Genomic DNA, 57,671 nt, shown 5'->3' on the forward strand with positions numbered 1-57,671 from the left:
GCAAGGCCATCGAGTTCGCCTTCGACACGGGCCACGGCATCGCCCTGTGGCGCATCGACGGCCATGACCGGGGCCCCTGCGACAGCGACTGCGAGGACCTGCACAAGGGCGTCGCCGAACTGCTGGCGCGCACCGAGTCGCTGCCCGAACTCCCCGACCGGCTGCGGCGCATCAGGGAAGAGATCCACGAGACCCGGACGACGGGGCACTGGGCCGAATCCGTCGCCGTCATGTACGACGACCCCCGCCGCCCGGTGCCGGAGCGACCCGTGGGACCGGTGGACTCACCATGACGACTTGGCCGGAAATCAGCTTTGGCCGGGCCTTACGGGGGTACATTCCCGTGGGCCCATTGCGGGCGTTGCCTGCCCCCGTCGGCCAGAGCGCGGGAAGTCACCGACCGCCGACGAGGAGCGAGAAATGAGCAACTGGCTGATTTACCGGGGTGAGGGAGAGCCTGCCCCGGAACGGATCGGCGAGCTTCCGCCCCCGCCGCCCTGGCGCGACTTCACCGGTGAGCCGACCGGACTCCCGGTCCCCGGCCCGGACTCCTCGACGAAGCGGCGCCTCGGCGGGCGCCCCCTGCTCCCCGTCCAGGACGAGGACGCGATCCAGCTCATCAACGCCGCCCTGTATCTCCGGCGGCCGCTCCTGGTGACCGGCGAGCCCGGCTCCGGCAAGAGCACGCTCGCCCACGCCGTCGCCCGGGAGCTGGGCCTGGGCCGGGTCCTGCAGTGGTCCGTCGTCAGCCGTACGGAACTGAAGCAGGGGCTGTACGAGTACGACGCGATCGGCCGGCTCCAGGACGCCCAGCTCTCCCGCGAACGCGGCGCGGGCGAGGGCGACATCGGCGAGTACATCAAGCTCGGCCCGCTCGGCACGGCGCTCCTCCCGGCGGAACGCCCGCGGGTGCTGCTCATCGACGAGCTCGACAAGAGCGACATCGACCTGCCGAACGACCTGCTGAACGTGCTGGAGGAAGGCGAGTTCCGCATCCCCGAACTGGAGCGCACCGCCAAGCGCGAAGGACACGCGCCCGTCACCGTCCTGGACGACGACGGCCGCAGTGTGCCCGTCGTCGACGGAAGGGTGCGCTGCCGCGCCTTCCCCTTCGTCGTGATGACGAGCAACGGCGAGCGCGACTTCCCCAAGCCCCTGCTGCGCCGCTGCATCCGGCTCAATCTGGAACCACCGCGCAACGAACGGCTCGCCGCGCTGGTGCACGCCCACTTCGGGGAGGGCGCGCACGAGGCCAACCGGGACCTCCTGGAGAGCTTCAGCCGGGGCGACGACGAGGGGCTGCGGCCGACCGACGAACTACTCAACGCGATCTTCCTCACCCAGCACACCGCACGGGAGGCAGGCAGCCGGCGGGACAGCATCGCCCGGCTGCTGATGCGTCCCCTGGAGCAGCACCCCCAGCAGCGGTGACGCCGCGATGAACTCCGCCTCCCGCAGGGCAGCCGGCGCTGAGCACGGCGTGCTCACCGCACTGGTCGCCCGGCTCCGGGAGGCCGAATTCAGCACCACCGCCGAAGAGGTGGCCGACGCGCTGTGGCTCGCCCGCTGGGTCGGGCCCGCCACCTGGCCGGACGGGCCGCCGGCCGGGGCCGCGGCGGAGCCCCCGCCCGGCGACCGGGCGACCGGGCCCATCGTCCCGCCGGACCCGGTGGCGCCGCTCGTCCGCCCTCCCGCGGCACCGGCCGAGGGGCGCGCCGCGCTGCGCGCCCCGGCCACGGGCGGTGAAGGGGCCGGCGGCACCGGCGCGCGGTACGGGGGCTCTCCCGTACGGGTCCCCACCGCGCCCACCCTGCCCGACCCGCTCGCCCTCCAGCGCGCGCTGCGCCCCCTGCAGCGGTTCCGGCCGCCCGCCCGCCCGGCGGGCGGACTCCTCGACGAGAAGGCCACCGCGCAGCACGCGGCGGAGACCGGCCTGACCGTGCCGGTGCTGCGCCCCGCGCGCCGCCGGGTGGCCCGCGCCCAACTGCTCATGGATGTCTCCTCCTCGACCATGGTGTGGGAGCAGACCCTCGACGAACTGCGGGAGGTCCTCGAACGCGCCGGTGCCTTCCGCGAGGTGCGCGTCCACTATCTGCACGAGGACCCGGACGGCGCCCCGGGCGCCGCCACCACGGCCACCGCCGGCCCGGCCGCGCTGTGGCCCCCGGCCCAGCTCACGGACCCCACCGGACGGCAGATCACGCTGCTGCTCAGCGACTGCGCCGGACCGATGTGGCGCAACGGTGCCATGCACCGGCTGCTCCACCGCTGGGCGGCCGCCATGCCGGTCGCCGTCGTCCAGCCGCTGCCACAGAGGATGTGGCGCAACACCCATCTGCCCGCCCGGCCAGGACTGCTGCGCAGGCCCGAAGGGCCCGCGGGGCGGCTGGAGTTCCTGTCCCCGGGGGAGGCGCCCCGGCACGCGGTGGCCGTTCCGGTGCTGGCGCCCCACCACCTGTCCCTGGAGACCTGGGCCCGGCTGCTGTCCGGGACCGGCGAGCTGACGCTGCGCGCGGCGGCAGCCTGGGTCGGCCCGGACCCGCGCCCCGCCCCCGCCCCGGCCCGCCGGGCGGCCGACTTACCGGCCCGGGAACGGGTCCGGGTGTTCCGCCGCCACGCCTCGCCCGCCGCGGTTCGGCTCGCCCAGTGGCTGACCACCACCCCGCTGGAACTGCCGGTGATGCAGCACCTCCAGCGGGCCATGCTGCCGGACAGCGGCCCCGACGTCCTCGCGGAAGTGCTGCTCGGAGGGCTGCTCACCCGTCTCGACGGGGGACCCGGCAGCCCCGCCTACGCGTTCCGCGACGGTGTCTGGGGCGAGCTGTACCAACGACTGGCACCCGGCGACCCGGATCTGGCGCTCAAGCACCTCTCCCGCTACATCGAGGGGCGCTGGGGGCGCACCGCCCGTAACTTCCCCGCGATGGCGGTGGCCTATCTGGAAGGCAGCGTGGAGCCGCCCCGGCCACCGGGCGGTTCCCCGGACGACCCGCTGCTGCGGGAGTTCGCCGTCGTCTCCACCCGGGTGCTGCGCCGCTCGCTGCCCCGGCCCGTCACCGCCGCGACGGAGCACACCGACTCGCCCGGTGAGGCGGCGGAGGAGGCACGGGCACGGCTGGAACGGTTCCGGCTGCAGGGCACCGCCCGGGATCTGGACGCCGGAATCGCGCTGCTCGGCTCGGCGTCCGGGGCCGAGCGCCGCCGCCCGGAACAGGCCGAGCTGTACGCCTCCCTGGCCTCGGCGCTCGTCGAGCGGTGGGAGGCACGCAGGCTCGGCGAAGACCTCCAGGGCGCCCTCCAGGCCGCGGAACAGGCCGTGCCCACCGTGACCCGGGCCTACCGGACCATGGGCGACGTGCTGGTGAGGATGGCCGAGGAGGTGGCGGCGGCCGGGGCGGACACGGACGCGGTGCCCGGCCGGTACCGGCAGCGCGCCGCCGCACCGGGGGAGACCGCGGACCCGGACTCCGTACGCTTCCTGCTGCTGGACGACGCACAGCGGGCGCTGGCGGAGGCGGTGGCCGGGGGCGGTGCGGTCGCCAGGACCGCCGCGATCGTCCGCGCCCGGGTGCTCCAGGAGCTGGCCGGTGACTTCGCGGAGCAGGCCCTGCGGCTGCACAGCCCGCCGCCCGAAGATCCCCAGGAGTGGTATTCGGCCATGATGCTCCGGTCGATCGGCGTGCTGGACACGCTGGTCGAGGCGGACCCCGTACCGCCCTCGTCGCTGTATCTGCGCGGCCGGTCCTACATCATGCTCGCCCGCCGACTGGCGGGGACGACGGACGGCGGACCGGCCACCGACCCGGAGCGGGTACGGGACGCCGCCCGGCGTGCCCGCGCCGACCTGACCGAGTCGCTGGCCCGGATGGCGCACCTGCTCACGGGCGACCGGGACGGCGAGGAGCCGCGGCACGAGGCCGCCGCGCACTGGCAGCCCGACCCCGCCGACCTCGTCGACGGCTGGGCCGCGCTGGCGCAGGCCCATGAGCTGGCCTGGACCGGCCTCGACACGGAGACGGGCCTGGTGCACGCCCTGCGGGCGCTCACCGAGGCGCGGGCCGCCGCCGAGAACCTGCCGGCCGGCTCCCGGCGCGAACTGCTGATCCTCCGCTGCCTGGAGGCGAAGGCGTCCATCGAGAGCCGGCGCTTCCACGAGGGCATGGACTCCCCGGACGAGGCGCTCGACCGGGCCGTCGAGGCCTGGGCGGAGGTCTGGTCCCGGACGCCCGCCGACAGCCCCTGGGAGCCCGGCAACCTCCAGATATACGGCCTCACCCTGCTGCGCCGGGCACAGCAGAACAGGTCCGAGGAGGATCTGCGCGAGACGGTCCGGCTGCTGCGCCAGTCCGTGGCGGGGACCTCGGAGAACAGCCCGGATCTCGCCGCGCGGAGAATGAACCTGGGCCTGGCGCTGCTGTTCCGCTTCCGGCTCGTGGGAGCCCTGGTCGACCTGTACGAGGCCGACTGGATATTGGGAGCCGCGGCCCGCGGGGCCGTCTCGGGCGATGTCGCGGCCTCCGCCCACGCCGTCCGCGGCCAGGTGGCCCTGGAGCTCGGCCGGGCGGTCGGGGCCGAAGTGCGGTTCACCGAGGCCGCGGCCTACTTCAAGCAGGCCGCGGACCGCGCGCTCGCCGCCGGATCGCCCGTCATGGCCGCCGCCCATCTGATGGACCGGGCCAGGACGCTGGAGCGGATCGCCGGTCCCGACCGGGCGCTCACCGAATACCACCGCGCACTCGCCGTCCTCACCGAGCACGGCGGGGAGCACGGCCGGGTCGCGGACCGGATCAGGGAGAACGTACAGCGCCTCGAATCGGGTGACGTATGACGTTGCCGCCCGACGACAGCAGCACGCCCCTGCCCTCCTTCGGGTCCCTGGCCGCCCTCGTCGACCGCGGCGGCGCGACCGGACACCCGGTGCTGGACGCGGTCCTGGCGGGACTGCGCGACCGGTCCGCCGAGTCCGGACCGTGCGTGGCGTACTACGAGGACGCCCCGTGACGGCGGACACCACGGCGGGCCCCGTTCCGCACTGGCCGCACCGGGCGCTGGACGCCTCGGACCTGACCCCGGTCCCGCTGCGGCAGTTCGTGCTCAAGGTGCACAGCCGGTGCAACCTCGCCTGCGACTACTGCTACATCTACCGCAGCCCCGACACCAGCTGGCGCGAGCGCCCGGCGCGGGTGGCCGAGGAGACCATGGCCCGCACCGCCGACCGCATCGGCGAGCACGCCGCCGCCCACGGCCTGGACCGCATCCGGGTCGAACTGCACGGCGGCGAACCCCTGCTGGCGGGCCCCGGGCCGCTGCTCGCGTACACCCGCGCGGTACGCCGGGCGGTGCCCGCGGACTGCGAGGTGCTGCCCACCGTGCAGACCAACGGCACGCTGCTGACCGGCGCCGTCCTCGACCGGCTCGGCGACGAGGGCATCCGGGTGGGCCTCAGCCTCGACGGCGGGAACGCCCGCCTCAACGGCCGGCGCCCGGGCCACGACGGCCGGCCCTCCTGGCCCGCCGCGTCCCGCGCCGCCGCCCTGCTCGCCCGGCGCGGCGCGCAGTACGCGGGCATCCTCAGCACGATCGACCTCGCCGGTGACCCGCGGGAGGTCTACACCTCGCTGCTCGCCCTGGACCCGCCCGGAGTGGACTTCCTGCTGCCGCACGCCAACTGGGGCACGCCCCCGGCGGGGAAGCGGCCCGCCCGCCCCGGACGGCACCGGCCGCATCCGGCACCGTACGGGCAGTGGCTCGCCGAGGTCTTCGACCTGTGGTGGCACGCGGACGGGCTGCGGACGAGGGTCCGGCTGTTCACGGAGATACTGGCCCTGCTGCTGGGCAGCCGGAGCACCGCCGAGGCGGTCGGACTCTCCCCGATGGCCGCGATCGTGGTCGACACGGACGGTGCGATCGAGCAGGTCGACTCCCTCAAGAGCGCCTACGCGGGCGCCCCCGAGACCGGCCTCGACGTCTTCGCCAACTCCTTCGACGAGGCGCTGCGCCACCCCGGAGTCGCGGCACGGCAGCTGGGCGAACAGGGGCTCGCGCCGGAGTGCCGAGGCTGTCCGGTGCTCCGGGTGTGCGGCGGTGGCAACTACGCGCACCGGTACGCCCCGAACAGCGGCTTTCTGCACCCCAGCGTCTACTGTGCCGACCTCGAACACCTCATACGGCACATCGCCCGACGCCTGTGTGACGCGGGAGACAATGGTCACTGTTCGCCAACCTGCCCTCACTGAGCGAAATCTGACGCACAATCGAAGAGCTTGCGCACAAAGTTGAACACTTGCGTCGAGGGAGTACCGGGATGACGGAGGATTCCGACCACGTCACGGTCGTGTTCGCGGGACAGAGTGAGTCCTGGGCCAAATGGGTGGAGGAGGAGTGCGAGACGGCGGGCATCGCCACGAACCTCGTCCGCTGGGACCCCCTGCGCAAGCCGCCGGAGGGCCGGGCCCTCATTGACCTGCTCGCCGCCCCCGGCCGGGTCCTGCTCGTGCTGGACGACTGGTATCTGCGCTTCGACGCGGGCCGCTACCGGGCCTGGGCCGATGTGCTCCGGCAGGTGCTCCCCGCCCACCGGACACAGATCGCGGCCATCTCCGTCACCCCGCACAGCCTGCCCGAGGCGGCACGTGAGCTGGACCCCGTCGGCCTCTACGGGGTGGGGCGCGAGGAGGCCAAGCAGCGCCTGCTGGCCGCCTGCGGGCTCGTCCTGGACCAGCACTCCGGGGTCGACCTCGACCGGGGGCTGCGCTTCCCGGACGAGCCGCCGCCCGTGTCCAACGTGGAGCGCCGCAACCGCCGCTTCACCGGCCGCCGCCAGGTCCTGGACCGGGTGCACCGGCTGCTGAACGACCGTACGGCGTCGGCCGCGCAGACCGCCCCCGCGCCGGTGGCGGTGCACGGGGCGGGCGGGATCGGCAAGACCGAGGTGGCGCGGGAGTACGCGCACCGCTACGCCGGCGAGTACGACGCCATCTGGTGGATCAGGGCCCACACCCCGCTCATGGCGCGCGAGGACTTCGCCGCACTCGCCAAGGAGCTGCGCACCGGGGACGGCGACGAACTGCGCGGGCTCATCGCCGCCGCCCAGCGCCGCCTCGCCGCGTCACGGCAGCGCTGGCTCATCGTGTTCGACGGGGCGGACAGCCCGGACGAGCTGGCCGGACTGCTGCCCAAGGGCCCCGGCCACGTACTGATCACCACGCGCGACACCTCCTGGTCCTCCCACGGGGCGGAGCTCGTCGAACTGCCCCGCTTCGAACGCGAGGAGAGCATCGCCTTCGCCTGCCGCCGGGCGCCGAGGATCACGGAGGAGGACGCCGACCGGCTGGCCGACGTGGTCGAGGACCTGCCGATCCTCATCGACCAGATGGCCGCCTGGCTGGAGGCGTATCCCCTCACCGACGTCGCCCGCTATGTCCAGGACATCCGCGAGGGCGACCCCAACGTCCTGGACGTCATGCCGTCCGGCGGCGAGGCGCAGCGGTTCCAGGCCGTGTGGTCCACCACGCTGAACACCCTCGGCGAGGACGCGCCGCACGCCCATGAACTCCTCAAGCTGCTGGCCCACTTCTCCGCCGACACCGTGCCGGTCAGCCTGCTCCGGTCGGCCAGGGCCTCCGACCTGCCCATCCATCTGGCGCGCCTGGTCAGCGAACCCAGCAACTGGAACTCGGCCCTGCGCAGGCTCTCCGAGACCACGTCCATGCGGCTGGAGTACGAGACGGGCCCGCAGGACGACATCCTCACCGTGGGCACCCTGCGCATGCACCGGCTCTTCCACCGCTTCGTCCGCAGCACCCTGTCGGCCCGCGACCGCAAGCAGGCGTCCGAGACCGCCTGCCGGGTCCTGGTCGCCGCCGACCCCCGGGACCCGACGTCCCCCCGCCACTGGCAGCGCTACGCCGATCTGATCCCCCATCTGGAACCCTCGGGCGCGCTGGAGTCGGCCGACGAGGACGTACGGAGCCTCGTCCTCAACTGCGTCGAGTACCTCCGGATGCGGGGCGAGTACGGCGACGGCTGGACGATCACCAGGAAGGCGCTCGAACACTGGCGGGCCGACTCGGGCCCCACCGACCGCACCGTCCTGGTCGCCACCCACCAGTACGCCAACATGCTGCGCAGGCTGGGACGTTACGCCGACGCCGAGGGCGTCGGACGCGACATCCTCGATCGGCTCTCCACGGACCCGGACGTGCAGGACATCGAGCTGCTGCGGGCCATGAACGGCCTCGGCGGCACGCTGACGGCCCTCGGGCGGTACGACGAGGCGCGGTCCCTCTACGAGGACGCCACGGCCCGCGCGGTGCGGAAGCTCGGAGACAGCAATGTGCCGCGCACCCTCGCCATCCGCAGCAACCTGGCCCAGGCCATCGCCCTTCAGGGGCGGTACGCGGAGTCCCTGGACCAGCACCGGGCGATCCTGGAGGCACGTGTCGGGCTGCTCGGCCCCCGTAACGCCCTCACCCTGCTGTCCGCCCTGTACACCGCCTGGACCCTGCGCCTGCTGGGCCGCTACCGCGAGGCGCTCGTGATCCAGGAGCGCAACACCTGGCTGCACGGCCAGGTGCTCGACCGGGAGCACTCCCAGACCCTCCAGGCCCAGCACAACCTCGCCCTGTGCCGGCGCAGGGAGGGCGATCTGGAGTACGCCCACGCCATGATGCGCCGGGTCCGCGACAAGGTGACCGGCCGCCGGGGCGGCCACCACCCCGAGACGCTGCTGATCTCCACCGACTACGCCATGCTGCTGCGGGAGATGGGCCGGTTCGACGAGGCGCTGGAGATCGCCGAGTCGACCGCCCGGCTGTACGCCACCCAGCTCGGCGAGGACCACCCCTACGCGATCGGCAGCCGGGCCAACCGCGGCGTCGTCCTGCGCGATCTGGGCTATCACAGCTCCGCCCTGGCGATCGGCGAGGAGACGACGGAGGGCATGGCGCGCGTGCTCGGCGACGATCACCCCTGGAGCATCGGCTGCGCCCTGAACGCGACCGCCGCACGGGCGGCGACGGGCGACCCGCAGGGGGCGGTGGACCTCGGCCGCGCCGCGCTGGGACGGGCTCGCGTGGGCATCGGGCTCGGGCACGCCCTCACGGTCGGCCTGGAGGCGGGGCTGGCTCTGGACCTGCGGGCGGCGGGCCGGACGGAGGAGGCCGGAAAGCTGGCCGACGAGACACTGGGACGGCTCGGTGCCTCCCTCGGGCGGACACACCGCACGGTGCGCGCGACGGCCGCGGGAGAGCGCCCGTACTGGGACTTCGAGCCCCAGCCGATCTGACCCCCGTACCGCACAACGGGCTCCGGCCCCCGCCGATACACATCGGCGGGGGCCGGAGCCCGTGACGGTGGTGCCGCTGGTCAGGCCTCGAAGACCTCGGCGACCAGCTGGGCCTGCTCGGCCTGGTGGCGCTTGGCCGAGCCGACCGCCGGGGACGAGCCGTGCGGCCGCGAGATGCGGCGCAGGCGCTCACCGTGCGGGATGTCGGCGCCGACGGCCAGGTCCAGGTGGTCGATCAGGTTGAGCGCGATGAACGGCCACGCACCCTGGTTCGCCGGCTCCTCCTGGGCCCAGAGGTACTTCTCGGCGTTCGGGTACTTGGCGATCTCGGCCTGGAGCTCCGCACCCGGCAGCGGGTACAGGCGCTCCAGCCGGATGATGGCCGTCTCCGTGTCGCCGCGCTTCTCCCGCTCGGCGTCCAGGTCGTAGTACAGCTTGCCCGCGCAGAAGACGACCTTGCGGACGTCCTCGGGCTTGACCGACGCGTCGCCGATCACCGGACGGAAACCGCCGGTGGTGAACTCCTCGATCTTCGACGCCGCGGCCTTCAGACGCAGCATCGACTTCGGGGTGAAGACGATCAGCGGCTTGTGGTGCGGGTTGTGCACCTGCCAGCGCAGCAGGTGGAAGTAGTTCGACGGCAGGGTCGGCATCGCGACCGTCATGTTGTCCTGCGCGCACATCTGGAGGAAGCGCTCCGGGCGGGCGGACGAGTGGTCCGGGCCCTGGCCCTCGTAGCCGTGCGGCAGCAGCAGCGTGACGCCGGAGGTCTGGCCCCACTTCTGCTCGGCCGAGGAGATGAACTCGTCCACGACGGTCTGCGCGCCGTTGACGAAGTCACCGAACTGGGCCTCCCAGACGACCAGCGACTCGGGACGGGCCAGCGAGTAGCCGTACTCGAAGCCCATCGCCGCGTACTCGGAGAGCAGCGAGTCGTAGACGTTGTACCGGGCCTGGTCGTCGGTGAGGTACAGCAGCGGGGTGTAGTCCTCGCCCGTCACCTGGTCGACCAGCACCGCGTGGCGCTGCCCGAACGTGCCGCGGCGGGTGTCCTGGCCGGCGAGCCGGACCGGGGTGCCCTCCATCAGCAGCGAACCGATGGCGAGCGTCTCGCCCATGCCCCAGTCGATCGTGCCGTTCTCCACCGAGGCCGCGCGACGCTGCATCTGCGGCATCAGGCGGGGGTGGACGGTGATCTGCTCGGGGATGTTGACCTGGGACTCGGCGATCCGCTTGACGACCTCGGCGGAGACCGCCGTGTCGACGGACACCGGGAACGCGGCCTGCGGCTCCGGGACGTGCGGGGCGGGCGGCTGCGAGGTGGCCTCGCGGACCTCCGCGAAGACCTTCTCCAGCTGACCCTGGAAGTCCTGGAGCGCCTGCTCCGCCTCTTCCAGCGTGATGTCGCCGCGACCGATGAGGGACTCGGTGTAGAGCTTGCGCACCGAGCGCTTCTTGTCGATCAGCGTGTACATCTGCGGGTTGGTGAACTCCGGGTTGTCGCCCTCGTTGTGACCGCGGCGGCGGTAGCAGATGAGGTCGATCACGACGTCCTTGTTGAACGCCTGCCGGAACTCGAAGGCGAGCCGCGCCACGCGGACCACGGCCTCCGGGTCGTCGCCGTTGACGTGGATGATCGGCGCCTCGATCATGCGCGCCACGTCGGTGGCGTACATCGAGGAGCGCGAGGACTCCGGGGCGGCGGTGAAGCCGACCTGGTTGTTGATCACCACGTGCACGGTGCCGCCGGTGCGGTAGCCGCGCAGCTGCGACATGTTGAGCGTCTCGGCGACGACGCCCTGGCCCGCGAAGGCCGCGTCGCCGTGGAGCGCGACGGGCAGGACGGTGAAGTCCGTGCCGCCCTTGTTGATGATGTCCTGCTTGGCGCGGGCGATGCCCTCCAGGACCGGGTCGACCGCCTCCAGGTGGGAGGGGTTGGCGGCCAGCGAGACCTTGATCTGCTCGCCGTCCAGACCGGTGAAGGTGCCCTCGGCGCCCAGGTGGTACTTGACGTCGCCGGAGCCGTGCATGGAGCGCGGGTCGAGGTTGCCCTCGAACTCGCGGAAGATCTGCGCGTACGACTTGCCGACGATGTTCGCCAGCACGTTCAGCCGGCCGCGGTGGGCCATGCCGATGACGACCTCGTCGAGGCGGGCCTCGGCGGCGGAGTCGATGACCGCGTCGAGCAGCGGGATGACGGACTCGCCGCCCTCCAGCGAGAACCGCTTCTGGCCGACGTACTTGGTCTGCAGGAACGTCTCGAACGCCTCGGCGGCGTTCAGCCGGCGCAGGATGCGCAGCTGCTCCTCGCGCTCGGGCTGCTGGGCGCGCGGGCGCTCGACCCGGTCCTGGAGCCACTTGCGCTGCTTCGGGTCCTGGATGTGCATGAACTCGATGCCGGTGGTGCGGCAGTACGACTCGCGCAGCACCCCGAGGATGTCGCGCAGCTTCATCATCGACTTGCCGGCGAAGCCGCCGACCGCGAAGTCCCGCTCCAGGTCCCACAGGGTGAGGCCGTGCTCGGTGATGTCGAGGTCGGGGTGCTTGCGCTGGCGGTACTCCAGCGGGTCGGTGTCGGCCATGACGTGGCCGCGCACCCGGTAGGAGTGGATGAGCTCGAAGACGCGGGCGGCCTTGGTGACGTCGCTGTCGTGCGAGGCGTCGATGTCCGTGAGCCAGCGGACCGGCTCGTAGGGGATGCGCAGCGCCTTGAAGATCTCGTCGTAGAACTCGTTCTGGCCGAGCAGCAGCTGGCTCAGGACGCGCAGGAACTCGCCGGAGGCGGCGCCCTGGATGACCCGGTGGTCGTACGTCGAGGTCAGGGTCATGACCTTCGAGATACCGAGCTTGTTGAGGGTGTCCTGCGAGGTGCCCTGGAACTCCGCCGGGTAGTCCATCGCGCCGACGCCCATGATGAGGCCCTGGCCGGGCATCAGGCGGGGCACGGAGTGGACCGTGCCGATGCCGCCGGGGTTGGTCAGCGAGGCGGTGACCCCGGTGAAGTCGTCCATGCCGAGCTTGCCGATGCGGGCACGCCGGACGATGTCCTCGTACGCCTGCCAGAACTCGAAGAAGTTGAGCGTCTCGGCCTTCTTGATGGCCGCGACGACGAGCTGGCGGTCACCGTTGGGCTTCACCAGGTCGATGGCCAGGCCGAGGTTGATGTGCTCCGGCTTGACCAGGGTCGGCTTGCCGTCCTTGACCGTGAAGGAGTGGTTCATCGACGGCATGGCCTTGAGGGCCTGCACCATCGCGTACCCGATGAGGTGCGTGAAGGAGATCTTCCCGCCGCGGGCGCGCTTGAGGTGGTTGTTGATGACGATGCGGTTGTCGAAGAGCAGCTTCACCGGGACGGCGCGGACGGACGTGGCCGTCGGCAGCTCCAGCGAGGCGTTCATGTTCTTCGCGACGGCGGCGGAGGGGCCGCGCAGCGTCACGTACTCCGGACCCTCCGGGGCCTCGGTCGCCTCGGCGGTCTTCGCCGGGGCCGCGGCGGGCTTCGCGGGGGCGGCCTTCGCCGGGGCTGCCGGAGCAGCGGCGGCGGGGGCGGCCTTCGCGGGCGCCGGAGCGGCGGCGGCGGGCTGGGCCGGGGCGGCGGGCGCGGCGGCCGGAGCCGGTGCCGCGGGCTGGGCCGGGGCGGTGGCGACCGGGGCCGGGGTCACCGCGGCCGCGACGTCGGGAAGGGGCTTGTCCGCCGTGCCGGAGGTACCCGGCTTGTAGTCGGCGAAGAAGTCCCACCAGGCACGGTCGACCGAACTGGGGTCCTGGAGGTACTGCTGATAGATCTCGTCGACGAGCCACTCATTGGGGCCGAAGGCCGCGGCCGGGTTCCCACCCGGGCTGGCTTGGTCGGTCGAGATGCTTGAGTTACTGGGGGACTGAGACGACACGGCGGCAACCGCCCTCTTCCGCTTCACAAGGTGATGGACAGCGGAAATCAAGGCTACGCCTCCTTGGCCATTCCTTGCAGACCGGGCCGGTCTTCGTCGTGCAAGTCACATCGGAAGGCGGGTTTCGGCGCAGGAAATGGCGGGAAACAACCTGGGTTCCGCCGCACTTCGGGTACGCAGAGCCGTGGGTACGGCCACCCGACCGTATCCCCTTTATGGAGGACACGGAGAACATGCCCTTCCGGTTCGAACCCTATGTCAACCGCGCGGCTGGGACATTCCCGGAAGAGTGACCTGGATACGGCAGCCGCGTGATGATTCGGCCACCCCGATGCGGCCCCCGTGCAGATCCACCGCCCAGCGGGCGATGGCCAGCCCCAGACCCGTACCGCCGTCGCTGCCCGGTCCGTGCGGGGACGGCGCCTGCCCCCGGTTGAACCGCTCGAAGACCCGGTGGCGCTCGGCCTCCGGGATGCCCGGACCCTCGTCCATGACCTCCAGCTCCAGTGACTCGGGATGCGCCCCGCGGCGCGCCAGCACCGTGACCCGGCCGTGCGGCGGGCTGTGCTTGACCGCGTTGTCGATGAGGTTGGCGACCACCTGGTGCAGCCGTTCCGCGTCCGCGTGCGCCGTCAGCTCGGGCGGCGACACATCCAGATGCAGATGGACGTCCGTACGGGAGTGATTGCCGGAGCCGGAGGAGAGCCGACGCTGCGAGGCGGCCAGATTGGCCTCCTTCAGCACACCCGACAGATACGGCCACACCTCGAAGCGGCGGGCCTTGAGCGCCACCACCCCGTTGTCCAGCCGGGAGAGGTCGAGCAGCGTCTCCACCAGCCTGCCGAGCCGCTCCGTCTGCTTCAGAGCCGTGCGCATCGTCTCGGGATCGGCCGGTGACACCCCGTCCACGACGTTCTCCAGCACGGCTCTCAGCGCCGCGATGGGAGTGCGCAGCTCATGGGAGACATTGGCGACCAGCTCCTTGCGATGCCGGTCCTCCGCCTCCAGATCGTCCGCCATCCGGTTGATCGTCTGGGCCAGGTCGCCCAGCTCGTCCCGCCGCCCGGCGCCGCTGACCCGGCCGGTGTAGTCGCCGTGCGAGATCGACCGGGCCACGGCTCTCATCTCGTCCAGCGGCGCCGTCAGACCGTGCGCCACGAACTGGGTGATCAGCAGCGTGGCGATCACCGAGAACACCGTGATGAACCGGAATTCGGTCCGGGTGCGCAGGGCGACGATCAGGAGCCCCGTCGTGATGAACACCGACACCACGACGAGGGTGCCGAGCTTGGCCTTGATCGAGAAGGGCCGTAGTCCCGCCCCTGGCCGGGTCATGGCGCGGGGGTCTCCAGGGCGTAGCCGACACCGTGCACGGTACGGATCCGCTCGGCGCCGATCTTCCGGCGCAGCGCCTTGATGTGGCTGTCGACCGTACGGGTGCCCGAGGCGTCCGCCCAGTCCCAGACCTCCGCCAGCAGCTGCTCGCGGGAGAGCACCGCACGCGGGGTGTTGGCCAGGCAGACCAGCAGATCGAACTCCGTCGGCGTCAGGTGCACGTCCTCGGCGCGCACCCGGACCCGGCGCTGCGCGTGGTCGATCTCCAGCTCGCCCAGGCGCAGGATGCCGCTGCGCGGGGTGACCGCGGCCAGCGCCGCACGCTCCACCCGGCGCAGCAGGACGTGTACCCGGGCCGCCAGCTCGCGCATGGAGAACGGTTTGGTCATGTAGTCGTCGGCGCCGACACCGAGTCCGACCAGCATGTCGGTCTCGTCGTCCCGGGCCGTCAGCATCAGCACCGGCACGGGGCGCTGGGCCTGCACCCGACGGCAGACCTCCAGCCCGTCGAAGCCGGGAAGCATGATGTCGAGCACCATCAGATCGGGCTGCCAGGCCTCGGCCGCGTCCACGGCCGCGGGCCCGTCCAGTGCGGTCTGCACCAGGAAGCCCTCGGCCCGCAGCCGGGCGGAAATGGCGTCGACGATCGTGGGGTCGTCCTCGACCACCAGCACCCGGCGCTGAGCCCCTGGGGTGGCCGCGACGCCGTTGTGGGTGGTGTGTGTCTGTTCCATCGCCCCGCCCCTGCCCGTTTCTCACGGGGGTCATACCCCCCGCAAGGCACGGTCTTCGCTCGTGGATTTCGTGGGTGATCCCTTGTACCGCTCAGCAGCGTAAAGGCAGCGGACGGCTCCCGGCTACGCAGGGTGTTGTCACGCATCGACGAGTTGGGCCCCGCGGTGAGGCGGATCGTCGGCCTTGTACCGGATGCCCCGGGGCGCGACGGGGCCCCGCATGCCGGACAGGGGTTCAGTCCGTCCGGAGTGCGAGATGGACCACGTCCGGTACACCTCGGGCAACGGCTACCTCTTCCGTCCTTACCGCACTGAACCCGGCATTCCGCAAAGCCTGTTCGAAGGCGTGCGACGGCTGCGCGGACCACACGGCGAGCACTCCGCCCGGGGTCAGACGCGCGTGGCAGTCCGCCAGACCGGCGGGGGAGTAGAGGTTCCCGTTGTCGTCCGTGACGGTCCAGTCGGGTCCGTTGTCGATGTCCAGGCACAGAGCGTCGTAACGCTCCGTGGTCGTCCGCAGGTGTGCGACCAGGTCCGTGTGCAGGATCTCGGTCCGCGCGTCGGCCAGCGCCTCGCCGGAGATCCGGTCCAGCGGCCCCTCCCGGTGCCAGTCGACGATCGCCTGTTCCCGCTCGACGACGACGATCCGCCCCCACCGCTCCTCGGCGGCGGCCCGCGCCAGCGAGAATCCGACCCCGAGTCCGCCGATGAGGACGGCGGGACCGGGCCGGCCGGCGGGGAGCGCGGCGAGCGCCGCGTCGATCAGCAGCCGCTCGGACCGTCCGTCCGAGGTGTCCATCAGGAAACAGCCGTTGGCGATGATCTCGAAGTCCTCCCCGCGCTCGCGCAGGACGACCTCGCCGAAAGGTCCTTCGCGTCGGTCGAGCGTGACGGGGCTGGTGCTGGCGGACATGACGTGGCTCTCCGGTCTCCGGTGGCGGTGGACGATGTCCCGCCATCCTGTCCCGGCGGACCCGGCCGGGGCCAACGCTTTGGCACATCCGCCCCGGTGGGGGCCGGTTCACCGTCTTTCCGGACGCTGCCCGCGCAGTACGAGGAGACCTCCCCCCACGATGTACGCCGACAGTGCCACCGCCCACGCGGCGGTCTGCGGCCCCGGCTGCATCGGCCAGGCCCAGAGGGCCGCGGCCCCGCCCGGGGCCCGGGGCGCGGCCAGGTAGACCGCGCTGCCGTAGACCGTCATCGGCAGCCAGCTGGGCCGCGCCCCCAGCAGGGCCGCCGAGGCCGCGGCCACCCCGGTCGCGCCCAGCACGTTGCGTACCATCGCCGGGGCGCCGAACCCCTCCGGATGCCCCGGTACGGCCAGGGCGAGCGCCCCTGCGGCGAGGGCGGTCAGGGCCAGCAGATGGGCCAGCCGGAGCGGCCACCACCGGCGTACGGCGGTGCGGTCCAGCTCGTCACTGTGCGAGTACAGGCTGGTGCCGATGGCGGACGAGGCGAGCAGCGGGGCGAGCGCCACCACCGGTGCCCGCGCGCTGTGGTCGAAGTACGGCCGGTCCTCCAGCCAGTCGGCGGCCCACGCGGCGAGAAGGGCGAGGCAGACCAGTGCCGCGACGGTGGCCGGGAAGGCGCGGGAGCGGAGGTGGAGGGCGGGCAGCGCCTTCGGGTGCGTACGGAGCCGGCGCGGCACCGGACCGGCCGGGGTGGCAGGGATCCCGGGAGGCGGTACGGGAGGAGTCGCGGGAGCGCTCACAGGACCGGGACCTGCTTCGGGTCGCAGCTGCCTGCCGAGGCCAGATAGCGGCCGAGCCAGACCCTGCGGTCGGCGTCCGCCATGGCGGTGAGCCGGGCCGGATGCGGGGAGCCGGTGAAGCGCTCGTCCCGGGCCGCCAGCCAGCTCGCCACCGCGTCATCGGTCTCCAGGAGTCGCAGACGTTCCGCCGGGCCTCCGTACTCCGCGTCCGAGCACTCGCGGTGGGTCAGCTGGTACGCGACCTGCGAGACGTAGTCCGCGGGGTCGGGCAACTCGTCGCGGATCACGCCCCAGCCGCGGGTCAGACCCGGCAGGACTGCCTCGCCGCTTCCGGGCCGGGCCTCGCCGTCCACGTAGCGGACCGGGGCACCGGGGACGCCGTCCAGCCGGGACAGCATCCCGGCCAGCGCCCCGGACACCTCGGGCAGCAGCGGGCCCTCCAGGCCGGCCACGCAGATCTGCGGGACGGTGTCGCCGCAGACCGGGCGGGCCGCCGCCGGGTCCGCCCGGAACATCCCCTCACCGGTGCTCACGATCAGCGGAGCGGCACAGAGGGCCGCCGCGAGCGGCACCAGAGCGAGGACCCGGCGCCGGGCCGCGTAGCCGAGCACCAGCGCGAGCGTCAGACCGCCCGTCCAGACGGCCATGACGGGAGCGAACCACCACACGGGTACGGAGTCACGGAGCCAGTACTGCGTGGCGGGGCTCAGGAACCGGGCCTCGGACGACAGATAGCCCGGGGCTCCCAGGCCCACGTACAGGAGTCCGGCGAGAACCGGAGCGGTCAGCCGCCACCGGCACACGCGTCCCACCACGAGGCCCACGAACGCCAGGCACACCAGCACGCTGAGGTCGCCGACGGCGAGCGCCGGGGAGGGGCCGCCCGCCCCGGCGTACGGCCAGGTCGCCGCCAGCACCCCGGCGAGCGCCACGAGATACCCGACCGCCGCCCACAACGCGACGGGAAGAGCCGCCATCACCAGCCGCGTGAGGCGGGCGCGGGGCACGGACAGCCACAGTCCTCCGGTCCGCCGCCGGTGCTCACGGCCGCCCTGCCAGCAGCCCGCGGCTGCGGTGAGCGGCCCGGCGACCAGGGTGGCCGAGACATGCAGCAGGTCCTGGGTGTCGTTCCAGGACCCCTGCCACTCGGCGGACTTGGCGACCATCGTGGTGAGAATGGTCGCGGCGACGGCGGGGCCGGTCCACGGGGCGGAGCCGCGCCGCAGCTCGGTGCGGAGCACGGTCATGGCGGGGCGGGGGTACGGCCGCCCCGCGGCGGCGGTCCCGGCAGGCTCCGGCGGGCCGGGGGCCTTCGTCCGGAGCTCGCGGGGCCCGTGTTCCCCGGGTGTCAGGCTCATCGGGCCGCCACCGCCTCACGGTGCGCGCGCAGGGCGGCGGTGTAGCCGCGCTCGATGGGGTTGGCGCCGAGCCCGTCCGGCTCGCCGCCCAGCTCCATGAGCTCGGCGGTCGTGCCCCGGTAGGCCATCGCGCCGGCCTCGATCAGCGTCACCTCGGAACACGCCACGGCGACGTCCTCGACCAGGTGCGTGGACACGATCACGGTGGATGTCCTTCCCAGCTCCCGCAGCAGCGCCCGGAACTCGACCCGCTGCTCCGGGTCGAGCCCGGCGGTCGGCTCGTCGAGCAGCAGCAGCGCGGGTTCGTTCACGATGGCCTGGGCGACCCCGACGCGCCGGACCATGCCGCCCGACAGCGTCTTCACCTTCGCGTCGATCCGGTCCGCGAGACCCACGCGCTCCACGGCGTGTTCCACGGCGGAGGCCACCCGCGCCCCGTCCATCTCCTTGAGCCAGGCCACGTAGGAGATGAACTCGCGGACCGTGAATCCGGGGTAGTGGCCGAAGTCCTGCGGCAGATAGCCGAGCCTGCGCCGGACCGCCGCGCGGGCCCGGTGGTCCGACGCGGCGCCGACCTCGCTGCCGAGCAGTTCCACGCGCCCGGCCGCCGGTGCCGCCACGGTCGCCAGCACCCGGATCAGCGAGGTCTTCCCCGCGCCGTTCGGGCCGAGCACGCCGTGCACACCCGGCGCGAAGTCCAGGTCGACCGCGTCCAGTGCGGTTTTTCTGCGGTGCCGGACGGTCAGTCCGGTGACCTTTGCGCTCACAACGTCTCCAGATGGTCGAAGGATCTACGGCGTACGGCGAGGAGCGCCGCACACATCAGGGCCGCCGCCGCCCAGCAGCCCTGGACACCCGGCCCGGCGAAGTACGGGCCGGCCACGGCGACCAGCGCGTCCGCCCCGGCTCCCGACGCGGAGCCGACGGACGGCAGCACGACCGCGGCGGCCCAGCCCACGGCGACGGCCGAGGCGCCCGCACGGCAGCCGACGTACGAGCCGAGGGCGAGCGCCGCGAGGGTCAGCGCCAGCCCCGGCAGCAGCCACGCCGCGGCACCGGGTCCGCCAGCCGACGCGGGCAGCAGCGCCCCGGCGCAGGTCAGCGCCGGAATGCTCAGCCCGAGCACTGCGGCGGTCCTGGTGAGCAGCAGCCACAGCCCGCCGGACGGGGTCGACGCGGCGATCTCGTGCAGGGGGTCGGCATGCCGCCCGTACGAGACGACGACCCCGGCGAGCGGCAGGACCGGCGCGGTCACGAGCAGCAGGGGGCGCGCGGCCGGTCCCAGCCCCGCCCCGTACGCCAGGACGACCGCCCCCACGGCCACCAGCACCAGCGCGAGCGGCCACGGGCCGCGCAGGGCGGGCCCGGCGGCCCAGAGGACCCGGGCGAGGCGGGTGGCGGCGGGCCTTCGGGCCACCCCGGTTCCGGGTCCGGTTCCGGGCTCGGCGGCCACATCCGTTCCGGGCCTGACAACCACCCGCGATCCGGGTTCGGTGAGCAGTCCCGCTCCGGATTCCGCCCGGACCGTTCCCGCCCGTGCCTCGGCCAGTACCGTCGCCAGTACGGCCGCCCGGACGTCCGCCAGCACGGCTCCCGCCGCGGGCCCCGGCGTCTCCGCTGCCCCTGCCGCCGCCCCCGCCGTCCCCGTTGTCGCCCCTCCGGCCCGGACCGCCGCGGACACGCGGGCCGCGCAGGCTCCGCAGGCCTCGACGTGCATCTCCAGTGACCAGGCGTCCGGCTCCGCCGCGGTGCCGTCCGCGTACCGCGCCGCCAGATCCCGGCCCACGTGCCAGGCCTCGCCCGCGGCCGTCCCGGGTGTCATTCCGAGCCTCATGCCGTTCCTCCCAGCGGTTCGCCGTCCGGTGTCAGCCGTTCCAGGGCGGCGCGCAGTTCGCGTCGCGCCCGCATCGCGCGGGTCTTGACCGTGCCTTCCGGGACGCCGAGCAGCTGCGCCGCCTCCCGGGTCGTCATGCCGTCGATGACCGTCGCGCGCAGCACCTCCCGCAGCTCGGGCGAGATCCGGCCGAGCGCGGTGCCCACGTCCCCGTACTCCAGACCGGCCAGCACCCGGTCCTCCGCGGAGGGTGCGGCGGCGTCCCGGCCCGTGCCGACGGGCGGCTCCGACCGGGCCCCGGCCCGCCGGGCGTCGACCAGCCGACGGGCGGCGATCACCCACAGCCAGCCGCCGACCCGCGCTCCCCGGTGCGTACCGGCGGAGCGCCAGACCGTCACGAAGGTGTCCTGGAGGACCTCCCTCACGGTCTCGGCGTCCGCGCACCGGCGGCTGAGCCGGGCGTGCAGCCAGCCCGCGTGCCGGTCGTAGAGCGTGCCCAGGGCCGCCGTGTCCCCCCTGGCGACCGCGCGCAGCAGCTCGGTGTCGTCGGTGTCGTCGTTCACGTAGTCCCGGTGGTCCGGGTCCTCCCCCGCAGGGCGCAACAGCCTCACACCTCCCCTATCGGAGGCCGGACCGTATCCGGTTCACGGAAGGCGGGAGCGGCTGCCGGTGTTGCACCCGGTACGGAGGCGCGGAGCGGGGGGCGCGGCGGCCGGGCGGTGGGTGATCGCTCAGGGCGAACACCGGGCGGGGAACAATCAGCCGCTCAGGAGCATTGAGTCGACATAGCTCAACTTGCCTGCCGAAGGGGAGATCATGACTACGGAGTCCAAGGCGTTCACAACGATCGACCTGCCCGTGCTGCCGCTCGATGACGAAGTCGTACTGCCCGGAATGGTGGTGCCGCTGGATCTGTCGGACACGGAGGTACGGGCCGCGGTCGAGGCGGCGCAGGCCGCCGCGCGTGCCGGTGACGGCAAGCCCGAGGTGCTGCTGGTGCCACGGATCGACGGGACGTACACGGGGACGGGTGTCCTCGGCACCGTCGAGCAGGTCGGACGCCTCTCGGACGGCGACCCGGGCGCGCTCATCCGGGCCCGTGACCGGGTGCGGATCGGCGCCGGGACCAGTGGGCCCGGCGGGGCGCTGTGGGTGGAGGGGACCAGGATCGACGTGGTCGTTCCCGACCCGCTGCCCGGCGCCGCCGCGGAGCTGGTCAAGGAGTACAAGGCGCTCGCCACCAGCTGGCTGAAGAAGCGTGGCGCCTGGCAGGTCGTGGACCGGGTCCAGCAGATCGAGGACATCTCCGCGCTGGCCGACAACTCCGGCTACTCGCCCTTCCTCACCACCGCCCAGAAGGTGCGGCTGCTGGAGACCGTGGACGCGGTCGCCCGGCTGAAGCTCGCCATCCAGTGGCTCGGCGAACACCTCGCCGAACAGGACGTCGCCGAGTCGATCGCCAAGGACGTCCAGGAGGGCGTCGACAAGCAGCAGCGCGAATTCCTGCTGCGGCGCCAGCTCGACGCCGTACGCAAGGAGCTCTCCGAGCTCAACGGCGACCCGGAGGACGAGTCCGACGACTACCGGGCCCGTGTCGAGGCCGCCGATCTTCCCGGGCATGTCCGCGAGGCCGCGCTCAAGGAGGTCGAGAAGCTGGAGCGCTCCTCCGACCAGAGCCCCGAGGGTTCCTGGATCAGGACGTGGCTGGACACCGTTCTCGAACTGCCCTGGACCGAGCGCACCGAGGACGCCTACGACATCCGCGGCGCGCGGGAGATCCTGGACGCCGAGCACGCCGGTCTGGCGGACGTGAAGGAACGGATCACCGAGTACCTCGCGGTGCGCAAGCGGCGTGCCGACCGCGGCCTCGGGGTCGTCGGCGGACGGCGCGGCGGTGCGGTGCTGGCACTCGTCGGCCCGCCCGGAGTCGGCAAGACCTCGCTCGGCGAGTCCGTCGCGCACGCCATGGGCCGCAAGTTCGTCCGTGTCGCGCTCGGCGGTGTCCGGGACGAGGCGGAGATCAGGGGCCACCGGCGTACGTACGTGGGCGCGCTCCCCGGACGTATCGTGCGGGCCATCAAGGAGGCCGGTTCGATGAACCCGGTCGTCCTGCTCGACGAGATCGACAAGGTCGGCTCGGACTTCCGGGGCGACCCGGCCGCCGCCCTGCTCGAAGTCCTGGACCCGGCCCAGAACCACACCTTCCGCGACCACTACCTGGAGGTCGAGCTCGACCTCAGCGACGTGGTGTTCCTGGCGACGGCCAATGTGCTGGAGGCCATCCCGGAGGCACTGCTCGACCGGATGGAGCTGGTCCGGCTCGACGGCTACACCGAGGACGAGAAGGTCGTCATCGCCCGCGACCACCTGCTCCCGCGCCAGCTGGAGCGGGCCGGTCTGGAGAAGGACGAGGTCGGCCTCGACGAGTCCGCGCTGCGCAAGCTGGCGGGGGAGTACACCCGCGAGGCGGGCGTACGGAACCTGGAGCGGGCCGTCGCCCGGCTGCTGCGCAAGGTGGCGGCCCAGCACGAACTGGGCGACCGGGAGCTGCCGTTCACGGTGTCCGAGAAGGATCTGCGAGGGCTGATCGGGCGTCCGCACCACGTTCCCGAGTCCGCCCAGGACCCGGCCGAGCGCCGTACGGCGGTGCCGGGCGTGGCCACCGGTCTCGCGGTCACCGGAGCCGGCGGGGACGTGCTGTTCGTGGAGGCGTCGCTGGCCGACCCGGAGACCGGGGCGTCCGGGCTGACCCTCACCGGCCAGCTGGGCGACGTGATGAAGGAGTCGGCGCAGATCGCGCTGAGCTTCCTGCGGTCGCACGGCGCGGAGCTGGAACTGCCGGTCGCGGACCTCAAGGACCGCGGCGCGCACATCCACTTCCCGGCGGGCGCCGTCCCCAAGGACGGGCCCAGCGCCGGTATCACCATGACGACGGCGCTGGCCTCCCTGCTCTCGGGACGGCTGGTCCGTACGGACGTGGCGATGACCGGCGAGGTGTCGCTGACCGGGCGGGTGCTGCCGATCGGCGGACTGAAGCAGAAGCTGCTGGCGGCCCATCGCGCGGGCATCACCACCGTGGTGATCCCCAAGCGGAACGAGGCCGACCTGGACGACGTCCCGGCCGAGGTCCTCGACACGCTGGACGTGCACCCGGTCACCGATGTCCGCCAGGTGCTGGAGATCGCCCTCGCCCCGGCCTCGGCCGGGGTGCGGGAGAGGATCCCGGCCGCGGCCTGACTGTCACGGCGTGACGGGCGTGGCACCAGGTGCGCGGCCGGTACGGACGGCCCGCCCACCCGAGTCAACGGGGGGCGGGCCGTTCCGCGTCCGGGAGGGGCCGAGGCCGGCCGGATCAGGGGCAACGGCCCGGCCGAGGGGCGACCGGCCCGGTCAGGGGCGGTAGATGGTGCCCGGCACCGGCGTGGCGGGTGCCATCAGCTCGGGGACCGTCACGAAGGTGTAGCCCTTCTTCTGGAGCGCGTCGATGATCCCCGGCACCGCGGGCACCGTGCCCTTGTAGATGTCGTGGAGCAGGATGATGCCGTCCTTGCCCGCCTGGTCGAGTATCCGCTTCTTGATCAGCGCGGAGTCGTTCGTCGAGTAGTCCTTGGCGGTGGCGCTCCACAGGATCTGCGAGAGCCCCAGGTCCCTGCTGATGTCGGAGACCGTGTCGTCGGTGCGGCCCTGCGGCGGACGCATCAGCCGGGGCTTCTTCCCGGTGATCTTCGCGATGGCGTCCTGGGTCTTCTTCAGCTCGGCGCGTATCTCGTCGGGCTTCTTGTCCGTGAGGATCTCGTGCGACCAGGTGTGGTTGGCCACCTCGTGGCCCTCGTCCTGGATGCGCCGCACGGTGTCGGGGTGCTTGAGCACGTGGTTCTTGCCCAGCAGGAAGAAGGTGGCGTGGACCTTCTTCTCCTTGAGGATGTCCAGGAGACGCGGGGTGTCCTTCGCCGGGCCCGCGTCGAAGGTGAGCGCTATGCACTTGGCCTTGCGGCAGTCCACCGGGCCGAACGAGCCCTTGGCGTCGGAGGCGGCGTCCTGACGTGCCGAGCCCGGAGCCGTCGTCTCCATGGAGCAGCCGCTCAAGGTGAGCGTGAGCGCGGTCACAAGGGTGGCGGCCAACCCCATACCGAACGACTTCGTCTTCCTGGGCAAGGCAGGTCACTCCTCCGTGGTTGGTTCCGCACATTCGTGCGGCACGGCGAGGACTATACATAGCGCGTATACGCGTGGTTCATAGCGGGGGTCCGGGCGCGGCACGACGCCCCGGCGACGTCTGCTCGTCACCGGGGCGCGGTTGTGCGGAGTCGCCGCGTGCGCGACCGGGGATCAGCCGTTGGCCAGCGCCTGTACGCGGTCCAGGGCGCCGTTGAAGCGGTTGTGGTCGCCGACCGTCGGGCCGGACGAGGTGTACTGCCACATCGTGTAGAAGCCCCAGCCGGCCGGGAGTTCGCCGACGGTCGAGTTGTAACGGGCCACCCAGAGGGGGTTGGTGGCGCCGAAGCTCGCGTTGTTGCCCGTGCAGTCCTTCCACCAGCTGGTCGCGGTGTAGATCACCGGGTCCCGTCCGGTGCGCGCCCGGTAGGTGTTCACGAAGTCGCGTATCCAGGCGACCATGCCTGCCTGGGACAGGCCGTAGCACTGGGCTCCGTACGGGTTCCACTCGATGTCCAGCGCTCCGGGCAGGGTCTTGCCGTCCCGGGACCAGCCGCCCCCGTTGTCCACGAAGTAGTTCGCCTGGGCGGCGCCGCTGGTCGTGTTCGGGGTGGCGAAGTGGTACGAACCCCGGATCATGCCGACGTTGTACGAGCCGTTGTACTGCTGGGCGAAGTCCTCGTTCTTGTAGTACGTGCCCTCGGTGGCCTTGACGTAGGCCCACCGCACTCCGCTGTTCCACAGCGTCGCCCAGTCGACGGCGTTCTGATGGCCGCTGACGTCCACGCCCTCGGTCTGCACGGCGCGCGAGTCGCGCGGCAGTCCGCCCTGGCCGTCGTGCTCGATGACGCCCTGGCCCATCCGGGCCGTGCCCCGGGCGGGAGTGTCGCCCGCGGTCGCCGTGCCGGGCAGGGTGATGAGGAGGGAGAGCGCCGTGAGAAGGGTTCCCGCGGCGGCGAGGCGCGAGCGGCGGGACGATCCGAATCTGAGGACGGGCATTCTGGGTTGCCTCCGAGGCCTGAGTGGGGGGAGCAAGGGGAGTTGCTGCCAGGGGCGGTTGGGGGAGCGCCCCTGTCCGGCTGTCATGGTGTGTCCATGCCACCTTTGACAGTGATGACGCTACGCACGTAGACCGGCGTGGCGGAAGGGGGCCTGCGCGCCGCCGTTGGTCTACGCCTGCGAAATACTGACCGAGCTGCGGCGATGACCGGTGGCGAAAGAAACTTTCAGCGGCAGGAAAGCGTATGAGGGGTGCTGACGTGCACGGGAGCGAACGAGGGCGTGAACCCGGCGCAACTGCCGGAAGTGGTGTGGACCACGAATTCCTCGCGCTGGAGCGTGAGTTGGCTGTCTTTTTGCGCCGGGCGCGCGCCAATTCGGGGGAAATGGCCCGTGAGGTGCACCCCGATCTGGAGGCGGCCGCCTATGGCCTGCTCGTACGTCTGGAGTCGGCGGGGCGGCAGCGGGCCACCGATCTCGCGGCCTACTTCGGTGTCGGCAAGGCGACGATGAGCCGTCAACTGCGCGCCCTGGAGGGCCTCGGGCTGGTGGCCCGCGAACCCGATCCGGCGGACGGCCGGGCCTGGCTGGTCCACCTCACCGACGAGGGGCTGGCCCGGTTCCGCAGCGTCCGGGACGCCCGTCGCGGCCGGTATGTGCGCAAGCTCGCCGACTGGGACCGGGCGGAGGTCGCGGAACTGGCCCGGCTGCTGCACCACTTGAACGCCCGCGCCGAGGGCTGAGCGGGACCCTCCGGCGTACGCCGCCCGGGTCCGAGGGTTGAGCGGGACCCTCCGGCGTACGCCGCCCGGGGGCGCACGACGGGGCCTCCCCGGTACGGCTCAGAACTCCACGTACACCGCGGTGGCGTCGTCGTGCGTCTTGCTCCGTCGCAGATACGTGCGGTCCGTGTCCGCGTCCTCCAGGTCCCGGACCCGGTCGATCAGCCCCTGGGGACCCACCTTGCGCAGCAGCCCCAGGGCGGCCGTCCAGTCGCCCTCGTGGAACGTCTCCGTCCAGCGGCCGGCCCCGTCCGTCAGCGCGGCCAGCGTCCGCACCTCCGCCCGCGGGGTCTCACCGGTCACTGCGCGTGATGCCACCCGTGGGTCGGCGGCGGCGGTGAAGAACCCGCCCTCCTGGTTGCGGAACTGCGCGTCGGAGATCGCCTCGGAGGCCAGCGCGCCGGGCGGCAGCCGGTCGAGACGGTCGTCGAGCACGGGCCGGACCGTCCCGTCCGGTGCCTCCAGGAGGAGGGCGGAGTCGGACAGCACCAGGTATTCGACCCGGTGTTCGTCCCAGCGTGCGAGGACCACTGTCGCCTGAGGCGTACGCACGTGAGAAAGGTCACACGTGGCCCGATGGGCGTCGGCGGTGCGCCGGATGGACTCCGAGAGAATCTCGGTGAGCGTCAGATCTCGTCGTGAACCGGACAGTTCGGCCAGCGAGCCGCCCAGTCGCGCGGTGAACCAGGGCACCGAGTGCACACATCCGTCGTCGCCCCGGGGTGGGGTGACGCCGTCCAGCAGGACCAGCGATCCACCCTGGCCGGACGCGGGGAGAGCCGTGGAGGCCCAGTCCTCGTTGGGGCGTTCGGGGCTGCCGGGAGCGGAGGCGAGTTCGATGCGCATACTGCCAGTCTGCACGAGCTCTTCACGGGGCCTGCACGGGGCGGACATTGGCTTGTACTGGCAGGTCAGCGTGGCCCGACAGGGCGGAAGGAAGGGCTCCGGAGCGTGTGCGGGCGGGCATCCTGCCAAAGCCGGGGCCGAAGTTCCACCCGGTGTCCATGCATGGCCGACGGCGCGCGCGGGGAGACTTGTTCGTCAACTCAGGAGTGATGTTCACTCGTTCGAGTGGCGGAGCGGTTGATGCGCGCCCCCCTCTCAAAAGCGCTGGAATGGTCGGAAGCCGTACCAGGAGCGGGGTGCCTCCATACGTGACCGAGCGTCACCTCCGCTTCAAGGGTGGACGAGTCGAGATTGCGAGCACCGGTGCAGAAGAAGCGGCCGCGGAGCAAGGGCAGCACGCGCGACGGTTCCGGGGCGATGCCCCCGGCGGCAGCGGGGGCGGGCAAGCGCACCGTGCGGGTACGCAGCCGACTCGTCGCGGGCGTCGCCGTCGTCGGGATCACCGTCATCGCGGCGGGCGCGCCCGCGGCTCTCGACGCCTCCTCCGAACTCAACGAGTCCCAGAGCCTGGTCACCCTCGCGGAGCTGAACCAGCAGGCCATCACCCTGGCGCACTCCCTCGCCGACGAGCGCGACGCGGTCACCGCGTACATCGCCGCCGGCCGTGACGAGGGCGCGGGCGGCAAGAGCGACAAGGACGGCAAGAACGGCGAGGCCGAGAGCCGCAGCGCCCGCGTCGACCAGCAGATCGACGAGATCCGCGCCGAGGCCCCGGACACGCTGCGCCGTGACCTCTCCACGGTCCCCTCCCTCCGCCGTGAGGCCCTCACCGGCAAGGGATCGGCGCTGGAGGCCCACCAGGCGTACTCCGAGGTCATCTCCAAGCTCCACGACCTCGCCGAGGAGCTCGCCGAGAAGACCCCGCCGCGCGCCGCCGACGCCACCCGGGCCCCGCTCGCGCTGGCAGGCGCCGTCGAGCAGGCCTCCGCCACCCGCGGACTCCTCCTGGCCGCCCTCGCCGTCCCGGGCGGGAAGGACACGGCCCCGCAGAACGACCCGCTCACCGGGCTGCCGCTCCAGGACAAGGGCGACTCCGAGGACACCCGCGACCGGGACGAGCTGAGCGCCGCCGCCCAGCAGGCCCGCGTACGGGAACTGGCCTCGCTCGCCGACTTCGACCAGGCCGCGAGCCCCGCCGCCCGCGACAAGCTCGCCGCCACCGTCACCGGCTCCGAGGTCAACAGCGCGGAGAAGTACCTCTCCAGGCTCACCGACCGGCCCGAGCTCTCCGCCTCCGAGCGGAAGACCGACCCCGGGAAGACCGGGGAGGCGCTCTCCGCCCGGATCGAGCGCATGCGCGGCGTGGAGTCCGCCCTCGGCACGGAGCGGGTCCAGCGCCTGGAGCGGCTGCGCGACGACGACGTCACCGCGCTCGAACTGAGCATCGCCCTGCTCGGCGGCTGTTTCCTGCTCGCCGTCGGGGTCTCCACCGCCATCGCCCGCACGCTCACCCAGCCGCTCGCCGTCCTCCGTCTCGGCGCCGCGCGCCTCGCGAGTGAACCGGAGAGCGCCGAACCGGTCCGCTACACCGGCCGCAACGACGAGTTCGCCCAGGTCGTCCGGTCGATGAACACCCTGCACGGCAAGGTCCACGGGCTGCACCAGGAGTTCACCGGCCGCTTCGAGAGCCTCCAGGGCGAGCGGACCGCACTGATCGCGGGCCGCGAGGCACTCACCCACCAGCGGGCCGAACTCCAGGCCCACGCGGCCGGTCTCGCCACCCAGCTGGAGCGGCTGAGGAACACGGTCCACCACACCTTCGTCAACCTCTCCCTGCGCACCCTCGGGCTGGTCGAGCGCCAGCTCGGCGTCATCGAGAGCCTGGAGGAGCGCGAGCAGGACCCGGAGCGCCTGGGCACGCTCTTCAAGCTGGACCACATGGCCACCGTCATGCGCCGGCACAGCGAGAACATGCTGGTCCTCGCGGGCGCCGAGCACGGCCACGGCCATCCGAACCCGATCCCGCTGGTCGATGTCCTGCGCGCCGCCGTCAGCGAGATCGAGCGGTATGAGCGGGTCACCATCCAGTCCCTGCCGCCGCATGCCCAGATCGCCGGTTTCGCCGCCGACGACCTCAGCCACCTCGTCGCCGAACTCCTGGAGAACGCGACCTCCTTCTCACCCCCCGACTCCCAGGTGGAGCTCTCCGGCTGGCTGCTGGAGACCGGTGAGGTGATGCTTTCCGTGCAGGACGCGGGCATCGGCATGTCATCCGTACGGATGGGCGAGCTCAATGCCAGGCTGGCCGACCCGGCCTCCTTCGAGGCGGGGGAGCAGAACGCCGACGGCGCCGGGCTCGGCCTCCAGGTGACGTCACTGCTGGCCGCGCGCCACGGCGTGCGGGTGCAGCTGCGCGAGCAGAAGGGGAGTGGAGTGACGGCCGTAGTCGTCCTGCCGCAGACCCTGCTGCCGAAGACTCCTCCGGCGGCCTCGCCGCCGCCGGTGCAGATGTCCGGGGACGCGCCCGCGCTGAACCTGCCGGGATCGGTCGCCGAGGCCAACTCCAACGCCCTGCCCGCCCGTTCGGCCGAGTCCCCCGCCGACCCGCTGATCGCCGCCGCCGAGCAGACGATCCGGGACGCCGGTGTCCAGCCGTACACGCCCACGCCGGCTCCGGCCGCCGCAGCGTCCCCGGCGCCCGCCGAGTCCCCCGCGCCCGCCGAACACACGTCCCCCTCTGAGCACCCCGCGCCCGCCGGGACCCCCGCTCCGGCACCCGGGCCCGCGTCCGCGCGGACACCGGCGGAGCCGGAGCCCGAGCCGGAGCCGGAGCCGGAGCCGGAGCCGGATTCCGAGTCCGAGTCCGAGTCCGAGTCCGAAATCACCATGCAGGTCCGGATGCCGGTGGCGCCGGTGGTGCCGGAGACCGCCGACCCGTACGCGATCGGACCCGACCGGCACGAGCGCCCCGCCGACCCCGGCCCCGCCCGGACGGCCGCCCCGGCTCCCCAGGAGCCGGACGCCGCGCCGAAGCCGCACGGGACCCCGGCCCCCGCGGAGCCGCTCCCCGCCCAGGACCCGGCCCCCGCCCCGGCGGTGGACGCCTTCCCCGGCCCCCGGCAGCCACTGGCCGAACGGATCACCGACAAGGGCCTGCCCAAGCGCACCCCCAAGATCGTCCAGCCCGCCGCGGCCCCCACCACCGAGCGCAAGGGCAGCATCGACAAGGACGCCCTGCGCCGCAGACTCGGCGGCTTCCACCAGGGAGCCAAGGACGGCCGGCGCGATGTCGAGGCGGAGATCGCCGAGAGCACCGGCAAGCACACCGTGGCCGACCACCACGGCGAACGCACTGTACAGACCGAGCAACCTGAGCCGGCCGGCCGCACGGGCGGCCGGACCGATGAGACGGGGGACACAGTCGAGGAGGCACGCAGTTGACTGCGCCCAGCACATTCGGGCTGAGTACCGAAGCCCGGAACCTTCACTGGTTGCTGAGCAATCTGGTGGAGGAGGTGCCAGGGGTCCATTCGGTCACCGTCGTCTCGTCCGACGGGCTCATGCTGCTCTCCTCCGACCCCGGCCATCTCACCACCACCCCGGTCACCGGCCGGCAGGACGGCCCCAAGGGCTCCAGCGCCGACCTCGCCACCATCGTCTCCGGCATCGGCTCCCTCACGGTGGGAGCCGCGAAGCTGATGGACGGCGGTGGCGTCAAGCAGACGATGGTCGCCATGGACGAGGGCAGCGTCTTCGTCATGTCGATCAGCGACGGCTCCCTGCTCGGCGTGCACGCCACCCCCGACTGCGACATGAGCGTCATCGCGTACCACATGGCACTCTTCGTCGGCCGTGCCGGACACGTCCTCACCCCCGAACTCCGCAGTGAACTGCGCAAATCGATGGAGAGCACCCAGTGACGCCCGCTGCTGAACCCGCCCGCAGGCTCCCCGTCCGCGGGTCGGACAAGAGGCCCGCACGGGTCCGTCCGTACTCCCTCACCGGGGGCCGTACCCGCTTCGGCCACGTCCTGCTCGTCGAGACGTTCGTCGCCGCGCTGGAGGCCCCCGAGGAGCGCCGCGAGCTCACCAACGGCAATCTCGCCTCGCGCGTCATGCCCGAACTCCAGGCGATCGTCGAACTCTGCCGCCGGATGCGTACGGTCGCGGAGATCTCGGCCCTCCTGAAGATGCCGCTCGGTGTGGTCCGGGTGCTGCTCAGCGACCTGGCCGACCAGGGAAAGATCCGCGTGTACGGAACCGGTCACGGCACCGGCCAGCCCGACCGCGCACTGCTCGAAAGGGTGCTCAATGGACTCCGCCGTCTCTGAGTCGCCGCTCTTCGCCCCGCGACAGCCGGGGCCCGGGGACCAGGCCGACGAATCGATCCAGGCCTGGCAGCTCGACCACACCAGGGCGCCCATCGCCACCAAGATCGTGGTCGCGGGTGGTTTCGGGGTGGGCAAGACGACGTTCGTCGGCTCGGTCTCCGAGATCACCCCGCTGAAGACCGAAGCGCTGATGACCCAGGCCAGCGAGGAGACCGACGACCTCTCCGCGACGCCCGACAAGGTCACCACGACCGTCGCGATGGACTTCGGCCGGCTCACGCTCGACGACGACCTCGTCCTGTACGTCTTCGGCACACCCGGCCAGCAGCGCTTCTGGTTCATGTGGGACGACCTGGTGCGCGGGGCGATCGGCGCGGTCGTGCTCGCGGACACCCGGCGGCTCGCCGACTGCTTCCCCGCGCTCGACTACTTCGAGAGCTGCGGGCTGCCGTACATCGTGGCGGTCAACCACTTCGAGGGCACGCCCGGTTACGAGGCGGAGGACGTCAGGGAGGCCCTGACCGTACCCCCGCACGTACCTGTTGTGATCATGGACGCGCGCAACAGGATCACGGTCGTCGAGTCGCTGCTGGCCCTGGTGGGCCACGCGCTCGACGCCACCCCGGCGTAGAGCCCCCGGCGCAAGCCGGAAACACCTAACGGAGAAACCGCGATGCGGAAGATACTCATAGTCGGAGCCGGCCAGTCCGGACTCCAGCTGGCCCTCGGCCTCCAGTCCAGAGGGTACGAAGTCACCCTGATGTCCAACCGCACGGCCGACGAGATCCGGTCCGGCCGGGTCATGTCGACCCAGTGCATGTTCCACACCGCGCTCCAGCACGAGCGCGACTACCAGCTCAACTTCTGGGAGTCGCAGGCCCCGAAGATCCAGGGCCTCGGCATCTCGGTCGCCGCCCCCGACTCCTCGCGGGCCGTCGACTGGGTCGGAAAGCTGGACGGCTTCGCCCAGTCCGTCGACCAGCGCGTGAAGATGGCCGGCTGGATGGAGACCTTCGCCCAGCGCGGCGGTCAGCTCGTCATCCACGGTGCAGCCGTCTCCGACCTGGACTACTTCTCCCGCACCTACGACCTGGTGATGGTCTCCGCGGGCAAGGGCGAACTGGTCTCCATGTTCGGCCGGGACGCGTCCCGTTCGCCGTTCGACGCCCCGCAGCGCGCGCTGGCCGTCGCGTATGTGCACGGCATGGGCGTGCGCCCGGAGCACCCGGACTACGACGCCGTCCGCTGCAACCTGGTCCCGGGTGTCGGCGAGCTGTTCGTGATGCCGACCCTGACCACTTCCGGCCGTGCGGACATCCTGTTCTGGGAGGGCGTCCCGGGCGGTCCGCTGGATGTCTTCCAGGGCATCAAGGACCCCTCCGAGCACCTCGCCAAGACGCTGGAGCTCATGGAGAAGTTCACCCCGTGGGAGTACGCACGCGCCACCAAGGTCGAACTGACCGACGCCAACGGCACGCTGGCGGGCCGTTACGCCCCGACCGTCCGCAAGCCGATCGGCCGGCTGCCCGGCGGCGGCCTGGTCCTCGGCGTGGCCGACGTGGTCGTCGCCAACGACCCGATCACCGGGCAGGGTTCGAACTCCGCCTCCAAGTGCGCGAACGCCTATCTGGACTCGATCATCGAGCACGGCGACCGCGAGTTCGACGCGGAGTGGATGCAGTCCACGTTCGACCGCTACTGGGACACCGCGCAGCACGTCACGAAGTGGACCAACGCCATGCTCGGCGTACCGCCGGAGCACGTGCTGAACCTGATCGGCGCCGCCGGTCAGTTCCAGCCGGTCGCCGACCGCTTCGCCAACGGGTTCAACGACCCGGCGGACTTCGACAACTTCTTCTTCGAGCCGGAGAAGACGAACGCGTACCTCGCCGAGGTCGCCGGGGCCTGACCCCGTACACCCGGAGGCCGGGCCGACGGCCGACGCATCGGTCGGCGCGACGGCCCGGCCTCCGCGCGGGCGGGACGGTCTTCAGGCGTCCGGCGGTGCCGTGTCCGCGCTGTAGCCGGTGTCCGCGCCGTCCGAGGCGCCCTCGGGCAGCTCCGGCGGGGTGTACGTCGTCAGCGGAGTGCCCCGCGGATCGGGGCGCACCGCGCCCAGCAGCGGATTCGACGCGACCGGCGACACCTTCACCGAGGACCCGGGCCGCGGTGCCTGCACCACCATGCCGTCGCCGATGTACAGCGCCACATGGGTCGCCTTGGGGAAGTAGACCACCAGGTCCCCCGGGCGCAGCGAGGCGACGGGCACCTTCGGCAGCTGCCGCCACTGCTCCTGCGAGGTCCGCGGGATGGCCAGGCCCGCGCTCGCCCAGGCCTGCGAGGTGAGCCCGGAGCAGTCGAAGGAGTCGGGGCCCTCGGCGCCCCAGAGATACGGTTTGCCGATCTGGCCGACCGCGAACGCGACAGCCTCACCGCCCTGTTCGGTCGGCGGACGGGTCGAGCTGAGCGCTCCCGAGGCGACCAGTTCGCCCTGGGCCTTGTCCGTGTCCCGCCGCTCCAGCGCGGCCAGTCCGGCGAGCTGCTCGGCGGAGAGTGTGGCCAGCAGCCCCTCGACCTCGTTCAGCTTCGCCCGTACGGTGTCGCGCTGCCGCTTCTTGCGCGCGGTCAGCGCCTGTTGCCTGTTGAGCGCCGCGCGGGACTTGACGGCCAGCGCGTCGGCGCGTTTCGCGGCGACGGTCAGCCGGTCCACGGTCGCCGCCCGCCCGGCGGCGGCCCGTTCGATGACATGGCTCTGGTCCAGGGCGTGCACGGGGTCACGGGCCAGCAGGAGATGCAGATAGGCGGAGAATTCGGACTGCCCCTGATACTGCTCACGGGCCAGCCGGCCCGCGTCCCCGCGGCCGCGGTCGAGGGCGAGCCGGGCCTTGCTCAGGTCGGAGTTCAGCTTCCTGGTCTCCGCGGTGCGCTTCTTCAGCTGCTCCTCGGTGCCGTTGTAGGACTCGGTGGCTTCCTCGGCCTGCTGGTAGAGCCTCCGCAGTTCCGTCAGCAGCTCGGCGATGCCTCTGGGTTCCCCGGCGCCGGGGTCGGGGCCCTGGTCGGCCTCCGCGTCGGCGCCCACGTCGGTCTCCTCGTCGGTGCCGGCGTCGGCGTCCACCTCCGTGCCGGTCTCCGTGCCGGTCTCCGTGCCGGGCTCCGTACCCGGATCGTCGGGAGAGGCGGGCGGGACGGGCGAGGAGGGCACGGCGACGGCGGGGGACGCCAGCATGACCGCGGCCAGCGCCGCCGCCGTGCAGACCGCGCGCGGGATCCTGCCTGACACGACACCACCTCCGGTGACGGATTCGGAGCTCTGAACGGGCTCCGGACGAGTGAGCGAATCTGTTTCATCCGGTCACTCGGTGTCGGACGATGCAAGCACCGCGCGGCGTGGCGGCCGGCGGATCCCCCGGAAGGCGGTGCGGGGGAATCCGCCGACGGCGCGTCAGGCCACCGTGAAGGCGTAGAAGGCCCGGTCCCGCTGGACGACGACGGTCCTTCTGGTGGTCAGGGTCCGGTACGGGGCGGTCACCGCGGCCCCCTTCGGGTCCTGCACACCGATGTCCTGGAACTTCCACAGCCGTCGCCCGTCGGCCGCGGCGAACGCGGTCACCTGGGAGGCGTCGGCGGCGATCAGGGTCTTCTCACTGGAGCTGAGGGTGATCGCCGGGGCACTGCCGCCGAGCGGCACCTCCGTCGAACGCCGCCACACGAGCCGGCCGGTCCCGCGCTGCACCGCGCCGACCTCCTGCGTGCGGTTGGTGGTGTGGAGCAGCGGCCCGGCCACCACGGGCGTGCCGTAGACGGAACCCGTACCGCCGTTCAGCCGCCACAGCGGCCTGGCGGTGTCCGCCTCGAACGCCTGGAGGTCCGCGCCGACCGCGCCGTACAGCCGCCCGTCCTCGTCGCCCTGGACCCCCGCCGCCGGGGCGAGGATGCCGTACTGCTTCACCCACAGCAGCTTGCCGGTCTTCTGGTCGAACGCGCGGATGGAGCCCTTCCCCTTGGCGGCGCCGACCTCGGCGGGCGTCAGGGTCACCGCGTCCTGGCGTACGAGGAGGTCGGCGGAGCGCTCCGCGATCAGCCGGTAGACGGGGGTGCCCGGGGCCCGGCCGGCCGGGACGGCGGTGCGCCACAGCTCCTGGCGCCGCACGATGTCGTAGGCGAAGAAGTAGGCCTGGACGACCTGCTTGTCCTTGCCCGGCTTCTTGCCCTTCTTCGGCTTGGGGGCCTTCACGGTGACCGTGGTGGAGCCGGTGAACCAGACGACGGACCCGGACTGCCCGGTGATCGCGCCCATCCTCAGGTTCGGCAGGCCCGTGAACTGGTCCGCGTACCGCAGCCGGTGCTTGACCGCACCGTCCCGGGGCGACAGCCAGAGGAACTCGGTCGGGCTCGCCACGAAGCAGAGATCCGCACCCGCCGCCAGGGCGGCCTGCCCCTTGGCCGCGTCCGCGCGCTGCCAGACCCGCTTCCCGGTGCGCAGGTCGATGGCGCTCGCCTGGCTCTCGCTCGTCAGCACCAGCAGCTTGTCCCGCCACACGGCGGTCGTGAGCGGTGACGACTCGGAGGCCGGGTGCGCATAGGTCCACCGCGGCTCCGGGGCCTGCCCCGGGAGGGTGCGGCGACGGTCCGGGGCGGGCTTGTCGTCGTCGGCCGCCGCGCTGTCGTCGGACCCCAGAAGTCCCACGGCGCTCCCGCCGACGATCAGTCCGCCGGCCGCGGCGGCAGCGGTGATGAGCAGGGCCCGGCGGCTCGCGGTGGGGGACGGTGCCGGAGCCGGGGGCGGCAGCGGGAGCGACACCATCGGTGTGGCGGCGGGCGCGGGGACCCCCGGGAGGGCGGCCGGGGCGTAGGGAGCGGGGCCGCCCGGGGTGCGCGGGTACGGCGTGCCGGGGGCGGGGGCCTCGGGGGCCTCGGGGGACGAGAGGGCCTCGGGGGCCGCGGGGGCCGCGGGGGCCGCGGGGGCCGCGGGCGGCACCGGGCCGCCGGACGGCTGAGGGGCGGCCGGAAGCGCGGCGGCGGGAGCTGCCGGAGCGGCGGCCGAGGACGCGGTCAGCTCGCGGGGGACGGCGAGCTGGGTCGTCGGGTGGTCGGTCCGCGCGGTGCCCGGCACGGTACCGAGGTAGCGGGTGGTCCCCCCGCTCTCCTTCCCGGCCCCGGGGGCGCCGGCCGGCCCGCCGCCGGGCGCGAGCGGCGCCGCGTCGACGGGGGCGTCCCGGGGCCCGTCCGAGCTCGCCTCCGCGCCCGCGTTCCCCTCCGCGCCCACCGCCTCCGCGTCGAGCGGTGTCTCCAGCGCCCGGACCCGCGCCTCCTGGTCGGCCACCGCCGCCACCAGCCGCTCGGGGAGCCAGCCGCCCCTGGCGAGCCCGGCCGCCCCCTCCAGCGCCAGCTCCGCGGCGACCGAACCGGCGCTCGGCCGCAGGGCGGGGTCCTTCGCGAGGCAGCCGGCGATCAGTTCCCGCAACGCGTCGGGTACGGAGTCCAGTTCGGGTTCCGCGTGCGCGATCCGCCCGGCCGCCTCCTCGGGCGGACCGTCGGTGAAGGGGGTCGTGCCGGTGGCCGCGTACGCCAGCAGCAGCCCCAGGACGAAGAGGTCGGAGGGTGCGCCCGCCTCCACGCCCTCGACCTGTTCGGGCGTGAGATACCCCAGCCGGACCGAGAGCTGCTCGCCCCTCGCCTCGGCGGACGCCGCAGCGCCCAGCGGGCCGAACGCGGTGAGCCGGGGCCCGTCCTCGGCCAGCAGCACCGTCCCGGGCGCGAGCCCCTGGAGCACCGTCCCGGTGGCGTGCACCCGGGAGAGGATCTCGGCGATGCCCGCGCCCAGTATCCGCACCGCGCGTTCGGGCAGCGGTCCGCCGAGGCCGATCGCGTCGGCGAGCGTCAGCGCGGGAACGTAACCCGCCGCCGTCCACAGGGCGTTGGGTGCCTCGGCCGTAATGCCGGAGTCGTCGTCCGGGGTCACCCGGGTGTCCAGCGGTGGCGTCACCCAGCCGCCCGCCAGACGTTCGGCCGTGCGCGCCTCCGACTGGAAACGGCGCCGGAACGCCGGGACCGCGGCGAGTGCGGGCCGCGCCGCGGTGATCACGACCGGCTCGCCGTCAGCACTCTCCCGGGCCAGGTACTGCACGGCGGCGGCACCCTCGCGGAAGCGGGCCAGCACGGTGTACCGGCCCAAATGGCGTGGATCGTCCTGACGCAGCGCCTCCATGGCGCACCCCCCTCGTGACCGTCCCTCGGCACCTGACCGTCGATCTTAGGGCCTGCCCCGCGCCGGACCGCCCGCGCCGCTCAGCCGCCGCTCCGGGGCTTCGTCCAGGGCCACTTGGGAGTGCGGGACCCGCGGCCCTCGGGGGCGTACTCGTACACCCAGCCACGCTGGATGCCGAGCCGCTTCGAGTACCCGGCCGGGACCCGGCGGTACGCGTACACGGTCGGCGGCCCGCCGTCGGCGTCCGGTACCGGGACCTCGTACCACTTGGGGGGATGGCCGGTCGGGCCCAGAAGGACGGGCAGCACCCTGCCGTCCAGGGGGCCGCCGGTGAAGGGGGTGTTCTCGCTTCTCACCCGCTCAGTCTGACGCAACGGGTCCCGGCAGCAGATGCGCCGCCCCACCGACGGCCGGGATCACCAGCCCCGCCAGCCGTCCGGCCGGTCCCTCGGCGGTCTCCAGGGCCAGGAGTTCGGCCATCGCGGACGCGGTCTCCCGGTCCGTCGCCGCGGTCGCCGCGAGCAGCGCGATCAGATGGTCGACCAGCCAGCCGCGCAGTTCGGCCGCCGGGGGCTGCTTCTCCTCGTCGAGCCAGATCAGGGAAGCGGCCTCGACGGCGGCGATCCAGGTGCGCACCATCATCCGCAGCCGGGGCCCCGCGGGGCGCTGTCCGGGGTCCTCGCCCCGGCCGAGGTGCAGCAGGATCTGCTCGGCCGCCGCCCGTCGTACGCCGTCGACGATCGCCGTCGTACGGGAGGTCTCGGCGACGCTGCCGCCCTGGAGCAGGGCGCTGAACCCCGCGTCGTGCTCGTCGACGAAGCCGAGATAGCGGTCCAGGACCCTGCTCACCCGCTCGGTGGGCGGGCCCACCGCGGGTTCCGTGAAGCAGAGCTTCAGCTCGTCCGCGGCGGACCGGAGGGCCGCCTCGTACAACTGCTGGCGCCCGCCGGGGAAGTAGCGGTAGACGAGTGGCCGGGAGACACCGGCGACCGCCGCCACCTCGTCCAGCGAGACCTCGTCGGGTGCCCGGTGCGCGAAGAGGCTGAGCGCCGCGCCCAGGAGCTGCGTGCGGCGCTCCTCGACGCTGAGCCTGCGGTACGCACGGGGCGGCGGGGCCGCGGCGGTGGAGGTCATGGCCCGAAGCCTAACGGCCCCGTCCCGGCCGGGACGGGGGCTCAAGCCAGCAGGCCGGAGCGCTTCCACAGCCGGCGGCCGACCCCGTTCAGGACGCCGATGTCGTCGAAGAAGTCCGTCAGCCGCTTCGCGCCCGACTGCATGACCTCCGTGCGGTGGCCGCTCGCCTTCACCTGGGCGACGGCCTCGCGGCGGTCCAGGCCGACGTTGTCGTACACCTGCGGGTTGATGAAGCAGATGGAGAAGACCCGGGCGGCCTCCCCGCAGCTGACCCGGGTGAGTTCACGCTCCCAGCGCGGGGCCGTCACCATCTGGCGGCGCAGCTCCTCGCGGGCGTACCGGACGTGCCGGGCCTCCTCGACCACATGGATACGGGTCACCCCGCGCACCAGGGTCTGGACCCGCTCGTCCGGGAAGGTCAGCCGCTGCATCCAGTCGAGGATCTCCTCGCCGAGCAGGGTGGCGGCGAACGAACCGGGCGTGGTGGACACCGTCTTCAGGACCCGCGCCAGATTGTGGTAGACCCGCGGGACCGGGTAGGTGGGCGCGCCGCCCCAGTCGATCATGCGGCCGAACATGATGGAGTGCCGGCACTCGTCCGCGATCTCGGTGAGCGCGTAACGGACGTGGTTGCTGGTCACCGGCTTGTCATAGACGTGCCGGACCAGCAGCTGCATGAGGATGATCTCGAACCAGATGCCGAGCGAGGAGAGCGCGGCCGCCTCGTGCCGGGCCAGGTCCATCCGCTGCTCCTCGGACATCCTGTCCCACAGCGGGGTGTCGTAGAGCGAGACCAGCTCCGGCGGCCAGAACCACTTGCCCTCCTCGACGGCGGAGTCCCAGTCGAGTTCGGTCTCGGGATCGAAGGAGTGCTTGGCGGAGGATTCGAGCAGCCGCACGGCTATCTGCTCGCGGTCGCGGAGCGGGCCCAGAGCGTCGCGGAGCACCCGCGCCTCGCGGTCGGTCACGGTCGTCATGGCGGGGGCACCTCACAGATGGGTTACCGGCGGTCACTTCTTATGAGACTGCCTGTCAGCAAGGCAGTCAATCCCTTGTGCGCGACTTGTTGACCCGGCGTCTACCAACGTGTGAACCTGCCGGGGGAACAGTCGGTGAACGTACCCCCGGGGTAGTCAACTGACGCCGGAGCCACGGAACTTATCGAGTCAAGCGAGGCGAAGGAGCCGTCCGTGTCGACACACGACCTCTACACCACCGCCCCCGAAGAGCCGCTGTGGCAGGTCCCCGCCGCGGGGGCCGCCCGGTTCAGCTGGGACTACGACGACGGCCGTGAGCGCCTTCTCGCCCTCTACCAGAAGGGCAAGGACAAGCAGTGGGACGGCAACAAGCGGATCGACTGGTCCCAGGAGGTCGATCCCGCCGATCCGCTGGGCACCCCGGACGAGGCCCTCACGCTGTACGGCACCCCGCACTGGGCGAAGATGACCGACCGGGACCGCGGTGAGCTGCGCAAGCACTACACCTCCTGGCAGTTCAGCCAGTTCCTGCACGGCGAGCAGGGCGCGATGATCTGCGCGGCGCGGATCGTGGAGTCCGTGCCCGACCTGGACGCCAAGTTCTACTCCGCCACCCAGACCATGGACGAGGCCCGGCACGCGGAGATATACGGCCGGTTCCTGCACGAGAAGATCGGGATGCTCTACCCGGTCAACAACAGCCTCCAGGGCCTCCTCGGCGACACCCTGCGCGACTCCCGCTGGGACATGCCCTATCTCGGCATGCAGGTCCTCATAGAGGGGCTGGCCCTCGCCGCGTTCGGGATGATCCGCGACACCACGACCAAGCCGCTGCCCAAGCAGATCCTCGCGTACGTCATGCAGGACGAGGCCCGGCACGTCGCGTTCGGGCGGATGGCGCTGCGCGACTACTACAAGCAGCTGAGCGACGCCGAACTGCGCGAGCGCGAGGACTTCGTCATCGAGGGCTGCTACCTGATGCGCGACCGGCTCAGCGGTGTCGAGGTCCTGGAGAACTTCGGCATAGGCACGCAGGAGGCCAAGGAGCTGTCCGAACACTCCGAGTACCTCCAGCTCTTCCGCAAGCTGCTGTTCAGCCGGATAGTGCCGTGCGTCAAGGACATCGGGCTGTGGGGCCCCAGGCTCCAGAAGGCGTACGTCGACATGGGCGTCCTCGAACTCGGCGACTCCAGCCTGGATCTCCTCATGGCCCAGGACGAGGAGATCGCCGAACAGCTGGACCGGGACCGCTTCGCGGTGGAGGAGCGGGCCAGGGTCGCCGAGGTCGCGGACGCGATAGCGCAGGGCGGCGTCCTGTCAGGAGCCTCCGGCGACTGAGCCGGTGAACGCGGCCACCTCCACCGTCCGCCCCGGCGACGGCGCCGGGTGGCCGCTACGGACTCGGCGGACTCGGAGGCGACGGCGGGGGCGCGGGCTGTGCGGTCGCGGGCTGTGCGGGGTCGCGGATCCGGACAGCGCCGGTGTGCCTTCCGGGTTCTCCCGCAGGGATTCCCGGCCCGTTCGTCGGCCGGTTGCTCCACCGCTTCGTCCGCCGGTTGCTCTCGACCTGATACCGATCAGGTACCTGTCGAAATTCCGTTCGCAAACGTGACGTAACTTGAACGCATGACCACGCCGCCTCAGCCGCCGCAGGGCCCGTACGGGCCGCCCCAGCCTCAGCAGAATCCGTACGGCCAGCCGGCCGCCCCCGGGCCCTACCCGCAACAGCAGCAGCCCTACGGCTACCCGCAGGCGCCCCCGCCCCAGCCCCAGCAGGGCGGTTGGGGCCAGCCGGGCATACCCGGCGGCCAGCCCCAGATGCCCGGTCAGCCCCCGGTGCCCGGCCAGCCCCAGATGGGCGGATGGCCGCCGCAGGGCCCGCAGCCGCCGCGCAGGAAGCGCACGGGTCTGATCGTGGGGATCGTGGCCGGTGCGGTCGTGGCCGCCGGCGGGGTCGCCTTCGGCGTCTCCCAGCTGGCCGACAAGGGCGCCGACGCCGTGTTCCCGGAGGCCGAGTACCGGCTCGTCGTGTCCAAGAAGCTGCTGGACGAGGAATTCACCCTGGCCAACGACATGTCGAAGACCGAGGGCAAGGAGATCGAGGACACGCCCGACCCCAGCGTCCGGGACGGCAAGGCGGTCATCGCGCAGTACACCGCCGACGGCGGCAGCGCCCTCGTGCTCTCCGGGATGTACGGGCGGCTCGCCAGCCCCGACTTCATGCGCGGCAAGATCATGGAGGGAGCGGCGGAGGCGGACGGCGCGACGCTCGTCGTACCCGCGAAGAAGGTCACCCCCGAGGGGTACGACACCACGATCGAGTGCCAGGTCGTGCAGTCGAAGGAGAGCGGCGGCATCGCCAACATCCCGATGTGCGCCTGGGGCGACGACAACACCGCGGCGATGGTCGCGGTGATCCGGCCCGAGAACGTGCTGAAGGACGCCAAGTCCATCGACCTGGAGCAGGCCGCCGAGGAGACCGCCAAGGTCCGCGACGAGACGCGCAAGCCGCTCGGCTGATCAGGGGCCTGCGGCGGGTGCCCCGGGCCCGTCGGTCCGCGGCCTGCGGCCGGGCGCGGGGACGGCCGCAGGCCTCTTCCTCCGGCTCATGGCCGCAGGGGAGGAAGGACGACCTCCATCGCGCGGGCCGCGCCCAGCAGTTCCGTGTCCGCTCCCCGGTCCGCCACCAGTTGGAGTCCCACCGGGCAGCCGTCCGGGGTGAATCCGGCGGGCAGGCTCGCCGCCGGATGGCCGCTCAGATTGAACGCCCAGGTCAGCGCCGTGGAGTAGAGGTCGCCCGGCCCCTCGTGCCCGTGCGGCCGGTTCGGGGTGGCCGGGGTCAGCAGCAATGGCGTACGGGCGAGGAGCACGGCCAGTCTGCGGTCGTTCTCGCGCCGGACGGCCAGGGCGTCCGCCGCGGCGCGGAGATCCGCCGGGCCCCGCGCCGCACCGGTCGCTCCGCCCCGTATCGCGATCCACGCCGAAGCCGGGTCGAGCAGGGCGCAGCCACCGTCCAGCAGCCGCACCACTCCGGCGGAGACGAGCCGGTCCACCGCACCCCGGACGACCTCCGCGACCTCCGGGTCCACGTCCGCGTACCCGAGATCGGGGCTGTAGACGGCGGTCAGCGGCAGCTCGGGGGGCGCGGGGGGCGTGGGCGCCGCGGGCCGCGCGCCGTCGTCGAGCACATGGCGCAGATACCGTTCCGCCCCGGCCGCCGACCGGGCGAGCACCCCCGCCGCCGCCAGTCCGGAACGGTCGGGCGAGGGGAGCAGCCCGTTCGTCGTCTTCAGCCCGAAGACCCCGCACCAGGCCGCCGGGATGCGCACCGACCCCGCCCCGTCGCTGCCCGTCGCCAGCTCCACCAGGTCCGCCGCGACCGCGACCGCCGAACCGGCCGAGGATCCGCCCGGGGTGCGGTCGGCCCGCCACGGGTTGACCGTGCGTCCGTACCGGCCCTGCCCCCAGGTCCGCCAGACCGTGCCGGGGCCCGGCACGGAGGTCGAGCCGACCGGGACACCGCCCGCCGCGATCAGCCGGCGGGCCGCGTACGAGCGGAGACCGGCCGGCCCCTTCACCGCGAACGGCAGCCCGGCCAGGGGGAGCCGGCGGGCCTCCGGTTCGCGGGCGAGCGCCTCCTCGTGCCAGACCTCGGTGAACGCGCACAGGCGGGGGTCCAGCCGGTCGATCCGCTCCAGCGCCCGCGCCACCGCCGATACATGAGTCATGGGGCGAGTGTCCCGGGCCGCCCGTCCGGCCGTCGAGCGCCTTTCGCCCCGGCCGGGCGACCGGCACGGATCGCCCCGCCGGGCCCGCCCGGATCACGGAGCCGCCCGCCCCTCACCCGTCGAGTGCCGCCTCCATCACGGCCCGTGCGATGGGCGCGGCGCTGCCGCCGCCGCTGATGTCCGCCCGGTCGGCGGAGGCGTCCTCGACGACCACCGCGACCGCGACCGCCGGACGTCCCGAGTCCGGAGCCTGCGCCCAGGAGATGAACCAGGCGTACGGCGTACCGGAGTTGTCGATGCCGTGCTGCGCGGTGCCGGTCTTGCCGCCGACCCGTACCCCGTCGATCGCCGCGTTCGAGCCGGTGCCGTTCTCCACCACGTCGACCATCATCCGCTGGAGCTGCACGGCCGTCGACGGGTTCATGGCCTGGTGGTACGAGCGTGAGCCCTGCTGCCGGACGGTGTCGCCGTCATGGGTGGTCGTACGGTCCACGAGATGCGGGTACCTCAGGTCGCCGCCGTTCGCCACGGCGGAGGCGACCATCGCCATCTGGAGCGGGGTCGCGGTCGTGTCGAACTGCCCGATCGAGGACAGCGCCAGCTGGTCGTCGCTCATGTCCGTGTCGAAGTTGCTCTTCGCGACCCCGGACGGGATCCGCAGGCCGTCGTCATTGAAGCCGAACCTGCCCACCGCCTCCAGCATCCCGTCGAGCCCCACTTCGACCCCCAGGTGTGCCATGACGGTGTTGCAGGAGACCCGGATCGCCTCGGCCAGCGACGCCTCGGCGCAGCCGCGCGCCTCGTCGGGCAGGGTGGTCGTGGTGCCGGGCAGGACGTACGGCGAGGGGGTGTCGGTGGCGGCGTCCGGGTCGGTCACCACCCGGGCGTCCAGCGCCGCCGCGGCCGTCACGATCTTGAACGTGGAGCCCGGCGGATAGGTCTGCCGGATGGCCCGGTTGAGCATCGGCCGGCTCTTGGCGGCGTTCAGCCGCGCCCAGGCGTCGGTCACCTCGGCCCCGGTGCCCGACAGCCGCTCGGGGTCGTACGAAGGCGTCGAGACCAGCGCCAGGATGCGGCCGGTCGAGGGCTCGACGGCGGCGACGGCGCCCCGCCGGCCGCTCAGCCCCTCGTACGCGGCGCGTTGTATCGAGTCCTTGATGGTGGTGACGACATCGCCGCCCGGCTGCCGGCTGCGGGTGATCTCGTTCCACAGGGGGAGCGGGGCGAGCAGCGAGTCGGTGCCGGACAGAATGCCGTCCTCGGCGTTCTCCAGGAGGGTGGTGCCGTACGTCTGCGAGGCGTAGCCGGTGACCGGTGCGTACAGGGGGCCGTGCAGGTAGGTGCGTTCGTACGCGAGCTGTTCGCCGGTGTCCTCGGAGCCGGTGACGGCCCGCGCGCCGACCAGGATGTTGCCGCGCGGCTGGTCGTAACGGTCGATGGTGGTGCGGCGGTTGGCGGGGTTGTCGTTCAGCTCGTCGGCCTCGAAGACCTGGACCCGGGCGGCGTTCAGCAGGAGCGCCACGAGCAGCAGCAGACAGAAGGCGGCGGCCCGCCGGATGTAGCGGATCACCGTTCGTCCTCCAGGATCGGGGCGATGACTCCGGTCTCGACCTGACCGGGGCGGGGTCTGCGGGCCAGGTCGCTGACCCGGATCAGCAGCGCGACGATGATCCAGTTGGTGACGACGGACGAACCGCCCTGGGCCAGGAACGGCATGGCCATGCCGGTCAGCGGGATCAGCCCCATCACCCCGCCCGCGATCACGAAGACCTGAAGGGCGAGGATCGAGGCGAGCCCGATGGAGAGCAGCCGCCCGAACGGGTCGCGCAGCGCGAGTCCGGCCCGGTAGCCCCGGGCGACGAGCAGGGCGTACAGCAGGAAGACGGCGGTCAGCCCGGTCAGGCCCAGTTCCTCGCCCGCGGTGGCCAGGATGAAGTCGGACTTGGCGGCGAAGCCGATCAGGATGGAGTGGCCGAGCCCCAGTCCGGTACCGAGCATGCCGCCCGCCGCGAAGGCGAACAGCGACTGGGCGAGCTGGTTGGGCCCCTGGCCGGCGTCGATCGAGGCGAACGGGTCGAGCCAGTCCTGCACCCGGCTGTGCACATGCGGTTCGAAGGAGCCGACGACGAAGGCGCCGACCGCGGCGAGCAGCAGTCCGACGGCGATCCAGCCGGTCCGGCCGGTCGCCACGTACAGCATGATGACGAACAGTCCGAAGAAGAGGAGTGAGGTGCCGAGGTCGCGCTCCAGCACCAGGACCCCGACGCTGAGCAGCCAGATCGCCACGATGGGGCCGAGCACCCGGCCGGTGGGCAGCTGGAGCTTCCAGATCCTGCGGCCGGTGTACGCCAGCGCGTTGCGGTTGGCGGCGAGGTAGGCGGCGAAGAACACCGCGAGCAGGATCTTGGCGAACTCGCCCGGCTGGAAGGAGAGTCCGCCGATCCTGATCCAGATTTTGGCCCCGTTCACGGCGGGGAAGAAGATCGGCACGATCATCAGCACCAGTGCGGTGGCGACCGAGAGGTACGCGTAGCGCTGGAGCACCCGGTGGTCGCGCAGGAGGACCACGACGGCGATGAACAGCGCGACCCCGAGCGTGGACCAGATCAGCTGCGTCGGCGCCGCCTGGTCCCTGGGGGTCTCCAGGTCGAGCCGGTAGATCAGCACCAGGCCCAGACCGTTGAGCAGGACGGCGATCGGCAGCACCAGCGGATCGGCGTACGGGGCACGTAAACGGACCGCGAGATGGGCCAGCAGCGCGAGCAGACCGAGCCCGGCGCCGTACCCGGCGACATCGGGGGGTACCGCGCCGTTCCTGGCGAGGCCCACGGCGGCGTAGCCGAAGACGGAGATGAGGACGGCCCCGACGAGGAGCGAGAGCTCCACCCCGCGCCGCTTGGGCAGGCGTAGTTCGGGCGGGGGAGCGTCCGCCGTCGTTGCGGTCATGCCACGCAACGTAGCAAGAGGTGTGCGGTATTTCCCTTATGTGGTGAACTTCGCGGACGCGGCCCGGGGGAGCGGAGGGAGCACGGAGGGAGCGCGGGGGAAGGGGCCCGGGGCAGGGGGGAAGGTTGAGGCCGGGGTGCGCGGTGGGAGCGGCGGGTGCGGGGCCGGGCTGTGTCGCCCCAGGGTGTGTGTCGAAAGTCCCGCCTGGCTCGCGACGCCCGGCACGCACGCTCGCCGCGTTGTCGGCGTTGTCCGCGTTGTCGGAGTGTTCTCGTACGTCCAGTACGAGGACACTCCTCCGCCTTGCGATCGCACGCACCGGACGCCGTGAGCCCCGCCCTTCGGGCGGACGGCGCTACTTTCGACACACGCCCTAGGATCGGCGCCCGTCGGATCCCGGGGCCGGACCGGATGCTTCCGGTTCCGCCTCCTCGTCGTACGCCACGTACTCCGGCAGCGTCAGCCGCGCCACCGCCCCGCCGTCCTCCGCGTTGGCGAAGACCAGTTCCGCGCCGATGACCCGTGCCTGGCCCACGGCGATGGTCAGCCCGAGCCCGTGGCCCTTCCCGCCGCCGTCCGTCCGGAACCGCTGAGGCCCGGTCTCCAGCAGATACGCGGGGAACCCGGCGCCGTGGTCCCGTACGGTCACCACCGGTCCTTCGACGGTCACGACCACCGGTGGGGCGCCGTGCCGGTGCGCGTTGGCGACCAGATTGCCGATCACCCGCTCCAGCCGCCGCCGGTCCGTCTCCACCCGGGCCGCACCGGTGATCCTGACCCCGGTGTCCGTGCCGGACGCCCGCACCACTCGTTCCACGACCGGCGCCAGCTCGTGGATCGCGGGATCGGTCTGCTCGGTCCGGGCGTCGAGCCGGGAGATCTCCAGCAGGTCCTCGGTCAGCGCCCGCATCGCCCGGACCCGGTCCTGGACCAGTTCGGCCGGGCGGCCGGGCGGCAGCAGCTCGGCGGCGGCCGACAGCCCGGTCAGCGGGGTGCGCAGCTCGTGCGCCACATCGGCGGTGAACCGCTGCTCGGTCTGCAGCTTGCGCTGGAGCGTGGAGGCCATGGTGTCCAGCGCCCCGGCGACGATCGCCACTTCGTCCTGGGCGCGCGCCGGGCGTGCGGTACGGGGGTCCTCGACCCGGGCGTCGAGGTCGCCCGCGCTGATCCGGCGGGCCACCCGGGCGCTCTGGTGCAGCCGCCGGGTGACCCGGCTGACGGCGAACAGGCCGACCAGCAGCGTGGCGGCGATGGCCAGCAGCGAGGAGCCGACGATCGCCCGGTCGAGGCCGCTGATCGTACGTGCGCTCTGGCTGTAGTCGATCCAGGTGGCCAGGGCCCGGCCGTCCGCCGGACCCGCCGCCCACATGGCCGGGGCGCCCGCGTCGTCGGTGACCAGCGTGCCCTGCTCGCCGCCCACGGCCAGGGCACGCAGCGAGGCGGGCAGACCGGCCGGATCGATCCCGGAGCCCCGGGGGAGCGGCTCACCGGCCTCGTACGCCCTGGTGACCTCCTCCAGCCGGTCCAGGGCCTTCTCCCGGGCGTGGCCGACCGTCTGACGGGTCACCGCCGTGTGCACGAGGACGCCGAGCAGGGCGGCGAGGGTGCAGCACATCACGGTGAGGAAGACCGCGGACTTCCAGGCCAGGGTCGCGGTCCAGGCGGGGGCGCGAAGTCCGCGCCGTCTCATCGCTGCCCCGCCGCGATACCAGGGGCGGGGGCGGACGGAGAACCCGACAGGAAAGCGGCCGGGGGCGCGGGCGGGGTGGCCGACGGGGAAGCGGGCGGAGCGGCCGACGGGGACGGCGAAGCGGACGGAGCGGCGGAAGGGAGGACGGAGGGCGGGGGAGCCGGGATCCGCTGCCGCGGCATGCGCAGGATCTCGTCCCGGGCGGGCAGCATGGCGTGCTGCCGCTCGTCCCAGGTCCAGGCCGTGCGGTACTCGTACCCGGTGATCGCCGAGGGCGCCCGCATGATGAGGTCCCGGCCCGCGATCTGCACGCTGATCACCGCGTCCGAGGTGGACATGATCCGGGTCAGCCCGCCCCGGTCGGGCATGTAGACCCGAACGGCGAGCTGACGGTCGGGCAGCGTGATGCCCAGCACGAGTTCGTCCCTGCCGTCACCGGTCAGATCGCGGAAGTACGGGGCGAGGACGGGGCAGGTGGCGGGCTTCGCGGGGCAGTCGGCCAACTGCGCGACGGTCTTCGCGGGGAGCTCGTCGGTACCGCTGTCCCGGTCGGGCCGGGCCTTCAGCCCGGCCCGCACCACGGCCACCGGGTCCAGCGCCCGCACATCGCCGCCGGGGACCCTGATACCGGGGATACGGGCGGTCTCACCCTCCCCGTAGTCGTACGGGGCGGCGGAGGCGGCGGGCAGATCCGGCCAGAGCCGGGAAGGCTCGACGGCGGACGGCGTGCGCCCGGCGCTCACCAGCCCCCCGGCGGAGCCGCAGCCGGTGAGCAGCGCGAGCGCGGCGCCGGCCGTCGCGGCGGCGCGGGCCGCCGCCGGAGCACGGCGCGTGCCCACGGGAGCTCGTTGCGGGCGCACGGCTCGGCCTCCTCTTCGACGGCAGGGGCCTACACCCTAATCGGAAGCGAGCGCGTAACGCCTGTTTGGTGCCGCTATGAGGTGCTGTGGGGCTGTCTGTCCGGGTGGCCTGCGTCGGTGCCGCCCGGCGGACGTCAGCGCTGGTACGGGTTCTGTCCGGGCGGCGCGTATCCCGGCTGCTGCGGAGCCTGGCCGTACGGGTTGCCGTCCGGTCCGGCGTGCTGCTGGGCGAGCAGCGCGTCCGCCTGCTCCTTCGGGATCTGCTGCTCCCCGCCGCAGAAGGTGCACTGCGTCGCGTACTTCGTCGAGAACGGGAACAGCGGCACGAAGAACAGCGTGAACTTCGTGACGCGCTTGCGCAGTGTGTGCGCGGCCGGATTGCCGCACCAGCCGCACACCATCGTCAGGATGGCCAGCTGGTACAGATAGCCCCGCGTACCGAAAATGATCATTCTGTGTTCCCTTTCCCCGTCTTCCCGTGGAGCGCCCGCCGGCACAGGGCCAGCAGCTTCTCGTCCTCGTACGTGTCGTGGCTGCCGTACCCGCCGTCCATGGCGTTGTGACGGCGTACGGAGGCGAGCTCGGCCCGCAGCACGTGCGCTGCCTGTGACCCTGCACCAGCGGGCCCCATCCGCGCCAGGGCTTCCGCCACCCGGACTCTGACGTGACGGTTCTTCTCCCACGCGGCAAGGAGTACGGGAACGCTCTCCGCGGCCCGTCCCGACACCTCCCAGAGGGCGATCGCGGCGTCCACCCGCAGCCACAGCTCGTCGTGCGCCAGGAGCGCGCGCAGCCGCGGCGCGACCACCGCCGCCCGCGGGCCGAGCCCGCCCAGCGCGGACGCCGCCGTGCGCCGGTCGTGCACATGCTCCGCCCGCAGCCCCTCGATCAGCACCGGAAGCACGGCGTCGGCGTCCCCGGCGACCGCCCACAGCGCCTCGGCCGCCTCCGTGGCCGCCGCCGTCCCCGGCCGCCGGATCAGGGCCCGCAGCTCCGGTACGGCGCACCGCGCCGCCGGTCCGAACGAGCCGAGCGCCCGCAGCGCCGCCGTACGCAGCCACTCGCCCCGGTACTCCGGCGCCCCGCGCAGCACCCGCAGCACCTCGGGCGCCGCTTCGCCCGCCCGCAGCCCGGTCAGCCCGGCCAGCAGCGGGCTCGCGCGGTCGTACGCCCCCTCGTCGAGGCTCACCTCCCCGAGCCTGCGCCGCAGCGCGCCCGCGAGCGGCGCGGCGGCGGCCCCGAGGTAGCCGATGGCGTACCCCACGTCGTGCGGCACCTCGGACTGCTCCAGCGCCGCCGCCAGCGCGGGCACGGCACGGGCGTCGCCGAGCCGGGCCAGCGCCTTCACGGTGGAGCCGAGCCCGGGGGGCCCGCTGGCCCACGCCTTGACCCAGGCACCGGGCTCGGCGGCCAGCCGGGCCGCGAGGGCGTCCGCGGCGGGGGCGGCCAGACCGAAGAGTTCCTCAAGGACGTGCGAGGCGGCGTCCGCCAGCCGGGGCTCCGGGTCCGCGAGCTGTTCGCCGATCAGCCGGACGAGGCCGTCGTACGAGCCGCGCCAGGCCCGTATCAGCCCGCCGCTCATCCGTACGGCGTCGATGCGCTGCCAGCGGTCGGGGCTGCGCAGCTGGTCGGCGAGCAGGGCGGTCCGGTCGTCCACCCGGTCGTCGAGCCCGACGTGCAGGGTGCGCAGCAGGTCGGCGGCCCAGGGGGTGCTGCGCCCGGAGCTCTCCTCGGCGTACAGGGCGCGCAGCTGACCCACCCTGGTCGGCCCCGCGCTCTGCTCCGCCACGGGTGCGCCGGCGCCCGTGCCGGTCTCGGATTCGGGCCCGGCCCCGGGCTCGGAGCCGGCTTCCGGTCCGGCATCGGGCCCGGCCTCCGCCGCGGCGTCGGCCTGCGGTGCCGTGCCGGCCTCCGGGTCGGGCGGGGTGGCGGGTGCGAGACCGGCTCCGGTCGCGGAGGCCGCCCCGACATCGGCCTTCTCCGGCTTCTCCGCCGGCTCGGCCCTTTCCGCCCGCTCCACCCTCTCCGGCTTCTCCGCCGTTCCGTTGCGGTACGTCCCCGTCGTGGAACGCAGCTCGCCCAGGAGCCCCGAGACCACCGGGACCACATCGCCGGGCAGCACATCCGGGGCGCACCGCGCCAGCTGGGCCAGCGCCGCGAGGCGCAGCCCCGGCGCGTACGCCTGTGCCGCCAGGAGGGTCAGCCAGTCCGCCACCCGGCCGGCCAGGGGGCGGTGCCGCAGGGCCACCCGCCCGGCCGCCTCGACGAGCGCCAGCCGTACCTCCTCGTCGGCCTCCACCGGCAGCCGCTCCCGCAGCAGCGCGAGTACCCGGACGGGGTGCCGGTGCAGCGTGGCGAGGGCCAGCGGGGCCGCGAGCCGTACCCCGGGGTCCTCGTCGGCGATCAGCTCGAAGAACACCCCGGCACCGGCGGTGACGGCCGCCGCCGCCATCGCGTAGTTCGCGGCGCCCTCGATCTCGTCCTCATCGATCTCGTCCTCGTCGTCCTCGTCCAGGTCGAAGCCGCCGATGCTGGTGAGCAGCTCGACCACGCTGCCCCGGTCCTGCACACCCGGGTCCACGGCGAGCTCGAACAGGAACGGAATGCACGCGAGCGTGCAGGCGTAGACATCGCCCTGGTGGTGAACGGCTCCGTACATCCCGTCGAGCGCCATCTCGCGCTCCGCCGGATCGGCCGAGGCGAGCCCCCGAAGAAGTCCGGGCACATCGTCGGCCGGTCCGTAGGCATGCTCCATCGAAGCCCAGTCGACCTCGTCGATCCCCGCGAACACGCCATCCCCTCCCCACGATTGCGGCAGCGTCCGAAAGCATGCGCCCTTCCGGCACATTCGTCCGGCGTATTCGACCGGCACAGCCTTCCGGCACACTCTTCCGTACGCCCCGAAGAAGCGTCTGGGCAGAGTGTGCACCACGGCCCGGACAATCCACCCTCCACTTGCGGCCTTTCCTCAGGCCGTGACCAGGTCATGACCGCTCCATGACCGGACCGCCGGGCGAACCCCTCCCCAACCGCTTCAGCGGCCCCCCTGTTCCCGGTACCCGGGCAGCGGACGTGCCGCTTCCGGATCGATCAGCGGGGCGAGCAGATCCCCGTACCGGTCCAGCCGCGCCGCCATGTCCCCGGCCAGGAACACCAGCTCACCGGGTGCCCGGCAGCCCTCGATCTCTTCCCAGGTGACGGGTGCGGAGACGGTGGGCTCCGCCCTCGCGCGGAGGGTGTAGGGCGTGGCGGTCGTCTTCGCGGCGGCGTTCTGACTGAAGTCGACAAATACCTTTCCCGGCCTCAGGGCGCGGGTCATCCGGTGCACGACCAGTTCCGGCAGGGCACTCGCGGCCTCCACTGCCAGCCCCTTCGCGTAGGCCGACACCTGGCCGGAAGGGGTGGGCTCCAGCGGCACGAGCAGATGCAGCCCCTTGGAACCGGATGTCTTGCCGTACGGGAGGAGGCCGTCGGAGGCCAGCCGTTCCCGCAGCCAGAGCGCCACCGCGCAGCACTCCACGATGCTCGCGGGAGCCCCGGGATCCAGATCGAGGACCAGCCGGTCGGCGATCCCCGGCGCGTCCGCGCGCCACTGCGGGGTGTGGAACTCCACCACCAGGTTCGCCGCCCACACCAGTGAGGACAGGTCCTGGACGAGTACCTGCCGGGCGCTTTGCCCCTCATGGCGGGGCACGGCGGCGGTACGCACCCAGGCGGGCGTACCGGGTGGCGGATTCTTGGTGAAGAAGAGCTGGCCGCCCGGCCCGTCCGGAAAGCGCAGGAAGGACACCGGCCGGTCGCGCAGATGCGGGAGCAGAGCCCCGGCCGCCGTGGCCGCGTAGTAGTGCAGCACCTCGCCCTTGGTGGTCCCGGTGGCCGGGTACAGCACCTTGTCGAGATTGCTGAGCGCCAGGCGCCGTCCCTCCACCTCGGTGATCGGCGTCATACGATAAGAATCACACGAAAACAGGTCTAGGTGATCTTTAAGGGTAAAAGGGGTGAACGGTGAGGTCCATATGGAACGGCGCGATCTCCTTCGGGCTGGTCAGCATCCCCATCAAGCTGGTGAACGCCACCGAGAGCCATTCGATCTCCTTCCGGCAGATCCACCTCGCCGACGGTGGCCGGATCCGGTACCGCAAGGTGTGCGAGCTGGACGAGGAGGAGGTGACGGCCGCCGAGATCGGCAAGGCGTACGAGGACGCCGACGGCTCGATGATCCCGATCACCGATGAGGACCTCGCCTCCCTTCCGCTGCCCACGGCCAAGACGATCGAGATCGTCGCCTTCGTGCCCGCCGAGGAGATCGACCCGCTCCAGATGGACGCGGCGTACTACCTCTCCGCCAACGGGGTCCCGGCCGCCAAGCCCTACACCCTGCTGCGCGAGGCCCTGAAGCGCAGCCGGAAGGTCGCCGTGGCCAAGTACGCGCTGCGCGGGCGCGAACGCCTCGGCATGCTGCGGGTGGTCGACGACGTGATCGCGATGCACGGCCTGCTGTGGCCCGACGAGATCCGCGCCCCGGACGGCGTGGCCCCGGAGACCGACGTCACGGTCCGTGACGCGGAACTCGACCTGGCGGACGCGCTGATGGCGACCCTCGGCGAGGTCGACATGGACACGCTCCACGACGACTACCGCGAGGCCGTCGAGGAGCTGATCGCCGCCAAGGCCTCCGGCGAGACGGTGGAACCGGCGGCGGCGGAATCCGGCGGAGGCAAGGTCATCGACCTGATCGCGGCCCTGGAGAACAGCGTCCGCGCGGCGAAGGAGTCCCGGGGCGAGGACGGCATGGCGGAGGTCCACCCCATCCGCGGGACGGCGGGGAAGACGGGCGGCAAGGCCGCGGCGAAGACCGCGGACAGAACCACCGGCAAGGCCAAAGCCGCACCCGCCGACAAGGCCGAGGACGAGCCCACCGGAAAGGCCACCGGCAAAACCACCGGCAGGGCGCCGCGGAAGACCACGCACCGCACCCCGACCGGCAAGACGGTGTCACGCTCGGGCGGCGGCACGTCCTCCTCCACCGCGAAGAAGGCCGCGCCCAAGGACACCGGGGCGAAGAAGTCCACGGCGGCGACGGCCAAGAAGACGGCCGCGCGGTCGTCGGCGAAGAAGACCACGGCGAAGAAGACGGCGTCCGGCGGCCGGAGCACGGCGAAGAAGACGGCCCGGTCCTCGTCCGGGAAGCGCGCCTCGGCCTGAACCCCCGGCCCCGGCCCCGGCTCCAGCCCCCGATCCCCGCCCCCGGCCCAGGGTGACCGCTGTCGTACCGCCCCCGTACGCTACGGCCCATGAGCGCAGAGGCCCCTTCGGAACGGGTGATCGACGGCCGCTTCACGCTGGTGGAGCGGCTCGGCAGCGGCGGTATGGGAATGGTCTGGCGGGCCCATGACCTCGCGCTGCACCGCGACGTCGCGCTCAAGGAGGTCCGCCCCCCGGACCCCACCCTGGCCGAGTACGACCCGGAGGCCGCCCGCACGCTGCGCTCCCGGGTCCTGCGCGAGGCCCGTGCGCTCGCCCGCCTCGACCATCCCAACGTGGTCACCGTCCACCACATCGTCGACCCCGGCGAGGACGGCTACCCATGGATCGTCATGGAACTGGTGCCCGGAGCGTCCCTCCACGAGCGCCTCGCCCAGGGGCCCATGGAGCCGGCCGAGGCCGCCGAACTCGGCCGCGGCATCCTCTCCGCCCTGCGCGCCGCCCACGCGGCGGGCATCCACCACCGCGACGTCAAGCCCGCCAACGTCCTGCTCCGCGCCGACGGGCGCCCGGTTCTCACCGACTTCGGCATCGCCGCGATCCGTGAGTCCACCAGCCTGACGATGACCGGCGCCCTCATCGGCTCACCCGACTACATCGCCCCCGAACGCATCCGGGGCACCGAGGGCGACCCGTCCTCCGACCTCTGGTCGCTCGGCATGCTGCTGTACGTCGCGGTGGAGGGCCACCATCCGCTGCGCAAGGCCACCACCCTCGCCACACTGGCGGCCGTGCTCGACGAGGAGGTGCCGCCGCCGGTCAGGGCGGGCGTGCTCACCCCCGTCCTGACCGCGCTGCTGACCAGGGACATTCCCGCCCGCCCGGACGCCGACGAGCTGGACAGGATGCTGGCGGCCGCGGCGGCCGGAACGTCCCCGGCCCCCTCGCCCACGCCGGCCCCCTCGCCCACGCCCGCGGCGCCGTCCGCCGCGGCTCCCGCCGCCCCGCCCACCCTTCCGCTGAGCCCGGCCGGCCGCACGCCGGGGCCGGGCTTCCACACCCCGTCGGGCACCCCCGCGGACCGCATACCGTCAGCGCCCGCCACCGGGCCCGCCCCGGCGGACGCCCCCGTCCCACCGGCCGCGCCACCCGTCCCGTTCGCCGTGACGGGCCCGCCGCGCAACCCCTACGCCCCGGGGCCGCCGACGCCGGCCGACCGCGAACGTCAGCGCAGGCTCCGCCGACGGTTCCGCGTGATCGCGGGCGCCGCCTCCGTCGCGACCACCGCGGTGGCGGGAGGCGTCCTGGTCTGGGTGCTGTCCATGCCCGACTCGCCCACCGACGGGGACGACGGCCGGCCGACAGCGGTCGCGAGCTCCTCGTCCGGCGCCCGGGGCACCATGCCCACCCCGAAGATGTCCACCGCGAAGGAGATCCCCGCCGAGCAGACCGATCTGCTGACCCCGAAGGGGGCGCGGGAGGCCATCAAGGGGCTGAAGCCGCTCATGGGCGGCACGAAGGTCACCGACTTCACCCTCTACGACGAGCACGCCTCGGCCAAGGCACCCCTCACGTCCAACTCCACGCTGTACGACCAGTTCACCTACCGGGACGGCGAGGCCGGCAACGACGGCATGGGCGGCACGCTCTCCTCCGGCGACACCGCCGTCGACCTGCTCTCCGTCGACTGGGACGCGCTGCCCGACCTGCTGCGCACGGCCGACAAGACCCTCAACATCCCCGCCCCGGACAGTCATTACGTCATCGTGGACCCGTCGTCCCCCTTCCACGACGACCAGCCGGTCCTGCGCGTCTATGTCTCCGACAAATACGGCGGCGCCTTCCTCACCGCGCACCTCGACGGACGGGTCATCGAGAAGAACCCGCGCCGCAAGGGCTGACGCGTCCGCCCCGTCAGCGGCGCGGAGCCGACGCGGGACCGAACGGATCGGGCAAGGTCGGAAGACCGAGCCCCAGCGGGTTCCGCTCGATGACATACGTGCAGCTCGTGTACGAATAACCGGGCTGGACGGTGGACCCCGAGGTGTAGCTGTCCACGGCCGCGGTCGCTCCCGAGCCGTGCTTGTACAGGAAGTGGTACGTGCCCGCGGGGAGTTGGAGCCGTGCCTTGGGGTACTTCTTCCCGCTCGCCCGGCAGGCCCGCGCCGACCCGGCGGAGGCGCTGTAGCGCTCGCAGCTTCCGCAGGCCTTGAGCTTGACGGTGCCCGTCACCGGGCCGGTGTAGAGCACCTCGACGGCGTTCGGCGCGTCATTGCTGATGACGAGCTCCATCCGGGCGCCGCCCGGCTTGCGGGACGGCGGCAGCCGCTTGCCGGCCGAGGGCCGGTCGTCGGCGATCTCCGCGGCGATGGCGATGTTCCGCGCCCGCTCCACCCGCTCGTCGTCCTTGTACGTACGGGTGAACCCGCTCAGCGTCTCCCGCGCATCGGTGAACTTCGCGTCCTCGAACTCGTCCACCCCGCAGGCGTACACCCCGTCCCGGACACCTCGGTCGGCGTCGGCGCCCAGCGCCGACACGCTCTTCTCCGGCAGCCCGGAGGCCGTGGCGCCGAGGCTGCGCAGCACCTCGGTGGCCGCGCACGGCTCGGCCCCCTTCAGCGCCGCCACCTGCGCCTTGATCCTTCCGGATATCGCCGGTCCCACCTGCTTCGCCGGCGCGGAACCGGGGAACGTACGCAGCAGCTCGCCCAGTTCGGTGCCGCCGCCGCCCACGTTTCCGAGCCTGGAGACACCGCACGCGTACAGCGACTCGGCGAGCGGCCCGTCGGGCCAGCGGGCCAGATCACCGAGCAGCTTCGCGTCGACGGAGCCGGGGAGCGTCCGCAGATACGTCAACGGCTCGACGGCCGGGCAGTACCGCTCGTCCCGGTACGGAGCGGAGACGGACTCGTAGTACGCTTTCAGCCGGGCCGGGACCAGCTTTCCGGCCCGTGAGCCGCCGTGCTCCTCACCCAGCTCGCGATAGACGGCGAGCGCCGACCGGTAGTCCGCCCGCGCGCTGCCGAACGGCAGCCTCGACGCCACCCGGACCGCCTCGTCCCCGGTCTCCAGCCGGTCGAGCAGCATCTGCTCGACGGCCTCGTCGCGCTCGGAGCCGTAGACCACGACGCCGCTCACCGGAACGGCCAGCAGCACCACACCCAGACCGGCCGCCAGCACCGGCCGCCAGGACCCGGCTACGGCCGAACGCCGGGCGGTCCGGGCTCCGTCCGCGACGGCGGCGGCCAGCACCACGAGGCAGCCGACGAGCACCCAGCCCGGCACCCCGTCAGGATCGGCGGGCAGCGCCGCCAGCAGCAGCGCCCCGGCCGCCGCCCAGCACAGCGCGGCCCGCGACCAGCTGCGCATCAGGACGTATCCGAGGCCGAGCCCGCTCAGGTTGAGCAGCCCGACAGCCACGGAACGCACGAGCGAACCGGGCGGCGGCGGCCCGATCGTGGGCGGCCGAAGAGGCGGCGGCGGAACGGACGACAGCACCTCGGGCTCCCGCCCCGGCCCGCCCGCCGGCCCGCTCTCGGCACCACCGCCGGGTCCGCCATCCGCTCCGCTGCCGGGTCCCATGAACCGATCGCCGGACTCCATTACGGTCCCCCCACCGTCGAGCCACACAAAGTCCCCGTGAATCTGCCCGGTTCCGTC

Annotated in this window: 43 protein-coding genes (1 of these 43 cut by a window edge); 17 read left to right on the forward strand and 26 right to left on the reverse strand. The window is 72.8% G+C overall.

Annotated elements, in window-relative coordinates; genetic code table 11:
- The 6 genes from OHA98_RS08070 to fxsT form a co-directional block, all read left to right on the forward strand.
- Positions 1-293: the end of a trypsin-like peptidase domain-containing protein gene (locus tag OHA98_RS08070; protein WP_266923780.1), read on the forward strand. It extends 1,678 nt beyond the left edge of the window; only the last 293 of its 1,971 coding nucleotides appear in the window; its start codon lies off the left edge, out of view; the stop codon is at positions 291-293.
- Positions 294-420: 127 nt separating this feature from the next.
- On the forward strand, positions 421-1,431 hold the full coding sequence (locus OHA98_RS08075; protein ID WP_266923782.1) for a MoxR family ATPase: 1,011 nt from the start codon (positions 421-423) through the stop codon (positions 1,429-1,431).
- 7 nt (positions 1,432-1,438) lie between these two features.
- Positions 1,439-4,828 (forward strand): SAV_2336 N-terminal domain-related protein, encoded by a 3,390-nt coding sequence (locus OHA98_RS08080; protein WP_266923783.1) that lies wholly within the window; start codon positions 1,439-1,441, stop codon positions 4,826-4,828.
- Positions 4,825-5,001 carry a YxD-tail cyclophane-containing RiPP peptide gene (locus OHA98_RS08085; protein ID WP_266923785.1) on the forward strand — a complete coding sequence of 59 codons (177 nt, stop codon included), beginning with the start codon at positions 4,825-4,827 and terminating at the stop codon, positions 4,999-5,001. The genes OHA98_RS08080 and OHA98_RS08085 overlap by 4 nt, the downstream gene beginning before the upstream one ends.
- The gene (locus tag OHA98_RS08090) at positions 4,998-6,236 is read left to right on the forward strand and encodes an FxsB family cyclophane-forming radical SAM/SPASM peptide maturase (protein ID WP_323179527.1); all 1,239 of its coding nucleotides are present in this window, start codon (positions 4,998-5,000) and stop codon (positions 6,234-6,236) included. Before OHA98_RS08085 ends, OHA98_RS08090 begins: the two co-directional genes overlap by 4 nt.
- Positions 6,237-6,304: 68 nt before the next feature.
- The gene (gene fxsT / locus OHA98_RS08095) at positions 6,305-9,286 is read left to right on the forward strand and encodes an FxSxx-COOH system tetratricopeptide repeat protein (protein ID WP_266923787.1); all 2,982 of its coding nucleotides are present in this window, start codon (positions 6,305-6,307) and stop codon (positions 9,284-9,286) included.
- Positions 9,287-9,366: 80 nt separating this feature from the next.
- Here fxsT and OHA98_RS08100 read toward each other — a convergent pair whose 3' ends face one another.
- The 9 genes from OHA98_RS08100 to OHA98_RS08140 form a co-directional block, all read right to left on the reverse strand.
- Positions 9,367-13,176, reverse strand: coding sequence for a multifunctional oxoglutarate decarboxylase/oxoglutarate dehydrogenase thiamine pyrophosphate-binding subunit/dihydrolipoyllysine-residue succinyltransferase subunit (locus OHA98_RS08100; protein ID WP_266923789.1), 3,810 nt, complete (start codon positions 13,174-13,176; stop codon positions 9,367-9,369).
- 258 nt (positions 13,177-13,434) lie between these two features.
- Entirely contained in the window at positions 13,435-14,511 is a 1,077-nt protein-coding gene (locus OHA98_RS08105) for a HAMP domain-containing sensor histidine kinase (protein ID WP_266923791.1), read from the reverse strand.
- Positions 14,508-15,245, reverse strand: coding sequence for a response regulator transcription factor (locus tag OHA98_RS08110; protein WP_028438790.1), 738 nt, complete (start codon positions 15,243-15,245; stop codon positions 14,508-14,510). The genes OHA98_RS08105 and OHA98_RS08110 overlap by 4 nt, the downstream gene beginning before the upstream one ends.
- Before the next feature lie 235 nt (positions 15,246-15,480).
- Positions 15,481-16,158 carry a spermidine synthase gene (locus tag OHA98_RS08115; RefSeq protein WP_266923793.1) on the reverse strand — a complete coding sequence of 226 codons (678 nt, stop codon included), beginning with the start codon at positions 16,156-16,158 and terminating at the stop codon, positions 15,481-15,483.
- A gap of 108 nt (positions 16,159-16,266) precedes the next feature.
- A complete protein-coding gene (locus OHA98_RS08120) occupies positions 16,267-16,863 on the reverse strand; it encodes a hypothetical protein (RefSeq protein ID WP_266927797.1) in 597 nt (198 codons plus the stop codon).
- Between the two features lie 92 nt (positions 16,864-16,955).
- On the reverse strand, positions 16,956-18,317 hold the full coding sequence (locus tag OHA98_RS08125; protein ID WP_266923795.1) for a hypothetical protein: 1,362 nt from the start codon (positions 18,315-18,317) through the stop codon (positions 16,956-16,958).
- Complete coding sequence (locus OHA98_RS08130) at positions 18,314-19,084, reverse strand: ATP-binding cassette domain-containing protein (RefSeq protein WP_266923797.1); 771 nt, start codon at positions 19,082-19,084, stop codon at positions 18,314-18,316. Before OHA98_RS08130 ends, OHA98_RS08125 begins: the two co-directional genes overlap by 4 nt.
- The gene (locus tag OHA98_RS08135) at positions 19,081-20,151 is read right to left on the reverse strand and encodes a zf-HC2 domain-containing protein (RefSeq protein WP_266923799.1); all 1,071 of its coding nucleotides are present in this window, start codon (positions 20,149-20,151) and stop codon (positions 19,081-19,083) included. Before OHA98_RS08135 ends, OHA98_RS08130 begins: the two co-directional genes overlap by 4 nt.
- Positions 20,148-20,714: an RNA polymerase sigma factor gene (locus OHA98_RS08140; RefSeq protein WP_266927799.1), complete on the reverse strand. Its 567-nt coding sequence runs from the start codon at positions 20,712-20,714 to the stop codon at positions 20,148-20,150. The genes OHA98_RS08135 and OHA98_RS08140 overlap by 4 nt, the downstream gene beginning before the upstream one ends.
- 253 nt (positions 20,715-20,967) lie before the next feature.
- Here OHA98_RS08140 and lon point away from each other — a divergent pair, with 253 nt between their 5' ends.
- Positions 20,968-23,388 (forward strand): endopeptidase La, encoded by a 2,421-nt coding sequence (gene lon, locus OHA98_RS08145; RefSeq protein ID WP_266923801.1) that lies wholly within the window; start codon positions 20,968-20,970, stop codon positions 23,386-23,388.
- A gap of 153 nt (positions 23,389-23,541) precedes the next feature.
- Here lon and OHA98_RS08150 read toward each other — a convergent pair whose 3' ends face one another.
- Together OHA98_RS08150 and OHA98_RS08155 are read right to left on the reverse strand one after the other, a co-directional pair.
- Positions 23,542-24,279, reverse strand: coding sequence for a polysaccharide deacetylase family protein (locus tag OHA98_RS08150; RefSeq protein WP_266927800.1), 738 nt, complete (start codon positions 24,277-24,279; stop codon positions 23,542-23,544).
- Between the two features lie 201 nt (positions 24,280-24,480).
- Entirely contained in the window at positions 24,481-25,305 is an 825-nt protein-coding gene (locus tag OHA98_RS08155) for a lysozyme (protein WP_266923803.1), read from the reverse strand.
- Positions 25,306-25,565: 260 nt separating this feature from the next.
- Here OHA98_RS08155 and OHA98_RS08160 point away from each other — a divergent pair, with 260 nt between their 5' ends.
- The gene (locus OHA98_RS08160) at positions 25,566-26,048 is read left to right on the forward strand and encodes a MarR family winged helix-turn-helix transcriptional regulator (protein ID WP_266927801.1); all 483 of its coding nucleotides are present in this window, start codon (positions 25,566-25,568) and stop codon (positions 26,046-26,048) included.
- Between the two features lie 99 nt (positions 26,049-26,147).
- Here OHA98_RS08160 and OHA98_RS08165 read toward each other — a convergent pair whose 3' ends face one another.
- On the reverse strand, positions 26,148-26,933 hold the full coding sequence (locus tag OHA98_RS08165) for a protein phosphatase 2C domain-containing protein (protein WP_266923805.1): 786 nt from the start codon (positions 26,931-26,933) through the stop codon (positions 26,148-26,150).
- A 363-nt stretch (positions 26,934-27,296) separates the two neighbouring features.
- Between OHA98_RS08165 and OHA98_RS08170 the strand changes: the two genes are divergently transcribed.
- Genes OHA98_RS08170 through OHA98_RS08190 form a run of 5 tightly spaced genes read left to right on the forward strand, consistent with a single transcriptional unit; the run spans position 27,297 to position 33,172 of the window.
- Positions 27,297-30,374: a nitrate- and nitrite sensing domain-containing protein gene (locus OHA98_RS08170; RefSeq protein WP_266927803.1), complete on the forward strand. Its 3,078-nt coding sequence runs from the start codon at positions 27,297-27,299 to the stop codon at positions 30,372-30,374.
- Complete coding sequence (locus OHA98_RS08175) at positions 30,371-30,853, forward strand: roadblock/LC7 domain-containing protein (RefSeq protein ID WP_266923806.1); 483 nt, start codon at positions 30,371-30,373, stop codon at positions 30,851-30,853. Before OHA98_RS08170 ends, OHA98_RS08175 begins: the two co-directional genes overlap by 4 nt.
- Entirely contained in the window at positions 30,850-31,263 is a 414-nt protein-coding gene (locus OHA98_RS08180) for a DUF742 domain-containing protein (RefSeq protein ID WP_266923807.1), read from the forward strand. The genes OHA98_RS08175 and OHA98_RS08180 overlap by 4 nt, the downstream gene beginning before the upstream one ends.
- Positions 31,244-31,894, forward strand: a complete 651-nt coding sequence (locus OHA98_RS08185; RefSeq protein ID WP_266923809.1) for an ATP/GTP-binding protein — start codon at positions 31,244-31,246, stop codon at positions 31,892-31,894. Before OHA98_RS08180 ends, OHA98_RS08185 begins: the two co-directional genes overlap by 20 nt.
- A gap of 42 nt (positions 31,895-31,936) precedes the next feature.
- Positions 31,937-33,172, forward strand: coding sequence for a styrene monooxygenase/indole monooxygenase family protein (locus OHA98_RS08190; protein WP_266923810.1), 1,236 nt, complete (start codon positions 31,937-31,939; stop codon positions 33,170-33,172).
- An 81-nt stretch (positions 33,173-33,253) separates the two neighbouring features.
- On the opposite strand, the gene OHA98_RS08195 is transcribed toward OHA98_RS08190, so the two are convergent.
- The 5 genes from OHA98_RS08195 to OHA98_RS08215 form a co-directional block, all read right to left on the reverse strand.
- The gene (locus OHA98_RS08195) at positions 33,254-34,543 is read right to left on the reverse strand and encodes a C40 family peptidase (protein ID WP_266923812.1); all 1,290 of its coding nucleotides are present in this window, start codon (positions 34,541-34,543) and stop codon (positions 33,254-33,256) included.
- Positions 34,544-34,705: 162 nt separating this feature from the next.
- Positions 34,706-37,471 carry a PQQ-binding-like beta-propeller repeat protein gene (locus OHA98_RS08200; protein WP_266923814.1) on the reverse strand — a complete coding sequence of 922 codons (2,766 nt, stop codon included), beginning with the start codon at positions 37,469-37,471 and terminating at the stop codon, positions 34,706-34,708.
- 80 nt (positions 37,472-37,551) lie between these two features.
- Complete coding sequence (locus tag OHA98_RS08205) at positions 37,552-37,827, reverse strand: hypothetical protein (RefSeq protein WP_266923816.1); 276 nt, start codon at positions 37,825-37,827, stop codon at positions 37,552-37,554.
- Positions 37,828-37,831: 4 nt separating this feature from the next.
- A complete protein-coding gene (locus OHA98_RS08210) occupies positions 37,832-38,605 on the reverse strand; it encodes a TetR/AcrR family transcriptional regulator (protein ID WP_266923818.1) in 774 nt (257 codons plus the stop codon).
- Positions 38,606-38,646: 41 nt separating this feature from the next.
- Entirely contained in the window at positions 38,647-39,582 is a 936-nt protein-coding gene (locus OHA98_RS08215) for a diiron oxygenase (protein ID WP_266923820.1), read from the reverse strand.
- A gap of 213 nt (positions 39,583-39,795) precedes the next feature.
- Here OHA98_RS08215 and OHA98_RS08220 point away from each other — a divergent pair, with 213 nt between their 5' ends.
- Both OHA98_RS08220 and OHA98_RS08225 read left to right on the forward strand, forming a co-directional pair.
- On the forward strand, positions 39,796-40,920 hold the full coding sequence (locus OHA98_RS08220; RefSeq protein WP_266923822.1) for a ferritin-like domain-containing protein: 1,125 nt from the start codon (positions 39,796-39,798) through the stop codon (positions 40,918-40,920).
- Positions 40,921-41,208: 288 nt separating this feature from the next.
- Positions 41,209-42,102, forward strand: coding sequence for a hypothetical protein (locus OHA98_RS08225; RefSeq protein WP_266923824.1), 894 nt, complete (start codon positions 41,209-41,211; stop codon positions 42,100-42,102).
- 86 nt (positions 42,103-42,188) lie between these two features.
- Here the strand turns inward: OHA98_RS08225 and OHA98_RS08230 are convergent, their stop codons facing one another.
- From OHA98_RS08230 to ligD, 8 genes are all read right to left on the reverse strand, one after another.
- Entirely contained in the window at positions 42,189-43,310 is a 1,122-nt protein-coding gene (locus OHA98_RS08230) for an amidase family protein (protein ID WP_266923826.1), read from the reverse strand.
- A gap of 112 nt (positions 43,311-43,422) precedes the next feature.
- The gene (locus tag OHA98_RS08235) at positions 43,423-44,880 is read right to left on the reverse strand and encodes a penicillin-binding protein 2 (protein WP_266923828.1); all 1,458 of its coding nucleotides are present in this window, start codon (positions 44,878-44,880) and stop codon (positions 43,423-43,425) included.
- Positions 44,877-46,256: an FtsW/RodA/SpoVE family cell cycle protein gene (locus tag OHA98_RS08240; protein ID WP_266923829.1), complete on the reverse strand. Its 1,380-nt coding sequence runs from the start codon at positions 46,254-46,256 to the stop codon at positions 44,877-44,879. Before OHA98_RS08240 ends, OHA98_RS08235 begins: the two co-directional genes overlap by 4 nt.
- 373 nt (positions 46,257-46,629) lie before the next feature.
- The gene (locus OHA98_RS08245; protein WP_266923831.1) at positions 46,630-47,946 is read right to left on the reverse strand and encodes a HAMP domain-containing sensor histidine kinase; all 1,317 of its coding nucleotides are present in this window, start codon (positions 47,944-47,946) and stop codon (positions 46,630-46,632) included.
- Positions 47,943-48,785 carry a hypothetical protein gene (locus OHA98_RS08250; RefSeq protein WP_266923833.1) on the reverse strand — a complete coding sequence of 281 codons (843 nt, stop codon included), beginning with the start codon at positions 48,783-48,785 and terminating at the stop codon, positions 47,943-47,945. The genes OHA98_RS08245 and OHA98_RS08250 overlap by 4 nt, the downstream gene beginning before the upstream one ends.
- 155 nt (positions 48,786-48,940) lie before the next feature.
- The gene (locus tag OHA98_RS08255) at positions 48,941-49,258 is read right to left on the reverse strand and encodes a zinc-ribbon domain-containing protein (protein WP_266923835.1); all 318 of its coding nucleotides are present in this window, start codon (positions 49,256-49,258) and stop codon (positions 48,941-48,943) included.
- A complete protein-coding gene (locus OHA98_RS08260) occupies positions 49,255-51,597 on the reverse strand; it encodes a HEAT repeat domain-containing protein (protein ID WP_266923837.1) in 2,343 nt (780 codons plus the stop codon). Before OHA98_RS08260 ends, OHA98_RS08255 begins: the two co-directional genes overlap by 4 nt.
- Before the next feature lie 243 nt (positions 51,598-51,840).
- Positions 51,841-52,752 carry a non-homologous end-joining DNA ligase gene (gene ligD / locus OHA98_RS08265; RefSeq protein WP_266923838.1) on the reverse strand — a complete coding sequence of 304 codons (912 nt, stop codon included), beginning with the start codon at positions 52,750-52,752 and terminating at the stop codon, positions 51,841-51,843.
- 59 nt (positions 52,753-52,811) lie between these two features.
- Here ligD and OHA98_RS08270 point away from each other — a divergent pair, with 59 nt between their 5' ends.
- Both OHA98_RS08270 and OHA98_RS08275 read left to right on the forward strand, forming a co-directional pair.
- Positions 52,812-54,011 (forward strand): Ku protein, encoded by a 1,200-nt coding sequence (locus tag OHA98_RS08270; protein WP_266923840.1) that lies wholly within the window; start codon positions 52,812-52,814, stop codon positions 54,009-54,011.
- Between the two features lie 89 nt (positions 54,012-54,100).
- The gene (locus OHA98_RS08275; RefSeq protein ID WP_266923842.1) at positions 54,101-55,912 is read left to right on the forward strand and encodes a serine/threonine-protein kinase; all 1,812 of its coding nucleotides are present in this window, start codon (positions 54,101-54,103) and stop codon (positions 55,910-55,912) included.
- Positions 55,913-55,925: 13 nt separating this feature from the next.
- Here the strand turns inward: OHA98_RS08275 and OHA98_RS08280 are convergent, their stop codons facing one another.
- On the reverse strand, positions 55,926-57,440 hold the full coding sequence (locus OHA98_RS08280) for a hypothetical protein (protein ID WP_323179528.1): 1,515 nt from the start codon (positions 57,438-57,440) through the stop codon (positions 55,926-55,928).
- Between the last annotated feature and the right edge of the window lie 231 nt (positions 57,441-57,671).

Origin of the sequence: Streptomyces sp. NBC_00654, from assembly GCF_026341775.1 — a bacterium.
Taxonomy (GTDB): Bacteria; Actinomycetota; Actinomycetes; order Streptomycetales; family Streptomycetaceae; genus Streptomyces.

Excerpts from the sequence above, each read along its gene's own strand:
- OHA98_RS08075 (WP_266923782.1), top strand. The coding sequence starts at position 421 with ATGAGCAACTGGCTGATTTACCGGGGTGAGGGAGAGCCTGCCCCGGAA.
- OHA98_RS08080 (WP_266923783.1), top strand. The coding sequence starts at position 1,439 with ATGAACTCCGCCTCCCGCAGGGCAGCCGGCGCTGAGCACGGCGTGCTC.
- OHA98_RS08085 (WP_266923785.1), top strand. The coding sequence starts at position 4,825 with ATGACGTTGCCGCCCGACGACAGCAGCACGCCCCTGCCCTCCTTCGGG.
- fxsT (WP_266923787.1), top strand. The coding sequence starts at position 6,305 with ATGACGGAGGATTCCGACCACGTCACGGTCGTGTTCGCGGGACAGAGT.
- OHA98_RS08105 (WP_266923791.1), bottom strand. The coding sequence starts at position 14,511 with ATGACCCGGCCAGGGGCGGGACTACGGCCCTTCTCGATCAAGGCCAAG.
- OHA98_RS08110 (WP_028438790.1), bottom strand. The coding sequence starts at position 15,245 with ATGGAACAGACACACACCACCCACAACGGCGTCGCGGCCACCCCAGGG.
- OHA98_RS08115 (WP_266923793.1), bottom strand. The coding sequence starts at position 16,158 with ATGTCCGCCAGCACCAGCCCCGTCACGCTCGACCGACGCGAAGGACCT.
- OHA98_RS08125 (WP_266923795.1), bottom strand. The coding sequence starts at position 18,317 with ATGAGCCTGACACCCGGGGAACACGGGCCCCGCGAGCTCCGGACGAAG.
- OHA98_RS08135 (WP_266923799.1), bottom strand. The coding sequence starts at position 20,151 with ATGAGGCTCGGAATGACACCCGGGACGGCCGCGGGCGAGGCCTGGCAC.
- lon (WP_266923801.1), top strand. The coding sequence starts at position 20,968 with ATGACTACGGAGTCCAAGGCGTTCACAACGATCGACCTGCCCGTGCTG.
- OHA98_RS08150 (WP_266927800.1), bottom strand. The coding sequence starts at position 24,279 with ATGGGGTTGGCCGCCACCCTTGTGACCGCGCTCACGCTCACCTTGAGC.
- OHA98_RS08155 (WP_266923803.1), bottom strand. The coding sequence starts at position 25,305 with ATGCCCGTCCTCAGATTCGGATCGTCCCGCCGCTCGCGCCTCGCCGCC.
- OHA98_RS08165 (WP_266923805.1), bottom strand. The coding sequence starts at position 26,933 with ATGCGCATCGAACTCGCCTCCGCTCCCGGCAGCCCCGAACGCCCCAAC.
- OHA98_RS08185 (WP_266923809.1), top strand. The coding sequence starts at position 31,244 with ATGGACTCCGCCGTCTCTGAGTCGCCGCTCTTCGCCCCGCGACAGCCG.
- OHA98_RS08190 (WP_266923810.1), top strand. The coding sequence starts at position 31,937 with ATGCGGAAGATACTCATAGTCGGAGCCGGCCAGTCCGGACTCCAGCTG.
- OHA98_RS08200 (WP_266923814.1), bottom strand. The coding sequence starts at position 37,471 with ATGGAGGCGCTGCGTCAGGACGATCCACGCCATTTGGGCCGGTACACC.
- OHA98_RS08210 (WP_266923818.1), bottom strand. The coding sequence starts at position 38,605 with ATGACCTCCACCGCCGCGGCCCCGCCGCCCCGTGCGTACCGCAGGCTC.
- OHA98_RS08215 (WP_266923820.1), bottom strand. The coding sequence starts at position 39,582 with ATGACGACCGTGACCGACCGCGAGGCGCGGGTGCTCCGCGACGCTCTG.
- OHA98_RS08225 (WP_266923824.1), top strand. The coding sequence starts at position 41,209 with ATGACCACGCCGCCTCAGCCGCCGCAGGGCCCGTACGGGCCGCCCCAG.
- OHA98_RS08230 (WP_266923826.1), bottom strand. The coding sequence starts at position 43,310 with ATGACTCATGTATCGGCGGTGGCGCGGGCGCTGGAGCGGATCGACCGG.
- OHA98_RS08240 (WP_266923829.1), bottom strand. The coding sequence starts at position 46,256 with ATGACCGCAACGACGGCGGACGCTCCCCCGCCCGAACTACGCCTGCCC.
- OHA98_RS08245 (WP_266923831.1), bottom strand. The coding sequence starts at position 47,946 with ATGAGACGGCGCGGACTTCGCGCCCCCGCCTGGACCGCGACCCTGGCC.
- OHA98_RS08255 (WP_266923835.1), bottom strand. The coding sequence starts at position 49,258 with ATGATCATTTTCGGTACGCGGGGCTATCTGTACCAGCTGGCCATCCTG.
- ligD (WP_266923838.1), bottom strand. The coding sequence starts at position 52,752 with ATGACGCCGATCACCGAGGTGGAGGGACGGCGCCTGGCGCTCAGCAAT.
- OHA98_RS08275 (WP_266923842.1), top strand. The coding sequence starts at position 54,101 with ATGAGCGCAGAGGCCCCTTCGGAACGGGTGATCGACGGCCGCTTCACG.